This is a genomic window from Floridaenema aerugineum BLCC-F46, assembly GCF_041929345.1.
GTDB lineage: Bacteria > Cyanobacteriota > Cyanobacteriia > Cyanobacteriales > Aerosakkonemataceae > Floridanema > Floridanema aerugineum.
Window position 1 is genome coordinate 1 of sequence record NZ_JBHFNQ010000040.1, and the last position, 57,671, is coordinate 57,671.

The window sequence follows — 57,671 nt, forward strand, 5'->3', positions numbered from 1 at the left end:
GTAAATGTGGGTTCATATTGGATAGGGATTGGAATGCGGCACTGATGATTCTAAAAGCAGCCTTGAGTACGGTAGGGCATACCGGAACTTGGATCAAAGATCCGAACGCTTCAGGAGATTTGGCCTCTACTTTGATTGGAGCAATCCTGTCAGAGCAAGCTGAGTCTATGATTGAAGAATCCTCGTGCCTTTAGGCCCAGGAGTGTCAAGGATTGATAATAAGCTAATAATGAAGCAATCACTGAGGAGAGGATCATGTTTTTGCCCGGATCGGCTGTGCGTGTTAAGAATGTCAATGATACTTATTATGGTTTTCAAGGATTAGTGCAACGAGTTACTGATGGTAAGGCAGCTGTGTTGTTCGAGGGTGGTAATTGGGATAAGTTAATCACTTTCCGCCTTTCAGAATTGGAGTTGGTAGATACAACTGCTGGTAAGAAAAAGGGCAAGTAAGTAATTGGTAGTGGGTAGTGGAATTACTATTATCTACTATCTACTACCGGCCTTAATATTATAAAGAGTAATTTGATTTAATAAATAATGAAATTGCCTATTACTAAGTAGCAATTACCAATTACCAATTAGCTAAAATTATGCGTCTTCCTTTACCACAATTTTCTGGTGGGACTCGCCACCCAAATCATTTTGCTGAGGTGATCGTAACCTCAACTTCGGAGTTTTTGGCTCAATGTTTGGAACCAGAAACTTTGAGTTTTCCGGCAATGCCTCCTTTTGGTAGTTGGGTGCGATCGCTCGATGAAGAATCAGATAATTTGATTTATGCTGTAGTCTACCATGCCACTACTTTACCTATTGATTCTGTACATCGTGCCCGTGCTTTGGGAATGTCTTTGGCGGAGTTACGGGAAGAACAACCGCAAATTTTTGCGATGCTAAAAACTGAGTTTAGCGCCGCTATTGTGGGTTATAAAACTCCGGGAAAACAACAAACTTTTTATCAACATATCCCACCTCGTCCTCCCCAAATTCACCAAGCTGTTTATTTCTGCGAACCTGAAGAAATCATCGTATTTAGTGAAGAGTTAGATTTTTTGCGAATGCTTTTACAAGTGCCACAAGCGCCTGTGGATGCTCTTTGTGCGGCGGCGATTCGACAAATTTATCAGTTAAGAAAGGGCGATCGCACTTGGTTGGTAAAAGCTGGTCGTTATTTAAGTACTTTACTTAGGGATGATTACGATCGCTTAAGAGTTATTTTAAGTCAAATCCATTTGTAGTAAATTATCTGTCTCTGTTTAATTAGGAAAATTGTAACTATAACAACAATTAAAATTGAGATAAAAATCTATTAGTTAAATTTTTTTTACCGGAAAGACGTAAATATTAAATCTATCTGTAGACTAGTAGACTCAGTATTTTTTATCAGGTTAAATTAATCTGGTATAAGTTTTTAACCGTTACCCATAATCCTAAACTCAACAAATCTAAACTAAGAACCAGAGCAATATTAATTTTGTTTATTAGTTGACGCAGCCCCTTTATCTACTCTGCCATATTATGGAATCACTTTTGCACGTAGTTCAGCAGCCAATTGTGCCGTTTGCGATTCTGCTAGCGGTAATTCTCACTGTACCTCCCTTATTTGAAAGATTACGATTGCCGGGATTAGTTGGTTTACTAGCAGCAGGTGTTATCCTTGGCCCAAATGCTTTAAAAATATTGGATACTAAACAACCAACAATGGAATTACTCTCAGACATTGGGTTAGTTTACCTGATGTTTGTTGCGGGTTTAGAAGTTGATATGGAACAGTTTCGCAAAACTAAATATCGTTCCGCAGGTTTTGGCACTTTTACTTTTATTGTGCCGTTAATTTTCGGAACAACTGTGGGGCGGGTTTTTGGTTTTGATTGGAATGCTTCAATTTTAATTGGTTCTTTGTTTGCTTCTCATACACTTTTGGCTTATCCAATTGTGAGTCGTCTTGGGGTAGTGGGAAATGAAGCGGTTACAGTGACAATTGGGGCGACAATTTTTACTGATATTGGTGCTTTGTTAGTATTAGCGGTTTGTATTGCTATTCATAAAGGTGAATTTTCTTTAACTAGTTTATTCACTTTGTTGGGAATGTTAATTGCTTATTCTGCGATCGTCCTATTTGGTTTTGATTGGGCAGGAAGGCAATTTTTCCGGCGTACAGGTGACGATCAAGGAAATCAATTTTTATTTGTGTTGTTAGCAGTTTTTCTTGCTGCTTTGGGGGCAGAATTAATTGGGGTAGAAAAAATTGTTGGGGCTTTTTTGGCAGGTTTGGCGGTGAATGATGCGATCGGAGAAGGCCCTGTCAAAGAAAAGGTAATATTTGTTGGTAGTGTCCTATTTATTCCTGTTTTCTTCGTAGATATGGGATTACTAATTGATATTCCTGGCTTTCTGAAAAGTCTGTCATCAATTTGGTTAACATTAGCAATTGTTTTCGGATTAATTACAAGTAAGTTTTTAGCTGCTTTCTTTGCTTCATTAATCTATCGCTACAACAAGCAAGAAATGTTAACTATGTGGTCGTTATCCATGCCTCAAGTAGCGGCAACTTTAGCAGCCACATTAGTAGGTTATCGAGCCGGAATACTGAGTGAAGGTGTATTGAATAGTGTTTTAGTTTTAATGTTAGTAACCGCTACTTTAGGGCCACTAATTACTAGTAAAGTTGCGACTGGTTTGCGTGTACAAGAGACTCTAGTCGAGCCTGTGAAACCCAAATCAGAAATAGAATCAGAAATAACAATAGATAATAAACTTAGCTCTCGTTTTACTATTGTAGTGCCAGTAAGAAATCCGCAAACGGAAAGGTTTTTGATTGAAATAGCGGCAATCTTGGCAAAGCATGAAGGAGGAAGAATTTTGCCATTAGCTATTCCTCAAGCTCACGCTCAAATGGATGCTTCTGAGTTGGATCAAGCTCTTAAACGTAATCAAATATTACTTAACCGAGCAATGGAAATGAGTCGAGAATTAGGCGTGGAAGCGGAACCAATATTACGAATTGATGATGCTGTTCCTCAAGGAATTAGTCGTGCTAGTCGGGAAAACAATGCTAATTTAATTGTCATGGGTTGGAGTAATCGCGCTAGTTTTCGGGCAAGATTATTTGGTAATGTGATTGATGGGGTTTTGTGGGCATCTCATTGTCCGGTGGCGATTACCCGTTTGCTGGATTCACCTAGTAAGATTGGGCGCATTTTGGTGCCAATGGAAAATTTTACTAATCAAGCTGTTAGGTTGATCAGATTTGCCAAAATTTTAGCTGATGCGAATCAGGCACAGATAACTTTGTTAAATGTTTGCGATCGCCGCACTTCTGATACTAAAATTGCTTGGACAACTTCTCAGATGAATTTGTTAGCTGAAAAATGGATGCCTGACATTAATACTGATATTAAAGTCGTTGCTAATGATGATATAGTGAAAGCAGTACTGATTGCGTCTCAACTTTCGGATTTAGTAGTTTTACGATCGGAACGGCAACGCACTGCTGGAGGATTGGCAATGAGCAATATTACTACCGAAATAGTGCAACAACTTCATTGTTCTTTCGTATTGTTGGGAGAACCACAAAAAAATTATCGAGAAGTTGTTTCTTATTAAAGTTAAATTTTCCTAACCCAACATGGCGGAAATAAGTATCCGGTTAACAAAGGCTCAAAACTCAACTTCTTTACAAGTTTTCCTACCTTCTGCCTTCTAATTTCTGCCTGGGAGCCTTTCCCAGTGAGGAGCAAGTTTAAATGATTAAATTTCGTGGGATTCTTCCATAATTTCAATTATTACCCAACCGATATAAGAGAGGGCCAGTACCAGTACAACGGAAACTAGATAAGTCAGTGCAAATGTTTGCAGTGCGGAAGAGAAGGAAATGTATGGTGCCATAATTGGCCTCCTGAACATTATGCTATTTCTAATATTCCCTCAATTGTGGTCTTTTTATCTACTGATTTATAGTGATTTATACTCTATCTATTGGCTGAGTTTGCTTAGTATTCGTAATAACTCCCATAAGCAAAACAAATTTGGGCCCAAAGTCTGAGTGCGATCGCTAACCGCAATCAGCTAAGATGAATTTAGATCTGCCATATTTATTTGGGCATAATTTGACAAGAGGAGAAAAACACTGTCATGCTCTCCTCTCCTGAGCAAATTAGTAAATTTAGATACTGGACAGCTTAATGAGTACGGCGACAGGGATTTTGTAACAGTTTGCCGTCTCCATCCATACTAAAATCTTGTCCGGGAATTAAACCCTTAGCAATCAACTGTTTATAGTTAGTTACTGCGATTATTCTTTTAATTTCGTTTTTAATCTCCTTTGGAATTAAATTTTCGAGACACCAGAAAAATAAATCTATATCAAACCATAACAAACGTTCCAAACTCACCAACACTATCCCAGCTACCTCTTCTAGACTGAGTTGTGCTTTCAGACTCACTATCAAGTCGGAAATAATCTCTCGATGGCGAGTCATCAACGCCGTAGTCAACTTAGAAATTTCTTCTTCTAACTGTAAATAATTCATGCTGACAACACCTTTTAATTACTAAACGTACAGCTTGTTCGTTAACAATTTACCGTTTTGCTAAGTATACCCAAAGGTGGATCTAAATATATCCGAAGCGAGATGGCAAATTATAAATTTTTCTTCAATTTCCCGACCTCATTGGTTAAATCTTTGTCAAGATGAGATAGTTTGGTTACTCTGTGGGGTACTCTAGAATAAGTTCTGATCTACTAGCTTTACTGGAGATTGCTAGATTTTGTTGGGGGAATACAACATCGCTACAAGCTCTAGGAAGGTTCGATCGTAATAAAATAGACTCAAGACTTTCTCATCTCAATAGTTGAGTGTGGTAGCAATAATGAAAGCTTTATCCTTGCTTGATGAAGTCGTAAAAAATTTAGAAGAACATCAGAGTTCTTTACGTATCAGAAAACTAATTTATGCGATTTGTAAAAATAAGTGGGAAAATGATGCCAATAAGTTAAATAGCATAAAGTTAAAAGAATTAATCCAAGAATTGCAAATAGCAAACCCTACTTTAGATTATTTGAATTTTTCTTTAGATAAAGTTGTCAAAACCTTGAATAAACCAATGGAATATGCTTTAGTAGCTGATGCGATCGCCGAAGAGATGACGAGGCTTTATCCAGATTCAGAGGAAGCGACGCAACAAGTTGTAAAAAGCAATCCGGTGCCACAATCTGTAGAATATAAGCCTAATTTGGGCTGGGATGAACCGCCAATCAGTTATGATCCTTTTGAGTTGCGAGTGGAAATCATGAAATATACTAATCCACTCCGAGCAAAGATTCTGGCGTATTCGATCGTTTATCATATCTTTGACTTTAGTTCCCAAGACTGGTTGAGCTTAAAAAACAAAGAATTAGACCATTTAATGCACAAATTATTTGACAGATGTAAAACTTTAAAAGACTTGGAATATCACCTGCAAACAGTAGGGAAAAATTTAAAACCAACAGATGAATATACACAAGCAGCCGGGGCAGTTTATCAAGCAATGAAACGGTACTATGCTAACCGGGAATCAAATCAATATCAACCAGAGAACTTTGTGATGAATTTTGATGGCGACATTACAGGTGCGAAAGATGAAAAAGATGATGGTGAAGAAACTTGTCAAATTCGCCCATCTTAAAACTTGAGAAAATTTATATTCACGATTACACCAATTATGAACCCTAAAGAACTTTTAAAACGTTATGCCGCAGGTGAAACCAACTTTGTCGGAATTAATTTGCGAGGTGTCAATCTTTTCAATGCAGATTTGATTGGCATAACTCTCACGGGTGCAGATTTAAATGGCGCTAATTTAATTTTTGCTTATTTAAGTCGGGCGCATTTAAGAAAAGCAAATTTGATTCGCGCTAAACTTGATGGAGCGAACTTAAATCAGGCAAATTTAACTGCTGCGAATTTACATAATGCTGATTTACACGGCGCTAGTTTACAAGGTGCTGATTTACGCAGTGCAGATATTACTTTAGCCAATCTTTTAGATGCTAATTTAATGGATGCAGATTTGCGGGGAACTAATTTAAGTGGTGCTAATCTCACAGGTGCTTGCTTGCGAGGGGCAAATTTCCGGGAAGAAAAAAGAATTTATACGGCGAATTTAATCGGCGCAAATTTACACAAAGCTGATTTAAGGGGAGCTAATTTAACGGGCGCAAATTTAGCGAAAGTAGATTTGAGTGGTGCTAATTTAACCGAAGCAACTTTAAGAGAAGCAGATTTAAGTGGTGCTAATTTAGCTGAGGCAAAATTGGGGAATGCTTATCTGAGTGATGCTAATTTGAGTGGGGCTAATTTAGCTGATGCTTATATGCGAAATATGAAATTAGAACGGGCAAATTTAGCTGATGCGGATTTGACAAATGCAGACTTACGCGATTCTTTGTTGACGGATGCCAAGATGAGTAAGGCGAAATTGAGTCGGGCAAATTTGAGTCGTGCGAGATTAATTAAAGTAGATTTAAGTCGGGTAGATTTGCGGGAAGCTAACTTATCTGAAGCTGAATTAATTGATGCTTATTTGGCAAGGGCTGACTTTTATGGTGCGAATTTAAGAAAGGCAAATTTGGCAAGGGCAGAATTGAGTAGTGCTAATTTAATGGGTGTAGAATTGGCAGGTGCTACTATGCCTGATGGTTCAATTCATGATTAGGAGATTTGTCAGTAAATAATTGGTAGCAATTTTTGCGTTGTTTCAGTAATTTCACAGTTCTGAAATGTTCTTCAGGTTAGAGAAAATGTTTATAACCGCTTGGAGAACAGCTAAAATGGTTGGTCAAGATTTAGATTTATCTTCATTAGTTACCAGAATTGAAAAATTAGAAAAACTGTAGAATTCTATGGGATTTCAAGATTTTTATATAGCAAGTATCTTTCCCAGTTCTTCTCGTAAGGATAAATTTTTTTCTTGATTTCCATGCCCAATTTCGCAAGCATGGCTAAGCTGGCAGTGTTTTTCGGTGATACTTTCACAAATAGATGCTTCTTGTTCCTCTGTTTGATGAGATCCAGAGCCTCTATATTTAATCGATGGGCTATTCCCTGTCTTCGGTAGTTTGGGTGAACAACCAGGGCATCAAAATGAGCAACAAGATCTAGCTCACTTTCGACGATATCGATCTCTTTGCCCAAATTCTCCTTCGCATTCAAGCAGAATTTGATTCCCCTGTATCCCACAAGATTGTTGTCATCAAATGCTCCCAAAATAACGCCTTTTGTTACAAGCAAATCTTCTATGTAGTCTGGTGTATCTTGGTAAAATAACTCGGTGTCTACCAAATTAGCAACAACTAGTTGCTGCAATTCCAAAATCTGTTGTAAGTTCTCTTTTCTGAGCGTCTGAATTCTCATTTGACCCTAATTCGATTAATTTCTGCTGTTCCGTAATATCTGCACTAGTTTACCTTATAATGATCCCTATAGTTAGTTTTATCCAGAAAAATGCGGATTTGAGGCTTCAAACGACCAATGACTCTCCTGAGACTGTGGTTAAAAATATTATTTACTTAATAAAACTTAATCATAATTACTTAAAAACATTGATATAGTGCTTTTATAAATATGTTCTATAACTGTTGATTCTGGATCTCCAGTCAAACTATAAAAAAGCATTTTTTTAGGTAAGCAATGATGATTGATAACCTTATCGATCTTGATAAGCAGCAGAAAAAACTCATTCGGCAACAAATGTTTTTGCATTTAGATGGTCTTGGATTAGGAACAACTCTAAGTGCCTTAAATGAACGCAACGTTTTACAAAAATTTCACTTAGGTTCCCCTCTAAGCCTAGAAGAGCTTTCCCAGGAAGTTGATGCTAACCCAGGTTATTTAAACGTTGCATTGCATCTACTTGCCTGTCAGGGCTGGATGATTTGTCAAACTAAAGAGGCACAAGTTACTTATAGCCTTACTGAAGAGGGAAAACTTGCTACCGAGTTAAGTTATATCTATGGTAAACCAATGCGTTGGTTGCAAATGGCAACTGAAATTGAAAGTTGTGTTTTTGGGGAAGCATCTTATAGAGCATCTTTATTAATTAATGAATTTGAAAAGTTAGTTAATGATGCTAGATGCAACTGGGAATTGCCGAATCCAAAAACTATCGGCAGTGAGTCATTATATAGCTTAGTGTTCCACCATCTTAATGGTATGTTAATTGCGCCTTGTATAGTTGCGCTATCGATGGCTGGGGCTTTCGATCAATTTAATCAGTATGATAATCGGGTACATTTAGGAACATTGCCGGGTAATCAACAATGGATTCAATCAGTACTTCAACTACTTGAGATGCAGGAATGGCTACAAAGAAGTAAATGTGAGGAAGTACAATTAACACTCAAAGGAGCTTATGCTGTTTCACGTGCTCATGTTTACGGAGTTGCTGTTTCATATCTACCAACTTTTGTAAGTTTACATAAATTGCTATATGGTGACTGGCACAAGCTGAGGCAAAGAAGCTCTAGTGGGCAGGAAACACATATCAATCGTTATATCAATCTCTGGGGTAGTAGGAAAGCACACCAAACTTACTTCCGTAAACTAAGGGATATCGTAATTGAAATTTTTAATCAGCCAAATCCACCACTTGGTATTGCAGATATGGGATGTGGGGATGGAGCACTAATTGAATACTTATACCAAGCTATTAAAAACTCCACTGAGCGGGGAAAGACCTTAAATGATCAACCATTATGGGTTGTTTGCGCTGACTATAACGAAATAGCACGTCAAGCAGCACACGCCAGGTTAACAGCTGCTGAAATTCCACATATTGTCTTATTTGGTGACATTAACGATCCAGATGGATTTGCCAAAAAGCTTTGGAATGACTGGGGTATTAATCTACTTGATTTGCTTAACGTTCGTTCGTTTATCGATCACAACCGTCCATACATACCACCTAAATGCAAATCTAGCATCAATAAAGTATCAACTACGGGAGCATTTGTTTACGAAGGACAGTTATTAAATGAACAGCAGTTGTATTTCAATCTCAAAGAACATTTCTGTCGTTGGTTTCCTTACATAGGGCATTTTGGGCTTTTAGTTCTAGAATTACATACGCTCAATCCGACAACAGTTTCTTCCAGAATTGGTGATACTTTAGATATATCGACTAGTGCTACTCATGGCTACTCGGATCAGTATCCAATTGAATTAAATAAATTTATATTGGCAGCGGCAGAAGCAGGGCTAAAATCTGATTTGTATTATCAATGTATTTATCCCAGTTCCGAAGTACCCAGTGTCAGTATAAACCTTTTCAAACCTAGTTTATGAAAAAGTGAAAACCAAGGCGGGCTATCCTGCCCCATCCTTTTGGAAGGTGCTACTATGCCTGATGGTTCAATTCATGATTAGGAGATTTGTCAGTAAATAATTGGTAGCAAATTTTTGTTGGTTTCAGTAATTTCACAGTTCTAAATGTTCTTCAGGTCGTCATTTCTAGTTCTCGGTTACAAGCTGTTCTTATTTTACCAGATTACCCTTTTACTTCTTTCATGACTCATTTAGACTGGCTATATATTTATATATAATATTCTAAACTTCTCCTTCTCTTCTCTCTGTGTCCTCTGCGTCTGGAGCGGTTAAAAAAATCCATAGACACACATCAGACTAAGAGAGCGTTACACTAGATGATTGGTAGACAAGCTGGGAATTATGACTATTTTTACATTGCGATCGCTAAAAAAAGACTTCGGCATTAAAGAAATTCTCAAAGATGCCAGTTTTAGTTTAGATGAGGGTGATAAAGTTGGGCTAATTGGCACTAACGGTTCGGGAAAATCCACTTTATTGAAAATGATCGCAGGTTTAGAACCAATTGACGCGGGCGACATTTGGGTTAATTCGGGTTCTAAAATTGTCTACCTACCTCAACAGCCAGATTTAGATGAAAATCACACGGTTTTAGAGCAGGTTTTTGCTGATAGTGGCGAACAAATGGCGTTAGTGCGGGAATATGAAGAAATTTCCGATAAACTAGCTCACGGACAAGGAGATCATGACAAATTAATGTCGCGTTTGTCTAGTGTTTCGCAACGCATGGAAGAGGTGGGTGCGTGGGAATTGGAAACGAATGCGAAAATGATTTTAAGTAAGTTGGGAATTGAAGATTTTGATGCCAAAATTGGCGATTTATCTGGCGGTTATCGGAAAAGAATTGCTTTAGCAACGGCGCTTTTATCGGAACCTGATGTGTTATTAATGGATGAACCGACGAACCATTTAGATGCACTTTCGGTGGAGTGGTTACAGAGTTATTTGAATCGGTTTCGCGGTGCTTTGTTGTTAATTACGCACGATCGCTATTTTTTGGATAAAGTTACTAATCGAATTATTGAGATCGATCGCGCAGACCTTTACACTTATTCTGGTAACTACGCATATTATTTAGAGAAAAAAGCGGAATCTGAAGAATCAGCTATTAGCAGTCAACGCAAACACGCGGGAGTTTTGCGCCGGGAATTAGAATGGCTAAAAAGAGGGCCAAAAGCACGCAGTACTAAACAAAAAGCGCGGATCGATCGCGTTCGAGAAATGCAAGCGCAAGAGTTCAAACAAGCCCAAGGAAAAGTAGAAATTTCCACTGTTGGAAGACGCATTGGCAAGAAAGTAATTGAACTAAAAGAAATTTGCAAAGCTTATGGCGATCGCATTTTAATCAAGGATTTTACCTATAATTTCAATCCCGAAGATCGCATCGGAATTATTGGAAGTAACGGCGCTGGAAAATCCACGTTAATGGATATAATTACCGGAAAAGTGCAACCAGATTCGGGAACTTTAGAAATTGGTTCAACGATTCACATTGGTTATTTCGATCAACACTCAGACGATGTAAACATCAACGAAAATCAACGGGTAATTGATTACTTGAAAAATATAGCCGAACTCGTAGAAACTTCCGACGGAAGCGTAATTACTGCTTCGCAAATGTTGGAAAGGTTTTTGTTTCCACCGAATCAACAATATGCGCCAATTAGTAAACTTTCCGGTGGGGAAAGACGGCGCTTGTTTTTATTAAAAGTGTTGATGAGTGCGCCAAATGTGTTGATTTTAGATGAACCAACAAATGATTTAGATGTGCAAACTTTAGGGGTTTTAGAAGAGTATTTGGAAGATTTTAATGGTTGTGTAATTGTGGTGTCGCACGATCGCTATTTTCTCGATCGCACTGTTGACGTAATTTTTGCCTTTGAAGCTGGAGGAAATTTACGTCAATATCCCGGAAATTATTCGGTTTATTTAGATTATAAAGCCGCCAAAGAAACCGAAGAAAAAGAAACTAAAAAACCTAAAGAAGTTTCCGAATCTAAGAATCAAAAATCCAAAACCGAAAATCCCAAATCGAATCAGCCTCGTAAACTCTCTTTTAACGAAAAGCGGGAATACGAAGAACTAGAAAATAAAATTCCTGAAATGGAAGCCCAAAAAGAAGCAGTTGAGAAAATTCTCTACAATAATCCTCCCAGTGATTTTAATGAATTACAAAAGTTAACTGATAAGTTGGCTCAGTTGACGGAAGCGATCGATTCTGCTACCGAAAGATGGTTAGAATTAGCAGAAAGATTAGGTTAATTGTTTGTTGCAAGGCTTTTTTTTGAACCGCAAAGAACGCAAAGAACGCAAAGAAAGAAGAAGAGAAGGAGAGAGAACTTATTTTATTATTCATTTTCTTCCTATTCTCTTCGCGTTCTTTGCGCTCTTTGCGGTTTAAAAAAGCCTTAACTAACGTTGAACAGAATTTGACCTTTTCAACACAATTTTTTCCCCATAATTCAGCAATCTTTCCAAACTAGCTAAACGATTATTCCAAGTTTGCACCTGATAGTTATTTTTCATCGAATGTAATCGCATCCAACCACTAAATTGAAAGCGAAAAAGTGTTAAAGCTTTCTTCGCCGCATCAAAATTACTCGCATTAGGTTTTTCTGCTAAACGATTGAATACTTTTAAAAGTTCTGCGCTTTGGGTGTTGTATTGTTCCCTTTCAGATTGCGTCATTAATAATTGATTTGAACCTAACAAAAAGTTCCATTCTCGCTGAAGAATAGTTAATCGATTTGCTGCAGCTGCAAAAGGTTGACGCAAAGGAGAAGGTTCTTTATTATCCCGCCTTACTGTTGCTTGCGTGCGGTTAAAAATTCCCTGTAAACTATTACTAAAATGCTCCATTGCAAACAAAGCATAACCGCCATTGGGGGAATCTCTGACAAATTGAATTTGGTCGATCGCACTCAATTCAGGTAAATTTAAAAGTAAAATTCCCGGTAAAACTAAAGTTCCACCCAAGCTATCATTAACTAACCAAGGTTGCGCCAATTCTTGAAAACGATTCGTATCTTGAGCATAAGCCATTGGTAAGATTAAATCAACATCACCTCGCCGCGCCCAAACTTCCCAATGTTGTTGCAACATTTGAATTCTTTGCGCTTCTGGATAACCAAAAACCGCCACCGATAAAATTAAATCAGACCGTTTTTGGCGCAACATTTGGGCAACTTCTGCCACAAAAGAATTAACTTGCTCAGTGCGAAAATCAGTCCATTTTTGCCACAGAGGACTATTAGGAGAAATATTAATTGGATCGACTCCAGTTAATTGTTGAAACTGCTGTCTTGCTGCTCCCCCATAACCATAAACAAAATCCCTTCGCGGATCTTGGAATGGGTAACGAATGTAATCTAATTGCAATCCATCTACTTTGTAACGGCTAACAATTTCCTCAAATAACTTTAGTAAATAACGTCTAGCTTCAGGATTTGCCGGATCTAAAAATGGCTTAGATTGTCCTACCGGAATTATGTTACCTTGGCGATCGTAATTTGCCCAACCTGGATTAGCAGTTAATACCGGGCCAAGATAGTCTTGTGGTTGATTTAAAATGGTATTGTGGCGTTGATTTCCGATCGCAAAAGTCCACACCCAAGCGTGTAATTCCATCCCCCGTTCATGCGCCAATTTTACCGCCGCCGCTAATGGGTCCCAACCTTTAGTTAAAGGGTTTTGTTCCGGTGCAACTTGACTCGGATAAATTGGATAACCAGCATTAACAACTTCAAAGAAAACTGTATTAATTCCGGCTTGTGCTAAACGGTCAAAAACCTTAGCTAAACCCTGTTCCGAACCAGCTTGAATAATAGTACCTCGGTCTAACCAAATTGCCCGAATTTCGGAATTTTCGACTCTGGCATCGAGCGGGTACAAATTCCACAAATTAGCCCTGGTTTTTAACCATTGACTCCGGGCATTAGCGTAGTCTCTATTAGCAATTAATTCCGGCAAAGATTGCAAAATATCTCGCGCTTGTTGCAGCGTATTTGCTGCTGATAATTGATTATTAGTTAAAGTAGTAGCAGCAACCGTCGTTGGAGTATTTCCAACTTTTCCCTCTGCTATTCTTACCGAATTATTAGCAGCATTAGCAGTTAGTAAAGCACTCTCCACCCTACCAATTAAATTCTCTAACTCTTGACGCATGGCGATCGCCTCCGACGGCGAAATCGCCTCCCCTCCAGGCACAACCTGAATCCCCGCAGCTGCCACCCTTTCCGTAGGGTCAGGCATTGGGCGTTGGGGACTGGGGACTGGGGACTGGGGACTGGGAGTGACAGGCAAGATGCCTGTCCTACGGGATTGAGGATTGGGGATTGGGGACTGGGGACTCGGAACAGGCAATGGCACATTGGGAATCTGACGAGTTACCGGAGACGCAACCGACACCTCTCTTCTGCTCCTCTGCACCCCTGCACCCCTGCGCCCCTGCCCCTCTGCACCCCTGTCCCTCTGCACCACAGGCGCGACGGCAACAGGCACAGCGTTAGGGGCAACGCAATTTCCGGTAGTTGGGACAGAGGTACTTGTTGTAGATTTAACTCCGTAGCGACTCAAAGCTGATTTCAGCCAAGCTAAATCCGTTTGGACATTTGCCACCGCATCCACACCCCATCGCCAACCGAAAAAAGTCGTCTGGTTAGTATTTACCACAGCTGGAGGACTATCTTTAACTGACCAAGTAGCAGCAGTTTGACTAGTCAGAGTTGTGGGAATCACTACTCCCCCGTGAACCGTGCCCCGAAGCGAAGATTCCAAATCTTTTTGCTGATTCTCTGTTTTGCTAGGTTTCAGCGTCGAAGGTTCCGAAAGGGAAAAAGCCCAATAAGCGCCCAAAACACCGCGCAACATTTGCCGCACTTCTGGCGCAGAAAGATTACCTGCTGGGCCACTCACAATTAAGCGACCGCCTTTTTTAATCCATTCTGTGAGTGCGATCGCCTGTTGTGGTGTTAAACTTTCCACATTCGGCAAAAATAGCACCTTCGTGCCCGTCAAATCAGTAGCTTGCTGCACACTCTGCAAATCCACCACACAATAAGCTACACCACTCTGATTCAACCGATTAGTAATCCCGATCCATTGCGTAGCATTATCCCCACTCCGCACCACACCCAAAGTCACACCTTCCGCCAAAGCAGCAGAAGGTAGAAAACAGAAGCCGCAAGACAAAAGCCAGAAGGCAACACTTTTCCTCACACTTAACTCCTCACACTAAATCAGAATTTACCACTACTGGGGGAATAGTTGTGCAGCCTTAATTAAGCAAATCTTGATCTGAATCGAGTTGAATTCCCGGTAAGAAATCAGGGTTTTCTATTTGTTCCCAAATATAAGAATTGCTAGATGGAAATGTTTTAAAAGCCATTTCCGTTTCTCTAACAGCTAAAGCTAACCCAGATTGATAAGCTTGTGCGATCGCTTCTGGCAGATAATGTTTTAAACTAGGATTTTCTTCTAGTAATTTGAGAACTCTGTAACGCTGTTCCCGAATTGTCGCCACCCAACTTCTAGACCTTCTATTCGGTTGATATTCCCACTTCAACAAATGTCCCACTATAACTCCCAAACGATTTACTAGTTCTCGCTTTTCCTGCTTCCCCAAAGAATCTATTTCCTCAATCAAATTCTCAATATCAAGATTATTTAGGTCACGCTTACGTAACAACTCTACTTGTCTTTGTGTCCAAGCGTAAAAATCAGTTTCGTATAAGTCAACAAATGAAAGATTCATATCAGACGGCTTTATAACCATTTAAACTTTCCGTAGGGTGCGTTAACGCCAGTGTAACGCACCACCTCTTACCGTAGGGTGCGTTAACGCCAGTGTAACCCACCATCTCTTACCGTAGGGTGCGTTAACGCCAGTGTAACGCACCACCTCACCATATTTAGCACCAAATGCGTAATTCCTAGTAGATTTAGGGCAAACTTCCCCAAAAATTTGAGAGACAACACCACTAACCCACAATTTCATTAACCGGAAACCTATCCATTAATTGCAAAGCCCGACTAGCATTTCGCTTAATAGAATCCGGCAAATTCGGCACATGAGGAATTTGCGAGAGAAAATCAAGAGTTCGGCGTAACATCCGCACCACATCTCCTTCATCCAAAGTAGTATTTTCGCATAGTTGCACCCAATCTATTCCCAAAGCCCACTGTTCCACTAACCCAATTAATTCATCTTCCAACCAAACAGGTAAAGCCACATTATGCCGCCTTTGCACTTGGAAAAGTTGCCTTCTAATTCCCCGTAATTTACTCAAAGCTTCCTGAACTTCCTCAGAAGTAATATATCTACTTTCTGAATCCGGGCGGGGTGTTTCTGTCACCAAAGCCGCTGCTGCTGCTGCTAAATGATGGGGGCCTAAATCATCCAATTCACCTGACATTAAAGCCAATCCCAGCCATAATTCATTATCTCCCCGAATCGCTGCCGCTGCTTGTCCTAACGGAGTAGGAGTTAATTCATCCAAGCAACCAAAGCTTTGTAAAATCAGAATTAATTCTAAAAATTCTTCCCAATGACGTTGCGATTCTTGAGCGAGTTTTTCTTGTAATAAATTAATTTCAGTTTGCAGAGTAATCAACCGTCGATAACGTTTAATTAATGTCCCTGGATTTCCCCATTGGAGAATCGGATGATTTTCTAATTGTGCTTCCACCGCCTTAACTCGTTGATGTTGCGCCGCAACTTCTGGCGCTTCTTCTGGTGGTAGAGATACAGGAATTGAACGGGCAATTGCCTCAGTTTCTTCTGTACCTGTCCGCACGCTACCAAATTTTATCTGCATTTCTGGTGGTAGCCCTGACAAATTATCTACCCTAGATAAGCGGGGTAATTCAGCATGAAAACCGACTACATCATGAACACTTACCACATACCAGCGGTTATCTTTACCCAAACAAATTAAATAAGGAGTTTGTCCCGGGCCTGGTTTTTTATTAACTAAAACTGCCGGGATAGCTGTAGAAACAGGAACGTGCTTACCTTTAAGACTGAGAACAGTTCCGGCAACCGCAAAAGGTAAAGCAGCAGCAATATCACTAGATAAAATATCAACCGATTGTTGTTGTAACGTTTTTAATAATTGCTTTTCTGCCTTCAATCTTTGTTGTAATTTCTCATAGTTAGCAATTAAATCTGGATTTACTTGCTGCATTTGATTTTGCAATTGGTCAACTTCTTTTTGCAACTTTTGCACCACTCTCCGATTCGGTTCTAAGTGCAATGTTGCTAAATACTGTCCAAAGCTGCGTTCTATTAATTCTTTTGCTTCTTCTAAAGTGTGAGTTTGCAGCAAGTTCAAAACCATGCCGTAACTAGGGGTAAATTGACTTACCAAAGGATCAGCTTTTGATGTTGCTAAATAAGCTGCTTCTTTCGCCCCTTCAAATGGTGTTTGTAAGGTGACAACATAGCCTCTTTTATCCATTCCCCGTCTACCTGCCCTACCTGCCATTTGGAGAAATTCGGAAGCAGTAAGTAATCGATGTCCTCTGTCAGTCCGTTTAGAAAGAGTGGAAATAACTGTGGTTCTTGCTGGCATATTTATTCCAGCTGCTAAAGTTTCAGTGGCAAATACCACTTTAATTAAACCTTCTTGAAATAGTTCTTCGACAAATCCTTTCCAAGTTGGTAAAATTCCCGCATGATGAGCAGCAATTCCTCGATACAAAGGTTCAACTTGCCCAACTCTTGCTGCTTCAGGATAACGGGCTAAAAATTCATCAATTCTAGTTTTTAATAGTTCTTGTTCTGTTTCGTTAACTAATGTCAATTCGCCGACTTCTGCTACTGCTTGGTCGCAACCGCGACGACTAAAGATAAAGTAAATTGCAGGTAACATTTCCCGCTGTCGAAGTTGATTCAAAATAAAAGGTAAACTTGGACTTTCGGGACGTTTACCGCTGCTTTGTTGTCCGGGTTTAGGTTTGAGACGGGGGTTTATTTTGTTATTTTCTGTACTGAGTAGGGGAAATACGCCTTTGGGATTGCCAAAGTAAAATTCTAAAGGAATGGGGCGAAAGTCGGAGTAAATTAAGTCTGTAGGCCCATGAACTTCGCTTATCCAATCTGTTAGTTGTTGGGAGTTGGCGACGGTGGCGGAAAGTGCTACTAGTTTAATTTCTTTTGGGCAGTAAATGATCGATTCTTCCCATACTGTACCGCGTTGGCGATCGTTCATGTAATGACATTCATCCAACACTACCGCTTCTACTCCCACTAAAGATGTCCCAACTTCTCCAATGGGAGTTCCGTAAAGCATATTACGGAAAATCTCGGTGGTCATGACTAAAATCGGTGCATCCCGGTTAATTGAGGTGTCACCCGTCAACAAACCGACATTCTGACTACCGAACTGTTGCCCAAAGTCACGCCACTTTTGGTTGGAAAGGGCTTTTAATGGTGTGGTGTAAAATACTCGCCTGTTGGTGTGGAGGGCGCGATAAATGGCATATTCGCCAATTAATGTTTTCCCAGAACCTGTGGGGGCGCAAACGACGACGGAACGACCTGCATTTAAAGATGCGATCGCATCTAACTGGAATTTATCCAGCTGAAATGGGAAAATTTCTTCTAAGTTGAGCGCTGCTGAAGTAGGGGAAGAAGTCACACACTAATATCCAAATTTTATAATGTAGATTAAATTCACTAATCTCCGATTCAATCAAATTTCTCTTTCCGATCGATCCTACCTGATTTTTACGTTAATCTCAAACACTCAAACCAGGTATCTTCGCCATCATCTAAGATACCTGGTTATTCTCATGATTACTTTTAGTAATTAATTTTGCAACTGGAATGTTAGCTTACACTCGAAACCGAGAAGGCAACGAAAATCAAAGCACTTACCAGCACTACCGCTAACGCGCCCATAATAATGTAGTTACGCTGTTCTGCTTTGGTAGGAGGTGTTGCTTGGTAAACTTTGGGTTCAACTGCAAAATTGTTTAAACGTCCGCCTTCTTCGGTTGTGTAGGGCATACAATAATCCTTTATTAAACTTATTATTTATTGTAACAATACTTTGCACATTTTTTTGGCTCGATCGCAGATTTTCTTAAGATTCCCTGTCTGGGGACATAAAGGTACGTAGTTGGGCTTTAGCCCTCTTAATTTACCTGGCTTTATGAGGGCTAAAGCCCAACTACGTACAAAGGATAACTAGCAACTTGGGTTAATAGTACCTGTAACGGGAGAACTGGCGCTGGCATAAGATTTTACCGGGATGCGCCCAGCTAAGTACGCTAGTCTTCCGGCAATAGTTGCTAAACTCATCGCTTTTGCCATTGCTGCGGAATTTTCGGCTTGGGCAATGGCAGTATTAATTAACAAGGCATCTGCGCCCATTTCCATTGCGGAGGCAGCTTCGCTAGGTGTACCAATTCCAGCATCTACAACTACGGGAATTTTGGCATTGTCAATAATTATCTGAATATTAGCGGCATTTTTGATCCCCTGACCGGAACCAATGGGAGAACCCAAAGGCATTACGGTAGCACAACCAGCTTCTTCCAGGTGTTTGGCTAACAATGGGTCAGCATTAATATAAGGTAGAACGGCAAAGCCTTCTTTAACTAACTTTTCTGCTGCTTGCAAAGTGCCAATGGGATCAGGTAAAAGATACTTAGGATCAGGAATAACTTCCAATTTGACAAAGTTATTGTCTTCTTGCCCCAAAAGTTTCGCCATTTCTCGCCCTAACCGCGCTACCCGAATGGCATCTTCAGCGGTTTGACAGCCTGCGGTGTTGGGTAACATCCAAATTTTAGACCAATCCAAGGCTTCTGCTAGTCCTTCATGTCCGGGGGCGTTAGTTTGCACTCGTCTGACGGCGACGGTAACAATTTCGCAACCGCTAGCAATTACGCTTTGCTGCATTTCCGGGATGCTACGATATTTACCTGTTCCGGTCATTAGGCGAGATTTGAAGGTTTTTCCGGCGATGGTGAGGGGTTGATCTGCGATCGTTTCTATGGGAGATTTATCTAAAATTTGCATTGCTAGATACAGAATTACTAAAAATATTGTGCGAAAGAGTTGAACCAACTGTAACTAAATTAGCACCTTAAATAGACATCTCCAAAAACTCTTGTGGGGTAGGCATCCTGCCTGCCGAAAGAGATTCTTTGTTGGAGAACTCTAATGTTAATTTAATTTGTTAGTTACACGGGATTTTTTCCTGAAAATTATTTGAATTTAGTTTACATTTTCCCACCATTCCCTAACTTATGTAAAGTTACTTTTCGCCAAACCTAGTATAGTGAAAATGACTCAAAAGCGAATCAGCATTTTGTTTTTCCAGCAAATCAGCGATTAACAAAGCGGTAATGGGAGCCAAAAGAATGCCATTCCGATAATGCCCCGTTGCCAAGATCAAATTTTCGTAGGCACTAGTTCCCAAAATTGGTAATTCATCAGGCGTTGCTGGACGAAATCCCCACCACAATTCTAAAATCGGCAAGTTTTTTAATGGGGGATAAAGTCGAGTTGCTCCGCTGAGTAATTGTTGAATACCTGCGGCAGTGTTGTCAGGAGTAAATCCCACATTTTCACTAGTAGCACCAATAACTATTCTGCCATCTTTTCGCGGCACAATGTAAGTTTCATCACCGAATAAAACTTGGTTTAATGGTTGAGAGGAAGAAAGAGAGCGCACTGATAACATTTGCCCTTTTTTGGGGTAAACTGCGATCGCGCTAGCGAGTGCGTCAGCACTTATCGGTAACAACTCCTGTGCCCAAGCACCAGTAGCTAAAACATAGCGTTCAGCTTGCCACTCACCTTGAGAAGTTTTCACATATTTAATTCGCTCATTTTCCCGCACAAATTCGGTAACAGCAACTCCTTCCAAAACCTCAATTCCTAACTGTTGCGCCGCCATCCATAAAACATGAGCTAAAGCGCGATTATCCACTTGCCCATCATCAGGATACCACCAACCACCCACAACTTCTGAACTGAGATCAGGTTGAAGTTGCCGAATTTCTGCCTGATTTACCCAAAATGGAGAATTGAGAAATTCCTCCTCAACTTCATAAACAGGAGCCAAAATTCCACAAGACCAATAACCAGTTTCTAAACCTGTAATTTCTTCTAATTTCCGAATCCAATCAGCATAAATTGCCCGACTTTGTAGACACAAATCTAACATGGGACTAGGAGGAATTTTTTCCGCTTGTGGTGCTAACATCCCCGCCGCAGCGTGAGTTGCTGCTGACTGAAAATCCTTAGATAAAACAGTTACTTTGACTTGGCGAAGTTTCAATTCAATGGCTAAAGAAAGACCAATAATTCCACCACCAATAATTAGAACATCACTTACTTTATTCATCTAAAACCTCACGGTAGAACGGAAACCGCTATATTTCAGAGTGTCAAACTCACCGAATTAAATGTAACAATGCAAAGGAGCAGGGGGGCAGGGGGGCAAGGGAGGAGGGGAGCAGAGGAGAAACAATTTTAGATTTTGAATTGCCGATTTTAGATTCAAAGGCAACTTGAAAAATCGAAAATCTAAAATCGAAAATCTAAAATTTCCCAGTCCCCAGTCCCCAGTCCCCAAATTATGCTTGTGGAGTCCAAACAGTTTTATCCGCCTGTCCCCACATACCGTCAAACTTGGTGACTTGGACATCTCCTAAAACTTTAGTTTGACAAGCCAAACGTAAGTTTTTACTGGGAGAATGGGGAGGAAGTCCAAGACGGGTTTTTTCTCGCCAGCTTATTTCCGATACTTCCCCTTCTACCTTAACGGCGCAGGTGCCACAAGTGCCGATACCACGACAGTTGATCATGGCAGCTTGACCATTGTACAGAGGAATGCCATTTTCCAGTAAAACTTTCCGCAAATTTGCGCCAGGAGCGCATTCAAATGTCTTTCCTTGGGCAGTTACTTTTGGCATAGAGATTACCCTGAACACTTTATGAATATTTTTGCACTTCTTTACATGACAGAGCACGATCGAGCTTACCCTTTTCCATAGATACAGATGTAGGCTAATTGTTAGGTAAGAATTTACCCCTGATGGAAACTTGTTGCTCTGATTCTAAGAAAAGGGCAAAGGTGAAGGGGTAAAAGTGCTGGAAATTCTCTTTCCCTTTACCTTTTTCAATTCATAAACCCAATATTTCTCATTTCATTCTTTAATCCATGAGCCCTAATACTTCTAATCAGATTTGGATTTACGATACTACCCTGCGAGATGGCGCTCAACGCGAAGGACTTTGTTTGTCCTTGGAAGATAAATTGCGAATTGCTCGTCAGCTAGATGAGTTGGGAGTTCCGTTTATCGAAGGGGGATGGCCTGGTGCTAATCCGAAGGATGTACAATTTTTCTGGAAGCTTCAGGAACAACCCCTGACAAAAGCAGAAGTGACGGCTTTTTGCTCCACAAGGCGACCGGGAACAACAGCAGCGGAAGATTCGCTGCTACAAGCGATTTTGGCGGCTGGTACTCACTGGGTGACGATTTTCGGTAAATCGTGGGATTTGCACGTTATAGAGAGCCTGAAGACTAGTTTAGAAGAAAATTTGGCGATGATTCGAGATACGATCGAATATCTCCGCAGCCAAGGAAGACGAGTAATCTACGATGCCGAACACTGGTTTGATGGCTATAAGCATAATCCCGAATACGCTTTGCAGACTTTGAAAACGGCTATTGATGCTGGTGCGGAATGGCTGGTTTTCTGTGACACTAATGGCGGGACACTTCCATCTGAAATTAGCACCATTATTGGCGAAGTGGTGGAAGCTTTACCGGAACTTAAAGGCGATTTTCCCCAAATGGGCATTCACACTCACAATGATTCTGATACCGCAGTAGCTAATGCTTTGGCTGCGGTGTTGGCTGGGGTGAAAATGGTACAGGGGACGATGAATGGTTACGGGGAACGTTGTGGCAATGCAAATCTTTGTTCTTTGATCCCCAATTTACAGTTAAAGTTAGGTTTTGATTGCATTCCGGCAGAAAATCTCGGACAACTCACTCAAGTTAGCCGTTTTGTTAGTGAATTGGCGAATTTAGCCCCTGATGAACACGCGCCTTTTGTCGGTTTGTCAGCGTTTGCACACAAAGGCGGGATTCATGTCAGTGCAGTGGAAAAAAATCCTGCTACTTATGAACATATTCAACCTGAAGAGGTGGGAAATCGACGGCGGATTGTGATTTCTGACCAGGCGGGGTTAAGTAATGTGTTGGCTAAAGCCCGGACTTTTGGGATTGAGTTGGATAAGCAAAATCCGGCTTGTCGGCAAATTTTGGAACGCTTGAAGGTTCTGGAAAATCAAGGTTATCAGTTTGAGGCGGCTGAAGCTAGTTTTGAGTTGCTGATGCGGGAGGCTTTGGGACAACGCCAGAAGTTTTACGAACTCAAAGGTTTTCAGGTTCATTGTGATATTGTTCCCTGTGATTCTGATTCGATTTGTGTTCCTTATGCTTTGGCGACTATTAAGGTGTCGGTGAATGGTAAGGATATTTTAGAGGCTGCGGAAGGTAGTGGGCCTGTGGCGGCGCTAGATGCAGCTTTACGGAAAGCTTTAACCAATTTTTATCCGGTAATCGCTGATTTTGAGTTAACTGATTACAAGGTGAGAATTCTGGATGGGAATACGGGAACAGCTGCGAAAACTCGCGTGTTGGTTGAGTCTAGTAATGGTTTGCAACGTTGGACGACAGTGGGAGTTTCGACAAATATTTTGGAGGCTTCCTATCAAGCTGTGGTGGAAGGTTTGGAGTATGGTTTGACGCTGCATTCTTCGGCAAAAGCGGCGTTGAGTTCTTCTTAGTTGAGCTTTTGGGTTGAATGAGATGAATTTTTGGGTTAGCTGAGATAAGAACACTCAAAGGAGGTTCCACCTCCTGTGTCCTCGTTCCCTGGTTCAACAAATGGAACGAAGTATGGAGGCTCTGCCTAGCTGAGTGCAAGATCTCGGTTAAGTTCGATCGTTCAGCCCAGCTTTCATAAGTAGTTCTAATCATTAAAATTTAACACTTATGTGGAAACACTAAATATAGGGGTATAGTCCCGGAGTAATCGGGTAAGGCACTCTACAAATAGAGACTTTGCCTAAGTTCGGAACTTACAGATAAATTTAAGCTAAAATGGACTAGTAGCACTTGACTGTGCTAAGCTAATTTTCTAGAAGATCGCTTCCCGATTGCACAAGAATAAACGCACAGGTACAGCAAGAAAACGGGTAAGCGATTCTTGTTCAGAATCTTTCCTAAAATAAATCAATTTTAATGGAGTGTATGACTCAGCAAGTTATTCACCCAATGGTGAAGTTGCAACGTAAAGTAGGATCTCTCATAGCATCTAACTCGATCAAGCCTACTGATAGTATTTGGAAAATAGCCCTACTTTATGGTGATGAATGGGCTTTTTGGAAAAAAGAGTTGCTGGATTTTGGCTTTACAATGCAAGATCCGGTCAAGGATTTGCTGGAAGTGGAAGCTTGGGACGACGAGTAATATCGTTTCTCTGATTGGCTAGAGATGATTGACGCGGCGATCGATCTCAAGCCAATTTTAGAGCAGTTGATATAAGTAAAAGTTTTGGCAAAAATAAGATTAGTTTTTCACTCGAACAGCCAAAATTTCTTTAGATACAACCGGAAAGGGCGATCGCTAATTCCTGAGCAGTCTGATATCTTTCTCTGAGATGCGGTTGGGTGGCCTTTTCGATCGCCTGCCGCAATCGCGGAGTAATCGTCGGCACATTTTCCAAGGAAAAATAGTAAATTCGCCCCTGCTGTTGATAATACTTGCGGGGACTTTCCCCAGTCAGCAAAAAAATTAAAGTAGCACCGACAGCGTAAATGTCAGATTGAGTGACGGGTTGACCTCGGTCTTGTTCCGGGGCACTGAAACCTTCTGCACCGATGCGCGTCCCCAAAGGCGTGCCAATTTCTTTGACTGCGCCGAAGTCGAGGACTACGATTTGATTGTCTCGCGAACGCACCATCAAATTCGCTGGTTTAATGTCACGATGAATCAGTGGTGGGTCTTGTTCGTGGATGTAATCCAACACTTTACAGGTTTGAATCATCCAGTCGATCGCTTGACTCGGTAAAACAGGCCCAGTATTGTAAACTCGTTTCTCCAAATCTTGACCATGAATTAATTCCATTGCCAAATACTTTTTCCCCGCTTCCACAAAAAACTCATAAAATTGGGGAATTCCGGGATGATTCAAATTTTTCAGAGTCCTGGCTTCCCTTTCAAACAATTCTTGGGCCTTGGCGATTTCTGCCATATCCGCATTCATTTCTTTAAGCACCAACAACCCACCACCCGCCGCCTTTTTTCCAGGGATTTGGGGTACCCAAGCTAAATAAGTAGTGCCCATTCCCCCCTGTCCCAAAATCTGTAACACCTGATATTGGCGGATCTTACGTTCAACACGCAATGGTTGACCGCAGTGAATACAAAATATGTTGTTTGGGGAATTTCCCGCATGAGTGCAACTGTTTGTTGGGAGTGTAACTACCTTTGGGGGTGTAACAATCAAAGGTTGGGCCGTAGTCGTTTGAATCGTGAATTTGAGTTTTGGCCCTCCTTGAGCTAACTGAATTAATGAACCATTTCTCAGCCAAGCTTGAGAGACTAAAATGCCATCTAAAAAAGTGCCGTTGGTACCCAAGTTAATCAACCGCCAAGCGGTAGAGATTAAACTGTTGCCAATTTTGGATGCAGAAATTTCCACCATTCGCAATTCTAGATGGTGACGGGAAACCCGGCTATCACTCAACACGATATTGTTTTCTGGAGAGCGACCGATGCGAATAATGAATTCTTTTTCAAATCGCCAGTTTTCCAGAGGAGCCGAATTTTTTGGATGTAAGAGGGTCAGTGTTACCACACCAGGAGATATCATTACTCATTTAAAGCTCGGTAATTAAGTAAAAAGTTAAAACTTAAAAGGCAAAAGAAGGAAGTATTCGCTTTTTACTAAGTTAAAAATTAAAAGTTAAAAAGCAAGGGAGGAAAATTCACCTTTTACTTTTTACCTTTTACCTTTTACTTTTTATGGCGATTAATTATTGCTTACTCTAGCTTGATCTAAATCCGGTCGGACTTTCGCCCGAATCAAGATCGCTGTAATGTTGTCATGCCCATTGTACTGGTTAGCCAGTTCAATTAAATCATTGACGCTTTGTTCTAAATTGCTCCGCGAACTCAAGTATGGTTGGAGGTGTGTTTGCCAATGGCTTTCGATCAAATCGTTATCGGAAAGACCATCGGAGCATAACAATATCAGGGTATCTTCATTTAATTCAAAGAAATCGATATCGGGATCAACAAAATGTTCATTGCGTGGCCCTAACGCTTGGGTAAGTTGGTAAGCATCGGGACGAGAATAGGCAAACTCTCGTTCTACTCCCCGTTTAATCTCCCGTTGTCCGACCTCGTGATCGATCGTAACCTGTTCAATGCCTTGTCGGCGGCTGAGGCGGTATAAGCGGGAGTCTCCCACATGGGCGACGGCGACTTGAGTTTCTTGAATTAAAACCATAACTAAAGTGGTACCCATGCGTCCGCTACCGGAACGAGCATCTTGTTGATTAATATCGTAGATGACTTGATTGGCTTTCAGGACTCCTTGACGAATGCAGTCCTCCTCCGGTAGTTCTTCGTTCCAGTGTTCTTGAAAGTATTCAAAGAGGGTTTTCACCGCCAAAGCGCTAGCAACTTCGCCTCCCGCGTGTCCGCCCATGCCATCGCAGAGGATGTACAAGCCCCGGGCTTCCATATTGCGCCCCATCGGATTTTCAATTTTGGTAAGTTTGGTTTGGACTCCGAAGTAGTCTTCGTTATGCCGTCTTTGACGACCTACGTCGGTACGACCTGCGTCTTCTAAACTTAGCAGCTGCATGGGTAAAACTACTGTGGGCATATCATCGTTACTCTCATGGTGTGGGGAGTAAGGATTGATTTGTTCTTTATATAAGGTGGCTACTGAGGGTGGGGAAATGGTTTGATTGTTTTTAAATGGGATCGGTTCTGGTGGTGTTGGGATAGATGGAACTGATAGGTTTTGCAGTTCATCGGCGATTTCTTGCAGACGCGATCGCAATTCTTCAATTGTCGAAATAGTTTCTAGCTTCAGGTCATTAATTAATACACCGATCGGACCTAACATTGTGCGACCAGCCTGACAATATAAATTTTCCCAAACCCGGCCTAAACTTGACAATTTCAGATTAATCTCTGGTGACTCCTTGTATAAGCGCAGAACTCCTAAAGATTGGTCTTCATCTACTCGTAAATTGCTTAATTCTAATAAACTTTGCCGACAATGGAATTTTTCGGTAGCTATCCACAGGGATGACATTTCGTGCAATATTTGTAAGGAATGAATGTCGGGAATTTGATTATCTTTCCACAGTTCTACTAAAGTCGGCCAATCCGATCGATCTTCCATTAGGAGGATGTAGCGATCGTCCTCTAGCCAAGCATCGTGGAGCGTGGGTACTACAGGATCAAATTCTTCTTTCAGTTCCAGATAAGCTTGAGCAATTTCCGGCACTGTTTCCCAAAAGTTGATGATCCTCTTACTGTCGGGTTCTTTGCCTATTTCTAGTTCCTGACTTTCAGTGCGTATGAAAACTTCTATAGGTGAAGCTTGCAAAGGTTGACAATCTAACACTCGCACTTTAACTTCTTCACTCGTTTCTGACGGTAGTGCTTCTAAGAGTAGGTAGCGCTGCTGCTCGTCTAAATATACCTTTGGAGAGAGTTCAGATATTGATTTTGGCTTTGTGTTCTCTGGTGAATGGTCTGCCAGTTCTTCTTCCCAGCTAACTTGAATTTCAGTTTTAACTGGTTCAGTTGAGGTAGGTATATTAAGCTGTTCTAAGTCAAGTTTCTCAGATGAAGCAGCTGCTATCAATTCAGGATTGGCTGTTTTGCCTTGTTCCTGAATCTGTCTCACACTGCGAGGTGAAATGATTGCTTGCCAAACTGTTCCGGTAAATGCGCCACATTTTGGGCATTCTTGAGCGCTGTAACTAACTTGTGCGCCACATTCGGGACAAGCTTTGTGAGTAAGGGAAGTCCCACATTGCTGGCAAAATTTATTGGTGATTGGGTTTTCAAATTGACATTGTGGACAGTAAAGCATTTGAGGATTTCCTCAATTTCGAGGATGGATAGAAAAAGATCTCAGGGTTAGTGGGGCTAAAGTTGGCTCCGATCGCGCTTTGCAAGAAGGCTCCAAGGCTTTAAGGCAAGAAAGCTTGACGTATTGGCTTAATCACTTATTGTTAACTGTTTGACGTACTCTCCTGATTAAAAATCGAGGGGATTCTTAAAGGATGTTCCGATTTCGGTATGAGCCGTCGCTCTCCAACCTTCTTCCTGCTTCTTTGACTCTTAACTAGACTGTCACCAGTCCCCGCCAGACCGTCTCCACAGGCAATTTGTTCTACGCTGCGTCCCAGCGCATCGACCCCTCTGTTGCGGATCACTTGTGCGGCTGCCACATCTCTATGCGTTGTGTAGCCGCATTCAGGACAAGAATGTTTCCTGTCCCCTAATTCTTTCTTCCCAGTGTGGGCATCACATTGCGGGCAAACCTGCGATGTGTAGTCTTTATTCACCTTGGTGAAGTATACCCCGCGCTTCCAACACACCCATTGCAAGATGGAAACAAACTGCCCAAATCCAGCATCAAGAGTATGTTTACAAAACATTCCTCTAGCCCACACACGTCCATCAATATCCTCAACAAAAATCATTCCGGCATCGTCGCAAAGTTTATGAGCTAATTTAAAATGCCAATATGAGCGAGTGTCAGAAATACGTTGGTGTAATCTGGCAATCTTCCGATTTAGTTTGTGACGATTATTAGAGCCTTTCTGCTTCTTCTTCAATCTACGTTGCAGCAATTTCAGCTTCCTGTGTAGTGTTTGAAGAAATCTAGGACGTTCAATCAATTCACCATCAGAAGTAGCAGCAAACTTGTCTAACCCTAAATCAATACCCCTGGGATTACCAGAAGGAATAGGATCGGGTACATTGACATCACACTCCAAAGTCATCATTAGGAAATACCCTGATGCCTTGCGAACCACCCTAACTTGCTTTACTTTGAATCCATTAGGAATGTCACGAGACTTGATATACTCTACCCAACCCAGTTGAGGTAACTTAATCTGATTACCCCTAAACACCTCACTTTTGCCAAGCTGCGGATAAACATAAGACCTCATTCTGTATCGATTTTTGAAACGCGGAAAACCCATTCCTTTGCGTCTCATGTCCACAAATGCGGTTTCTAGTTTTCGCAATACTTGTTGCAGGACTTGAGCATTGACAGTTTTTAGTTCTAGATATTGCTCTTTAGCTTCTGTTAGGGACTTGGCTTGGGTGTAGTAATTAGGGTAGGGCGCATCTGCTGGAATGATGTACTCAGAGACTATTGAACAAGCGTTAATCGGTGACTTGCGAGAATTAAGCCAATCTTTGCGTTCACGTAAAGCAAAATTCCACACTTGGCGACAAACATCAAGGGTATGTTCGATTAACGCAATTTGCTCACCAGTAGGTTTGGCTTTGTATTCGTAGGTCAAAGTTAACACTGTTCTTCACCTCCTACAAAATGATATCAGATTTTGTAAAAAAGATGGCGCTCAAGAGAAACACGGGGATTTATCCCCCGATCATCGCGTTTCATACCCTGGATAAATCTCAGGGGTTCTCACGCTCCCACTATTTTCCTGTTGACCAAAATAATGGGATACAAGCCCCGCCCTTGCAGGGCGGCTTTTGATTACTCTGTCCCAATTTCATGTTATTATAGCAATTGATATGTAATACCTCAGTATCAATCGTGTTTGTCTACGAGTTTAAAGTCAATCCAAAACCACAACAAATATCTGCCATTAACTCAGCAATCAAGACATCTCAATTCGTCCGCAATAAAGTGCTTCGTTATTGGATGGACAATCGTGGAATTGGTCAGCCTGAGATGTTTAGATACAACACTTTACTGAGGAAAGAGTTTAAGTTTGTAGAAGAGTTAAACTCTCATGCTTGCCAATGCGCTTTACCGCCTACATAATTATACCAGAAACAGGGGGATAAATCCCCTTGTGTCGCTATCAAACCCCTGCTTAAAAGTCAGGGGTTCTCACGCTCCCATATTTTTTTGATAGCTCCCAAGTCAAGGCTAACTGATAAACAATTCCAAATTCTCTTTTCCTATTGTTGCATTTTGAATTGCGATCGATGGGGATTGCTGCAAAAACTTCTCACTTAATTTAAACAAAAAATTTAGATTTGCGCGATCGTTAATTTACTTTGTTCAGATGCAATAATGGTTTTAGTTCTTCTGGAGTTAACTCTCGCCACTCTCCTGGTGCTAAACCTTCCCAACCCAGATGAGCAATTGCTACTCTGACTAATCTTAAGGTAGGATAACCGACTGCTGCTGTCATTCTTCGGACTTGTCGATTTCTACCTTCTGTGAGTGTCATCTCTAACCAAGCTGTGGGTACGTTTTTGCGAAACCGAATTGGCGGCTCCCGGGGTGGTAACATGGGTTCGGTGGGCAAAAGTTCTACATACGCTGGTCTTGTTTGGTAGTCTTGGATTTTTACTCCTTGGCGAAGTTGGTTGAGGACGGTTGGTGAGGGAATTCTTTCTACTTGTACCCAGTATGTGCGTGGGTGTTTGTAGCGGCGATCGCTCAAAAAATGTTGTAATTTCCCATCATTTGTCAGTAATAGTAGTCCTTCGCTGTCTTGGTCTAAACGTCCTACTGGATAGATTTCGGGAATGGAAATATAGTCTTTCAGGGTTTGTCTAGTTTTATCAGCACTTTGGTTTTCGTCTGTAAACTGGCACAAGACGTTGTATGGTTTGTAAAAAAGTATATATTTGTGTCGCACGTTCTCCTAGATATCAAAACGTTAATATAATCCACAAATTTTATCACTTTCCCGTAAGAAGAATCCCGTCGCAGCGTAGGGGTAATTCATGAATTACCCCTACGACTGATAGAGTGTCAATGTGAATTATTATCAATTTTAAAAGCAAATCTCCGATTAAAAATGCTATTTAACGGGCTTTTTCCAATTGGGCGAATATGGTTTTTTCCAAGGGACAAACACAAGCATCTTCTTTTAACCAGTGTTGTCCTACACGATATAAGGCACTCATCACTGGTTGAATTTCTCTGCCTTTTTCTGTCAGGGAGTATTCTACGCGAGGCGGAATTTCTGGATAGACTTGGCGTTGCACTAAACCGTATGCTTCTAATTCGCGCAGTCGAATGGTTAATGTTTTACTGCTAATTCCTGGTAAGGCATCTAAAAACTGGTGGGTGCGGCGATCGCCTATAAAAAGTTCTCGCAGAATTAAGATAGACCACTTATTGCCAATCAAGTCCAGGGTAAACTGAATCGGGCATTTGTTTTCCAAGCAATCTTTAGTATCTAACATGATCTGCCTGTAAATCTCTGTATCGGTATTTTGTTACTCGGTTCTATTTTAAAAAATTTTGTAGTTTTACTTTCCTTTTTTTTGCAAAACTTTACTATTTAACTGTTTATTTCACGACTTAATCTCCCCTCCAAGAAACCTTTATTTATCGGACAATTCCTCTTATTCACAGTGACAAGTAGGATTATAGGATACGACTGACAGAGAGCTTAATTCTTTATAAAATACTCTAGGATCGCACCAAATGGGTATAAAATCAAAGCATTTGCCATTTTTTATCTAGTTACAATTCCTAACTTGTCCAGAGAAACTTAGCAATTTGTCAAAATATTTTTTTAACTAAGTGATATATTTTGGGTGGTTTTATCTCTAAAAAGACCACTGAAAATAACTAAATTCTCATTCTATTTCTGTTGCTAACCATTGCCATTCAATAACTATAGAATTCGGGATTTTTAAAGTGATATTTTTGTTTTGTGTTAGGGGTATAGTAAGTTTTAAAAAGCTATTTGGCGGTAGTTGAGCAATTAAATTCGTAACGTTATACTGACCAACGTTAGGGGCAGGAGATTCTGTTGCAAACAAATCTGTTGCTGTGAGTAATTTACTGCTGTTAGTGGTAATTTCTAATGGTTGGGGATGGGCAATCTCCACGACACCGGGAAATCCGACTAACCGGAGAATAAATTGCGGAGATCGATCGGGTGGAAACTGTTTAAAAAGTACGACTTGCCAAGAGTAACCTGTAGCATCTCGGAGTGAATGTTGGGATTGATATCGCATTACTCCGGGTGCGTCTTGGTATTCGCGGAGAACTGCGATCGCCGGAGGACAAATTAAGTTAACTGGAATACAGAAAAACAGCAATACCAACCCACATAATAATATGAATCGAGAAACTAACTTTTCCATAATTAAGTATGAGAATTAAGCGATCGCCCCTTTTAGACTCTGACAAAATTCGCCAATAGCTGTTAATCCTGTTTCTGGTGTACCATCTGCCAAACGCTTGACAAAAGCGCTTCCCACAATAGCCGCATCTGCACCCCAATCTTTAACTTGTTTGGCCTGTTCCGGTGCAGAAATCCCAAAACCGATACCTATAGGTTTATCAGTAACATGGCGCATTTGTTGGAGTAAATCTGCAACTCGTGATTCTAATCCCGATCGCATTCCGGTAACACCTGTTACACTCACCAAGTAAATAAAACCTTGGGACTTTTGGGCGATCGCTTTTATCCTTTCGGGAGAACTAGTCGGTGCTACTAATAAAATTACCTCAATGCCCAATTCACTAGCAGGTTTAAGTAAACTTTCGGCTTCTTCCAAAGGTAAATCAGGAACAACTAAACCTTTGACTCCCACTTGGGAAAGTTGCTGTAAAAAGTTTTCGATTCCCCGATGAATAATCGGATTGTAATAGGTAAATAATACTATTGGCGCTGTTAATTCTGGGATGACATTGCCTAACATTTTGAGTACATCATCCAATTTTGTACCATTTTGTAAGGCTCTAGTTGCTGCGGCTTGAATTACAGGCCCATCGGCTAAAGGGTCGGAATAAGGTACACCCAATTCAATAATATCAGCACCATTGCGATCGAGAACCTTTAATGCAAGAGCCGTTGTTTGCAAATCTGGATCGCCAGCGGTAATAAAAGGAATTAAAGCGCATTGGGATTGAGAGCGTAAAGACTCAAAGCGATCGGAAATAGAAGTCATTTTGTCAAAAGTAATAAATCAAAAACTCAATTAATAGCGGTTAGTTGCTGGATGTCAATCTTAGCATTCTGCCAACACCCAGCAAAAAACCACTAACCAAACTATTTTTTTTCTTGTTCAATTTCTGCCTGAAGCTTCTCTAGTTCTTCAGGAGTCATTTCTTCGAGGCGCTTTTGCAAAACCGCCTCCTGATAATCCTTCAATTGCTGATTGTAAGTCATTTGTTTGGTGCTGGCCCGAAACAAATAAGTCAGCAACCAACCAATTAACCCAAAAATCAGCAAAGCCTGACTCCAAATCCCCGCTTGCTGACTATCTAAGCCTACCAGTTGTAGCACTAGGAAAGCTAATCCACCAGCCAGGAAAATTCCCAAGCCTATATAAATAATGTCAATCCGACGCATTTAGGGTTGACCAATAGTAAATTTTATGCTTCAACTTGTCGCCGCTTAGGTCGGTAGTTGAAAAACGGCGCGAGTACCAACAATCCGGGAAAAAAGAAAAACACCAGAAAGTACATAAAACCGCGCTCAAAAGAGGTACAAGTATACCAGCGTTTTTGCATATAGAAAAACACCAGCAAAGGAACTACCACCAAATAAGCTCCACCCAAGATTAAATACAAAAGTGCAATCAGCATAGTCTTTCTTGTCTACAGCAACAACACTAAGCGCGGTAGGGAAGGGTACTCGATCATTTTACAGGTTATTGGTCTAAAGAGGGAACGGGGACTCTTGAGGGGCCCTGAATTTTCACCTTCTGCCGTCGTTTCCCAAAAATTTTTTCTAAACAATTGTGCAAATTCAGATTTTTGGGGTAAGATGAATATCCAACCGAAAAAGGCTGGAATTTCAAGCAGAGTTCGGGGGTGTGGCGGAATGGTAGACGCTACGGACTTAGAAAACTGAGCCTTGGAGGAGAAATCCTGCAAGTGACGGCTCTCAAATTCAGGGAAACCTAAATCTGGTGACAGATATGGCAATCCTGAGCCAAGCCAAAAGGGTAAAGAGTAGTAACTCAGAACTTTTTGGAAGGTGCAGAGACTCGACGGGAGCTACCCTAACGTAAAGCCGAGGGTAAAGGGAGAGTCCAATTCTCAAAGCCTGAGTTATAGTTTCAGGCAGTAGCGAAAGCTGCGAGAGAATGAAAATCCGTTGACCGTAAAAGGTCGTGAGGGTTCAAGTCCCTCTGCCCCCATAATCCTATAACCTTTAATAGATAAGCAGTTACCGGAATTAGCCTGGTAACTGCTTTGTGATTTTTAAGCAGGACGATCGCAATAATGACCTGAATAGCAATTAATTAGAAAAAAATTATTAAAAAATATTAAGATAGAAAAAAATAGCAAGTAAATATTAGAACATAGACAGAAAATATATAGGCTATTGTGACCCTAGAAATTTTCGATTGAAGAATTGCCGATTTTAGATTTTGAATTTTGTCTAGTTCAAGCCGCAATAATTAATAGCCGACCTCACAAATCGATCGATGCCTGCGATCGCAAACTGTTGTCGTCGGCTGCGTGAGTTATTTGTCTATCAAACCTACAACTATAAGTGAAGCTCGGATATAGAATCAAAACTGTTCAGCACAGATCTTGTACAATTGAGGTACTCTAAGTTAGACTGCAACAAAATGAAATCAGGGTGCCCTCGGCGTTATTCGACACAATCTAATTATTAGGAAGCACTACCACTTCAGGCAGATTAAACATGAATCATCAACCTTCGGTGCATAAGCAGGATAATTCAATCCAGCTAAACAGTCAAGGTTCACGTCTACAAAGGTCACAGAATATTATTTATAGGTTTCTGCTTAACATTGTTAGGCAGTGGCCTCCTGAAATCGTATTACAAGAATTTAAAAACCTGTTTATCTATCAAACAGAAGTAGCTAAGCAGGAAGTTATTCAAGCTTTCTACAAAATTGTTTTTGAGAATGACGAAACAGAGTTTAGAAATACACTCAAACGTTCTTGCTATATTTTAATTAACAATTGGGATGCCACTAGAAGGCGGAAATCGATTCAAGAGTTAATTGCAGCTTTTAATGAGCCGAAAATTTATGAAGAAACTATTTCCCAAAATTTGAATCGGATTCGGTATTGGCTGAGTAATTTTATTAACAGTAAGGATTATCAAGAACTGAAGTTATTTGCTTCGCGTTTTGATAGGGAAGGGCATTGGGCGCATCGTTATGCTTGTTATCTTTTAGTGCCACAATATATGGATTTGAGGAATCCAGAAGAACAGAGAGCAGCTGCTAAGGCGCTTTCTAAAGAATTAAAAGATAAGTTTAAATTTGATTTGGCTATGTATACTGCTTATACACAGTCTGCTAGCAGCAATCACAGGAATTTAGTAAATCCTACAGGTTTGGGTGATGATGTTTTACGTCTGATTAAGAGAATTTTAGTCAAGCGTGGCCCTTTTAGCTACACCAATTTGGCGAATATTTTTCTGAAACAGACGCAGAACATGAACTATAAATTTTATAAGAAAAGTTTGAGCAATTATTTACTTTTTTCCGTTAAAAACCCAAGAGTTGTTAATCTCTTCAATCAAAATTTGTCAGCTAAGTTAGAGTCAATGTATGACCAACATGATGAAGACTTATTAAATCAGGCATTGATTTTAAGAAGTTGCAATCGTGTGATTGATTTTTTGACGATTGAAAACAGACAAGACCCAGCAGAATTATTTGTTTTACTGCTGTCCCAAGGAAATCCGTTAACTTTGGTAGTAGTGTTATTAAAAATTATTTTAATATCTCCGAATTCGCGATCGCACTTAGAAACTTGTGTTGCCACGTTAATTGAGTACTATCAGAAATATCCCGAAGCTGAATGCCAGTGGATTATTTACTTTTTGGAGTTATTTAATATTACCTTTGCCATTTATGCGGAAAATGTGGAATACAATTTAGTGAATATGCAGGATGACAATGGTAATGGTTCTAGTAGCGATCGCAAGTGGAATTGGAATACTTGGAGAATTTTTTCTCAACTTAAGCAAGATAATAACATCCCCAGCTATCTTGTTGATGAAAAACAATTAGAGGAAGAAGTGAACAAAGAAGGATTACCTACCGAAGGGTGATTACACAGTAGCTTGTATTATGCTGAAAGTTTTTGGATTATTTATCCCCAGAATATCCTAAAAATTTTGCCTATGTCTCAAGGATGAGTTCTTGGGTAAAAGATTCTCTAGCTGAAGATTGATGATGGTACAGATTTAATTTTGCACCATCATAGTAAAGCTATGCAGTTAGCTTGCACAAAACAAATCAGATATCTCAATAGTTTTGGATGCTGTTGAAAATCGGAAAAGACTTAATAAAAGGGAGAGAAATTTAACATGAAAACTAACAAACTGTCCAAGTTTATCGGCGCTAGCTTAGTAACTTTAAGTTTAGCTTCTTTACCTCTGGCATTACCTGCTTCCGCTCAAACTGGTACAACTACTGATACAACTACTGGTGGTACTAATACCACTACTGGGACTGCTGATTACAACAGAGACAACAGAGACGGTTTTGATTGGGGTTGGTTGGGTTTATTAGGTTTAATCGGTTTAGCTGGTTTAGCTGGTCGCAACAAACATGAAGAACCTGTACGTTACCGTGAACCTGATGAAGCTTCTCGTCCAGGAACCAGATATTAATGTAAAGTCATAAGCAAAAATATCTGTATGAAAGGGCTTTAGGAAATTGTCCTAAAGCTCTTAGTTGTTATGACTCTCTCTCTAGTTAGAGAAATGTTTACTGAAAGTTTCAAAAAGAATGTAACCTCAGTTAGATGGAGAATTTACTAATTAATTTCTATGTTAATAAGCGTTGGTAAAAAATAATGAGGGGGGATTAGTGAGAAGTTTAACTAATTTCTTTAAAAAGCTACGATTGGGCAGATTATTGACGGTTTTCTTAGCAGGAATAGCGCTATTTTTTATGACTGCTTGTAATAGTGGTGATATGACAGGCGCACGTCCAAATAATCCTCCCGTACAAGCTGGAGGCGCAAATAATCCTTACAAAAATGGTGGGGATGGTTACACGAATTTCAACGCATCTAGCGATCCAAGGGTGAACAGCGAAACTGTCAATAAAGAGCGTAACAATAGAGCAGATCTTCAGCTAATTTCTCATCAGTTAATTGCTGCGAATATTGAGAGCGATGCTTCTGATTTACTCTACCCAGGCTCTGATGCTACTAGCTCTAGAAATCCAGATATTGGCCCTAGAGGAGAAAAGGAATTAGAGAAATCTGTTACTCAAATTCCTGCACCTCGTCAAGGGGTGATTAATCGCAACGATCCCGATGCAAAGATTCTAGAAAGAGTTGGGGAAACATTCAAAGACGCTTCAGCTTTCATCAAAGATAAGTTAGGACAACCTACAGAACCAGAGTTGCAAGTTAACCCTGCTAAAGAAAGATAATTTCTTCGCTAACTAAACATCAAACAATCAACAAGGAGTAAAATATGAAACAAATAATTTCTTTTCTCAATCCTACTCGTTTGTTCCGAGTTTTAACTGTGTTTCTGGCTGGAGTTTTAGTAATAGTTACCACTGCTTGTAGCGATGGCCCAGCAAACGCGCTAGACAAAAATGGCAGACCTGAAGTTCCGTCAAATGCTGTTTCTTCGCCTTACAGAGGTGGGATGAACGGTTATAGTGATGTCGATCCAAGAGCGAATACTTCTGGCCTAAATAGTAAGGCTAATGACATTGTAAATAAGGCAGAAAGAAACATCCAAAAGGGTGCTGACAGCTTTGAAAAATATGCCGACAACTATACCAGTGGTACACCGTTAGACGAAAGAGTTGAAAACCTGACAAAAGATATTGGTGAATCAACTAAAAACACGGCTAAAGATGTAACTAAGGGTACTCAACGTGGCGTAGAAAATGTGAAAGAAAATACCCAAAACGCTGCCAAATCTGTACCTAATGTAGTGGAAGAAGCCACACAAAATGCCAAAAATACTGCTCGTGATGCAGCTAAAGCAAGTGACAAAATCTCAAATTCTTTGAAATCTCAGGCAGACAGAGCTTTAGATAATAGTCAGCGAGCTTTTAGTAACCACTCTGTAGATGTGGACTAATTAGCGATCGCTCACTTACCACCAACAAAAATAACGAATCAGGTAAGTTTCTGGGTAATTGATGTAAACTTACCTGATTTTTGTTTAGCTTATTAGAGGCTGGCTTGAACGTCAAAGCCAAGTATACGCCTTACAGGATCTTCTGGGTTTGGTTCTGGGAAAGTGTTATCTCTGTAAGCGTTAATTCCGTAAGTATTTACTGAGAGTTTGTTGCCGTCGCCACTAATATCAAGAGTCACGTAATTAAAGGTATCTGGTGAATAAAAATCCACTGGTTGACGTAGAGTATTGGCGTTAGGATCGCCTTCGCGAAAGACGTTTTCTAAGCCTGGGAAGTTGGGATTTAATCCTAGTGGATCGGCCCCTCTTGCTTGCTGTTGAGCAACTATTCCATCGGCTAAAGATTTAATATTTTCAAAGCTGCGATCGCTAATTAAACCTGGGCCAAAAGCGGCTAAGGGGCCACCAACTACTGTGAAACTGTGAGGAACTTGAACGCGAGCACCTGTTACTGGATCGAAATAAGTTAGTTCGTTAACGCGGAATTCGTGATCGTCGGCGCTAAGAAATACGACGTTTTTAATTTGGTTATCGGCAATAAATTTGAGTATTTCGTTGCGTTCGGCACGATATCCACCAATCCAAGTTTTTCCGGTGTCTAAGGGGATGATTTTGTTGCCGCTGGTGCTGGCATTTTCATCTATTGGTGTGGAAATGGCGATAATTTTCCAGGTGGTATTGTCATTTTTGGCTTGTAAAAGTGTTTGTTTAAGCCACTCTAATTGGGTGTCGCCTAACATGGTTCGATCGGGATTGTTGGCGCGATCGCCTGTGTCATCTACAGTTCTTCCTTGATCGTTAATTCTCCTCATGCGAATGTCACGATAAGAGCGATCGTCTACATTAATAAAAACAGCATTTGCTCCCCATTTTTGGGCAAAATATAATTTGTCAGTTCCATTAGTATTCGGATCGTTAGGTGTAGAAGCTTTCACTTCTCTGATTGGTTGATAATCTTTATAAGCTTGCAACACCACATTTTGAAATCCGGGAGTTTTATTAATAAAACTCCCGGTATTATTAACATCAAAAATCGGATTTGTCGCATCTACACCTGCACCCGCAGGAACACCAGCAGGCGCACCTCCATTAGCAAATTGTCGATCGCCAAGTTCGTGATTATCTAACAGTGTGTAGTTAGCTTGGGAAGCATAAAGTGTTTGTAAACCTGGGAATCCACCGGGATTTACAGGTAACAAATTTTCTAAATATTTACGACGATAATCAGCTAAACTTTGAGCTTGATCTGTAAAGGGATCTGCTGTGGCTGGAGAGTTACCTAACCCAGTATTAGGATTACCACTTCTGGTTTCATAAATGACATCGCCTAAGTAAACAAAGAAGTCTAAATTTAATTTAGGAAATTCTTTGCTTAAATTATAAGGTCGCCATTCACCTGCTGTATCAGCACTAAAAGCCATGCGAACAGGTACTTTATCTGTGGGGTTGGGTGCGGTTTTAAACGTTCCTGTTTGGCTGATTTGTCCTCCGGGTGCTAGGAAGCGATAATAATAGCGAGTGTTGCTTTGTAAGAAGGTGTTGTCGATTTTTATGGTGTAGTCGCGATCGGGTTTTGTTTGAGTAACAAAGGTATTTTTAATGTTAGTAAATTGGGGATCTGTGGCAACTTGTACTACTAAATCGCTGACTTTACCTTGTTGAGTGGAAGCATCGGCAGTTCTTGTCCAGAGAATAGCACTATTTTCTGTGGCATCTCCAGATGCTACGGCGTTGAAAAGGACATTATTGCTAAAGTTAGCGTTTCGTGCTTCTCTTAATCCATTGGTGACAAAATGTTGGTATGCTTGCAGAGAATTGAAACCTGCATTTCTTAAGTCTTGATTATTAGCTAAGTAATAACCAACATTAAAAAATTGCGAGGAAATGCGTCTTTCGTTTACTCCGAATATTTGGAAATGTTCAAATAATTGGCGATCGCTTAAATTAGCTGCTACTAAATCCGGGTATAATTGGCGGTAGTAACTCAAATCCAAAGGCACAGAAAAATCTCTACCTTCATTTAATCCAAGAGTTACAAAATGTTGTAATGCTTGATAGCGATCGCCTGCAAATGCCGCATTAACATCAGAGTTATTTTGTAAATAAAAACTTGGCTCGAAAAATTCACTAAATAATCTGCCTTCTCGGATGCCATTAAGTACTAAATGTCTTAAGGCTTGCGATCGATTCCCCTGAAACGCAGTATTAACATCGGCATTAGTTGCTAAGTAAAAATCTAAGTTAGCCACCGGGGAAAATTTACGTCTTTCATTGACTCCTAAACTTTGCAAATGAGTCAGTGCTTGTTCCCGATTTCCACCAAAAGCCTGCTTTAAATCGGCATTACTATTAAGATAGAAATCTACATCTACCAACGGTGAAAATAATCTCCCCTCTTGCACGCCAAAATTTTCTAAATGTTGCAAAAGTTGTCGATTATCTAAACCAGCTAAATCCCGATTATTAGCTTGATAAAATTTTAAATCTACCAAGGGAGAAAAGGCTCTACCTTCGGTTAATCCCGAAGTAATAAAATGAGCATAAGCTTGTCTGTCAGTTAATACTGCCAAGTCAGAATTAGCAGCGCGGTAAAAGTTTACATCAAATAGGTTCACGCTCATACATACCTTGACTTTTTTTTACAATTTGTTTGATTTCAGGAATAGCCATTTAATAGGTATATTTCTGAAAAGTCTTATACTTAGTATTTAGCTTTTTGCGCTCGGCAAACATAAATAATTTATAAATCTTTTATCAAAGAGGTATTAGAGATTCTCTGAATGTAATTTTTAATAATTGAAAAGTAGTTAGTTGTTTTTATTTCAATTTTTCTGAACAACTAACCCCTAGCTATTTTTAATAGTAAGTTAACAAAAAAAATAATAAAAATCTTTATTTTTTAATAAATACAAATATTTATACATATAATCTGCAAGTATTATGAAGAACACTTGAATAGGTGTTAAAAACCGATATACTCAGTCATATTTCATCTATGAGTAGATAGATTTAAAACTGCTCAGATAGATAAGGTCGTTGTTCATTGTTTTTTAGGAATGGTTTATGCTAGATATTAATTCGCTGTTTGATGAAAGCTATTATATAGCGAGCAATGCGGATGTCAGACAAGCTGTAAGTGCTGGTATTTTTGCTAACGGATTAGCGCATTTCAATCTATTTGGAAAATTTGAAAATCGGAATCCTAGTGCTTTTTTTGATAGTGCATTTTATTTAGAACAGAACCCAGATGTAAGTGCCGCAGTTCAACAAAAAATCATCACGCCTACAGATCACTTCCTTGGTTTTGGACAAAAGGAAAAACGCGATCCGATCGCAGAATTCTACACAAATACTTATCTGCAAAAAAACCCAGATGTAAAAGCAGCAGTCGATCGCGATATCCTTACCACCTACGAACACTTTATCAAATCCGGGCAATTGGAAAGAAGAGACCCTGGAGGAGACTTTGTTACCAACTTTTATTTACAACAAAACTCCGATGTAGCAAATGCAGTCAACATTGGAACAACAACCGCAATTAAACATTACCTGCAATTCGGTCAAAAAGAAGGAAGAATTAGCAGTAATATTTTACCAGGAGATACCTTAGAGCAAGCCAAACAAATTCGCTCTTTAACGAGTAACAAACTTTTACTTGGTAGTGTCACTGATAATAATCCCACTGCTATTTATAGCTTCACTCTCAGTCAAACTTCTCTTGTTAATCTGAAATTAGATGGACTTTCTGCGGATGCAGATATAGAGATAGCAAAAGACTTTAATCGGGACGGATTAATTGATTTTTCTGAGGAGTTAGACTTTTCCGAGGAAGAAGGAACAACACCAGAAAATTTATCCCTTAACTTAACTCCGGGAACTTATTTTGTGCAGGTGTACCAGTATGAAGAAGGACAAAATACACCTTATCGCCTCAACCTACAAGCAACGCCATTTGTCACCCCAGCAACCATCTTGAATCAATCCCTAAAAGGTGCAGTTTCCTTGGGAAGTATTGGCGGAGTTGATACATACCAAGGCACGCTAAATAAAGCTACACCTGTGCATATTTATAGTTTCTCACTAGATGAAAATCGCGATTTTTCCTTGTCATTAAAAGATGTTAGCGCCAATGCTAGCATCCAACTAATTCGAGACTTCAACAACAATCAAATTATCGATCCAAATGAAGTAATCGATGCCAAAACTGCTACTAGCTCTAGCCCAGGAATAATAAGCTTTAATCGCCAAGAAGCAGGTGATTATTTTATTTTGTTGCAGTCTCAAGGAAGCGATACCAATTACCAATTGACATTGGAAGCACCTGGTAGCGGAAGCACAGGTACAGAAGATATACAAGCGATTGCCAGCAATGAAACAGTACAAGGTAATTTGTCTTTGGGAGACACGCCGAATTCCTTGCGTCCTAGCAGTCCATCGATTGATTACTTGCTAACTGATGTCGTGGCAAATCAGCAAGTCAGTATTAATTTGACTTCTTCCCAATTTGACACAGCATTACAAGTAGTGAAAGTCGGTACCGATGAACTAGTTGCCGAAAATGACAACCTCTCACCTGGGAATACTAATTCTGCCCTTTCTTTCACTCCAGAACCAGGTGAAGATTACATAATTCGGGTGACTAGTTTTGCCGATCCAGAATTCAGCACAGGAGACTTTACCTTAACTACCAATGCTGCTTCGCCAATTGTCGGGAATTTAGCTTTAGGACAAACTATTAACGATAATTTGGGTGGTACAGATTTAGTTCGTTCTAGCCCAGATGGAGAATCACAACAGTTCAGTAACGATTATTTATTGACTGGTATTACTCCCGGACAACAAGTACAAATTAATCTCAGTTCTACACAGTTCGATACCTATCTGGAATTGATCGATCGAGCAACGGCAGAAGTAATTGCGGAAAATGATGATATTAGCAATCCCACTAACCGCAATTCCCAGCTTAACTTTACCGCACAGCCAGGAATAGAATATGTGGTGCGAGTTACAAGTTTTGCAGATCAAGCTACTGGAAATTATACCCTCAGTGCAGGTCAATCAAGTGGAGCATCTGTAGCATCTCTAGCGCTTAGTTCTGCTAGTTCTCAGGATTTAGTAAAAATTCAGGATGCTGGTACTTCTGCTGCTTCAGATGACTTCCTCAATAACTTGGAAGATCAGCAGATAAAAGAAATTTTTGAGCGTCGGATAACCAATGGTGAACTAAACCGCAATGGAATGCTAGAAATCTACAAACAAGTGGGAACTGATGGCAAAATTAGCGAAGCAGAATTCGCGGATTTGACCACTTTGGCAAAAGAAAAGACTGCCTTCACAATGCCAGACTCAATCCGGTATTTGGCTACCAATGTTGTTCAAGGTATGAAGGCTGACAAAAGTGCTACTAATTTTGAAAATCAAGTGGCTAAATGGTTTAAGGGAACAGTGCGTCCTGAGCCAAAATTCACAGATGAAGACAAGCCTACAAAAACAAATTTCTACGAGTATCAAGCAGTCCAAGGTAATTTGTTTGGCTCTAATGGCCCAACGCTGGGTGACATTGCCCAAAACCCATTTAGTGACTGTTATTACTTGGCCGGATTGGGAGCATTATTTGGTTCGCAACGTCCTCCTGAAGGTACTACCGATAAAGATCCTTTCCGAGGCAATACAACATCGCAAGTAATAAAAAACGCAATTTTTGCTAATACGAACGATCAAGGGAATTTCGATGGCACTTACACTATTCGCTTCTTCAACAAAGATACAGGCAAAGCAGAATACGTAGTTATTGATAACCAATTAATTACGAAAAATGGAGAAATCGCTGGTTCTGCTAGAGATACCGCAATAGATAATGCTGAAAATGTGCTTTGGGTTCCACTTATGGAACGCGCTTATGCACAGTGGTTGGGTAGCTACGATAAAATGGGGAATGGTGGGATTCACGAATATGTTTTACAACAGATGAAAAAGGGTGAACCTACCGAATATGATGAGCCAACAAAAGTTGACTTCCAAGTGTTGGTTGATGCTTTCAAAAACGGCAAGAGTGTAACGGTATCTGGGCCTAAAGATAAGAATGGTTTAATTTTCTCTGGTCATGCTTATGCAATGACTGATGCTTATGTTGATCCTGAGACTGAAGAACAGCGAGTTGTGCTTTATAATCCTCACGGTCAAGATGCTGGTGCTACTGCTGGTGTCAGTGGTGATGAAAAAGATGTTAGGGTAACTCTTCCCAGATCGGATGGGTTTGTCACTCTAACCTTTGATGAATTCAAGAAAACAGCAACGCGGTTTGCTGTCCTTTAGCCAAAATGTCGGACGGAATTCTCTATCCGCTTAGTAGTGTGAAACCGGGTTTTTAAACCAACGTTAATGGTAAAAAAACCCGGTTTCTGCCCTTGGTGTTACTTGATTTTTACTTACCTGAAATTATGAATTTGAGTACCTGAATCAACTATTGGCATCCAGGTACTATTTTCATAATCATTCAATCCGTAGGCGATCGCTAAATTTCTATTTCTCAGAAAATCGTCATTGACAATTAAAAGCTGTTCATTGCTGAAATCCCCTGACTCAGTAGAATTGTGAATAGCGATGTATGGCTGAATCAAACTACTAGTAATATAGCCTAAATTGAATCCATCACTCTCATCAATATTATGGTTAATAATTCCATCTGTCACCACAAAATCACCCAATTCTCTATCGATCGAATTTCCTGTCAAAGTATCAACAGAAGAATTTTGAGTTGCTGTAACATTTGCTGACTGAACAACTGTGGAATTGGCAGTTTTAGTTAAGATCCTTTCCACTTGTACAGGTGTGAGATTGGGATTAGCACTTAAAACTAATGCTGCTACTCCCGCAATATGAGGCGATGCCATTGATGTACCACTCATATTTCTGTAGCTATTACCCAGAAAAGTAGAGTAAATACCCACCCCCGGAGCATCCACATAATCTAAAGGTAACTTCCCTGATAAATCAGAAAAACTTGCCATTTGATTATTTTTATTTACTGCACCTACAGCAATACCAAAATGTGAAGCATATCTGGCTGGAAAGCCTGGTTGAGATTGGCCTTCATTTCCTGCCGCAGAAACTACAACTACCCCTTTGTCTGCCGCATATTTAATAGCTGAAGCTTGTGCTGGAGTACTAATATCTGTACCTAAACTAAGATTAATTACTTTCGCTCCATTATCGGCAGCATAGCGAATTCCCGCAGCTACATCAAGTACGGAACCATTGCCAGAAGCATCCAGCACTCTGAGAGGCATAATTTTGGCATTGGGTGCTACTCCAGTTGCACCAAAACCATTATTTTCGGCAGCAATTGTACCTGCAACGTGAGTACCATGTCCTTGTAAATCCATTGGATCGTTATCATTATTAACGAAATCCCAACCACGAACATCATCTATATAACCGTTGCCATCATCATCTTTTCCGTTCCCGGAGATTTCTTTGGTATTAACCCAAATATTCCCATCTAAATCACTGTGTTTATAATCAACTCCACTATCTACAACAGCGACAACAATTCCTTGACCTGTGTAGCCTTTACTCCAGGTTTCTGGCGCTTTAATTGCATCCAAGTTCCAACTATTTCCACCTAAATTGGCAACTTCTGCAAAGGGAGTTTTTCCGGTAGCAGACGCAACAGCAGCGGCAGAATTTACTAAACCAAAACCGGAAATACTATTGTAAGGTATTGGTGAAGATGCTCGTCCTTGTGCAAAACCAATTTTATTGAAATGATCCCAAAGTTGTTTGTTAGACAACCCAGCCAAATCTGCATTTTTTTGGCGGTAATAATTAAGGTCTAGATAAGGAGAAAAAATTCGACCTTCATTGATACCATTATTTACTAAATGTGACAACAATTGACGATTGCTGAAACCAGCCAATCCAGAGTTGTTTTGCTGATAAAATTTTAGGTCTATAAAAGGTGAAAAAACTCTCCCTCGATCGATTCCCTCTGTATTGAAGTGGCTTAATAGTTGAGCATCACTCAAATTAGCCAAATCAGGATTGCTTTGGCGGTAAAATTTGACATCAATAAAATCTGAAAAGTTTCCGGTAGCCATATTGTCAATAATTCACTTTATGCTGCACGCATAAAGACATTTCTTTTTGGTTGAAATAGGAGGAAATCCTCACACCAAAATATTTCTCGATCGCAGTTCTCTGGTTGAAAGAAACAGCTATGTTTGGCTGATTCTAACAGATCAATAAGCCCAGAAAACCTAGCTTATATTACCCAAACTTCTAACCGGAACTAACATAATTTACTGAAAAAAATGAGGTTAATTAATGTATTGGTTATATTTGGCGATCGCTTTCTCAGTGAAAATATTTACTGATTGATTAACTTGAGAATTAGTTAGGTTTTTTAGTAATAAATAATCTCTAATTTAGTCAACAAAAACTTGATTAATCGGGCAATCTGAATCATTTTTAACCGGACTAACTTGAGAATATTTCGGCTAAATAAGATTTGTCAAAGAATTAATCAATGTAGTTTTAGTTACCAGCTAATTTTCTGAATTCTGTAATGGGAATGATGAAAAATCTTAATAATTATGTTATGTTTAACAAACTCTACAATAAAGTTACAAATACTGAGATAAGAACATCAAGAGGCAGAGCCTCTGTTTTTCGTTCCCAGGTTGAACCTGGGAACGAGATCGCGAGATCGCGAGATTTCAGAGGTTCCAATACTGCTCGGTTAAGGGTAGGGGCGAAGCATTCGGACAGAAAATCTTGGGTTTGAGAATAAATTGTCGCCCGAATGCTTCGCCCCTACAAAGGCAAAAAATGCTTAACCGAGCAGTATTGTCAGAGGTTCTACCTCCCCTGGTGCAAGATATGAAAGAAACCCGGTTTCTTGAAGAAACCGGGTTTCTTTGTACCTCAGTTACCTGAAAAGTGCTGTATGAAAATATAGAGACGTTTTATGCAACGTCTCTACAGTAAAGTAATTTGATTTTTGGCAAGAGTAAATCCGAAAGATATTACCCTTTTTCGCTGATTTTTTGGATCAAAAGGGGGTCAAGCTTTGTCATACCATGTCCCGTCTACCCACCTGTAGAGACGTTATATATAACGTCTCTACAGGCTCGTGGAAAAAAGATATTATGGCTGATCAACCGGACATGATATCATACCAACTTTGCAAGGCTAAACGATGTACTTCTCGCCAACTCACGTTGTTTTCCTTGGCTAATTGGGCGCAATCTTCGTATTCTGGTTGAACATTAGTAATATTGCCATTTGTGCCAGCGATTTTTACTCTGACTTCGCCATAAGGGGTTGAGACTTTTTGAATTTCCCGTTGGAGAATTGACCTTTGTTGGAGGTAATGGCGAATTCCTAGAGTTGTGGTTTCTCGGAATAGAATTGTTTGGCAAATTGATTGTTTTTCGGGATGACAGATGACGGTTAATAATACGCCTTGGCGGGATTTTTTCATGATTATTGGTTGGGTGAAAACGTCTAAAGCGCCAGCTGTTAATAGAGTGTCAAATGTGTAGGCGATCGCCTGTGGACTCAAATCATCAATTTGGGTTTCCAAAACCGCAATTGTTTCTAATTCAGCACTGGTTGTGGTAGAATTATTAATAGTATCTGAAGTTGTTTCTTCACCAATCCATAATCTGAGAATGTTGGGAATAGGTAATTGGCGAGAACCTGCACCTAATCCTATTTTTTGAATTGTCATTGGTGGGGGGGAACCAAAATTAGAGGCGAGAGTAACTGCGATCGCAGCACCAGTTGGCGTAACTAATTCCTTCTCAATTCCGTTACTATAAACTGGAACTTGGCGATATGACCACAACTTTAACACTGCCGGAGTTGGGACTGGCATTTGACCGTGAGCCGCTTTAATTGTACCTCCACCTGTGGGCAAAGGCGAACAATAAAATTGCTCAAATCCTAACCAATCTAAACCCAAACAAGTACCAACAATATCGACGATCGCATCAGTCGCCCCCACCTCATGAAAATGCACTTTTTCCGGCGCGACACCATGAACCGCACCTTCTGCTTCTGCCAATTTGCGAAACACAGCTAAACTCATCTTTTCTGCCTGACTTGGCAATCTGGCTGCTAAAATCATCCTTTCTATTTCTGGCAAATGGCGGGCATGAATATGATGATCTTCATGGTGATGATGATCAGCGCGATCGTCAGTTAAATCTACATGAACTTTTGTGGCTTCCTGACCATTGCGATGCACCAACTCTGCCCGTAATTGGTATTCATCAGAAATTCCCAAAAGACTAAGCTTTTCTATTAAGTAATCCAAAGGAACACCAGCATGAACTAGTGCGCCTAAACACATATCACCAGCAATTCCAGTCGGGCATTCCAGGTAAGCTACTTTTTTCATTTGCCTTTGTCAATACTCATTGGTCATTAGTCATTAGTTATTGGTCATAATTATATTTGTATATCCTTGTCCCGGAGGGTGATAGGTTAATTATTTCTAATTAAGGACAAATGGACAAATTGAATAAGAGTACCCAAGATGGTACTTTCAAAGCTTGAGAACATAATTGATAATGTAAAAGATTGTAGACGATTACCTGTTAACAGGCAGCGGTGTGGTGTACTCAGATGTCATAGTCATGGATAATTTTTCAAGAGGAATATTTACTAGCAAATTTTTATGGCTACAGTTTACCAAATTCACCCAGAGACACCCCAAACTCGGATTGTAGAGCAGATCAAGGAAGACCTCAAAGGTGGGGCGGTAATGTTATACCCGACGGATACAGTTTATGCGATCGGGTGCGACATATCTTCTAAATCAGCAATTCAAAGAGTCAGGCGCATCAAACAAATGTCAAATGATAAGCCACTCACTTTCCTCTGTCCTTCTTTATCTGATGTAGCTACCTACGCTTTTGTGACAGATACAGCTTACCGGATTATGAAACGCCTGATTCCAGGGCCTTACACCTTCATCTTACCGACAACCAAGCTAGTACCCCAAATCGTCATGAATCCAAAGCGTAAAACTACCGGAATTCGAGTTCCAGATCATCCGGTGTCTCTAGCTTTGCTGAATGCTCTGGGTAATCCGATTATTTCCACTTCCGCCCATGTGTTAGATCAAGATGAGTCTGCGCCAATTTCTGTGGAAAAAAATGGTCACTTCTCCCAGGCGGAACTGTTCGACCACCTAGAAAAATTAGTCGATATCATTGTCGATAATGGCGAGGAACCACGTTATGTAGGTTCAACGATTCTAGACCTCACTAGGGAAACACCCGAAATCGCACGCCAAGGAATAGGATGGGAAACAGCTGCTGCTTGGCTTGGGTAGTGGGTTGACATACTCCGCTTGTTGAAACGAAGGGGATTCAAAAATGTTGTTCCGTAGCAGAGTGAACTCATGCTACAACACATTTTCTTCCTGTCTCTTTGACTCTTAACTAGACTGTTACCAGTCCCCGCCAGACCGTCTCCACAGGCATTTTGTTTAACGTTCAGGAAGTGCCCCTCCCCAAACGGATCTAAATTCAATTTGTCACAATTTCTCTACCTGATTAGGCTCCCAGAGTGCAGATCGCGTCACCTTTACTAATTTCTTGGGTAATATTTGTCTCGACGATCCATGATGGGGCTTTGTTGCCCGGTAATAATAATTGCGCTTTACCGCTAACATAATTATACCAGAAACAACAGGATAAATCCTATTGAGTCACGTTTCATACCCTGGATAAATCTCAGGGGTTCTTACGCTCCCACTATTTTTCTGATAGGGGCTCTTTTGGGTTCCAGGGGCTTTTTCAAGCAAAAAAACTTCTTAACTCAAAATTTAAAAAACGAAGCTAAGAACTCAAATATCTACCAGTTGGGAAATTGTCCACTCTGTACGAGTAAATTTGAGGAGTGGAACCGGGGGAATAACCATGAGTTAAAATGCTTAAGATTCCCTCTATGTAAGTAATCTAGCGATTTCTTCTATTGGGGCAAGCACCTACTTTGGATGTCCAGTTTAACCCAGGAAATAAAAAGCTTGTGACAGTGACACATCACTTGCACATTAATAAACCGTATTTGTCTAAATTTTAAGTGTAGACACTTAAAAGAACAAATTTTTTGTAGTCAAGTAATCCATCTGTCAGGTCAATTATGAGAGTAGAATATATGAATTTACCAAGCTGCACAAGTTTAATAAACTCTGAAAATATAGATGTTGATTTCTCTGCTAATGAGTCAGCTTTAGATATTGAGGTTCTGACTTACCGGGCTTGGAATGAACTACGATCGCAAATTAAAGCTGGTAGTTCGGGAAAAGTTTCTCCGGCTTCTATGCAGGGGGTGGCGAGTCGAATTGCCAAAGAGGTAGACAGAATTTGTCAGCAAAGTTCCCGAATTCAAAATTCAGGAGAGGTTCGTTCTTGGCAAATATCTTTAGTTAAACATCGGGTACAAAAATGTTTGTCTTATTATCATCTTGGTTCTCAACAAAGTCGGGTTGAGTTACACAGTACTTTGGGTGCTATTGTGTATCGTTATATTGCTCCGATGCGATCGCAATTTGGCTTTCAAACTCGTTACAACATGATCGAAGATTTCCTGCAAAACTTTTATATGGAGTCGCTGAAAGTCTTTCGTAAAGAAGCTGAACTACCGGAAAATTACACGCCGCGCCATTCCCTAGAAATTGCTGAGTATTTAGCATTTACCGAACAATATGCTAGACGCAAAATTTATGTCAAACCAGGTCTTTCTCAGCAATTAATTGTGTTACGCGCCCAAACTTTTTCCCGTCGTCAACCAGCGGAAACATCAATAGATATTGAATTAGCTGCTGAGTCAACTAAGGGTGACGATGCTGGCGCATCTATGCAAGAATCCGCATTACAACAAGTGCGGGCTTCTATGGTATCGGAAAGTAGCGATCGTTCAGAAGCGTTGTTGCGGGAAAATTTAATTACTGAGTTGATTCAATATTTGGAAGCGCAAGAACAGCCAGAATGCGTGAAATATCTGATTTTAAAATTGCAAGATTTGTCAGCGCCAGAAATTGACGAAATTCTCGGTTTGACTCCTCGGCAACGAGATTATTTACAACAACGCTTTAAGTATTATGTAGAAAAGTTTGCCAGGTCCGATCGCTGGCAGTTAGTCCATCAATGGTTAGGTGCAGATCTCGATCAAAAGCTGGGTATGTCTTCTGTGCAATGGGAACTGTTCTGGCAGAAACTCTCACCCCAACAGCAACAACTTCTGCAATTAAAGCGTAACCAAGTTAATGACCAAGCGATCGCCACCGCCCTAAAATGCTCCCAAAAACAAGTCCAAAAACGCTGGGCAGAACTGTTAGAACTCGCTTGGCAAAATCGAAACAGTAGGGATTGGTGACTGGGTACTGGGGACTGGGGATTGGGAGACAAGGGGACTCTTGGGACAAGGAGACAAGGAGACTCTTGGGACAAGGGGACTCTTTAACTCAAAACTCAAAACTCAAAACTCAAAACTGCCCCCCTGCCCCCCTGCCCCCCTGCCTTCTGCGGGTAAATTTGCTAACTTAGTCTTAACAGTTAGTTACTTTTTTTAGCACTCAGCTTAGCGCTAACTGCCCTAGTTCTATGACAGCAATTTGCAACCCTCTGGGAAACCAGTTTTTAGATTCAGCCCAACTACTAGCGGCGCAAGATGTGGTAGCACTCAAAGAGGTGTTCCAAAGTATCAATGCCGAGAGTTGTCCGCTGCAATTTAACTTTCATCTCCACACTAAATATTCTGATGGTAAGTTAGAACCACAGCATTTGGTGGAACAAGCGATCGCTATTGGTTTGAAAGGATTTGCTATCACAGATCATCACAGCGTTAACGGTTTCTATCAAGCTATCAATTGGCTAGAACAATGGAAGCATTCTTACCCGGAAACGTTAGTGCCTCGTCTGTGGACTGGAATAGAGATTACGGCAAATCTTCTGGGAACTGAAGTTCATATTTTGGGTTATGCGTTTAACCCGCAACATCCGTCAATGTTGACTTATTTGCTAGGCGTGAGCCCTATGGATGAAGAAGCTCAAGCAGCTAATGCGATCGCAGCTATTCATCAGGCTGGTGGTTTGGCAGTACTGGCACACCCGGCGCGATATCGTCTGGCTGCAACTACTTTAATTCCCGAAGCTAGCCGTCTGGGTATTGATGGAGTAGAGACTTACTATGCTTACAACAATCCTCATCCTTGGCGTACCAGTCCCGAACAAACTAAACAGGTACAACAGTTAAGCGCCACATACAATTTGTTAAATACCTGTGGCACTGATACTCATGGGCTTAATTTACTTTTGCGGCTTTAAAGGGGATGGGGGGATGGGGGGATGGGGGGATGGGGGGATGGGGGGATGGGGGGATGGGGAAGTTTATTAACTCAAAACTCAAAAAACGAAGCTAAGAACTCTCCCTACCTCCCCACCTCCCCACCTCCTAGTGCCCAGTCCCAAAAGCGAAAACTCACTTTATTTAGTTAAACCATGTTCTAAGGCATAGCGGACTAGTTCGGTGCGGCTGTTGGTACCCGTTTTACTAAATAAGCGGCTAACATATTTTTCGACGTTGCGAACGCTGGTTTCTAAACGACGGGCAATCTCTTTATTCATCAGCCCTTGTGCTACTAAGTCTAGGACACTTTGTTCTCTGGGGGTCAAATCAATTTTAATGTGGGTGTCGGATTGCGCGATCGCAGGTCTTTGCTTCAATATCTGCTGAATTTCTGCCAATTGTCGGGCGATAATTTCAATATCTGTACCTTCTGCGCCTTTTTCCGAAGATGCTCGACGTTCCAACAAATTTTCGACAATTGCTACTAATTCATCAGGGTCAAAGGGTTTAGAAAGATAAGCATCACAACCTGCTTGATATCCTTGAATGCGGTCTTTCGTCATTCCTCTAGCAGTGAGAAATACCACTGGTAATGATTTGAAACGTGGATCTTCCCGCATTTGTTTGAGAAATTGATACCCGTCTACTTGAGGCATCATAATGTCTGTAATCACCAAGTCAGGAGGATTACTTTGCAACTTTTCCCAACCTTCGGTAGCGTTACTAGCAACATTAACGTTGAACTCACTGTCTTCTAGATAAGCTTGGACGGCTTCGCGCAATCCTGGTTCATCATCGACAAGTAACAGTTGACCTGGCATCTGTACCACCTTATCACCTTGAGAATCTACTATATTTAATGTAGCGAAATTAGACAAAGCAATTCAAAAAGTATTCAAGTTTTCTCCTTTCCCCGAATAAGACGAAGGAGTTTATTCTAGTCGTTCAATTATTTTTGCTGTTTCAGGAAGTTGTGCTGACTGTTGTCCTGAAAATCGCGAGCTTTTAATTAGTAAACCCAAAGGAGTATTTAGTAAGTCTATAAATTTAGCTTGGCCGAGAATTACTTTGATACTGGTAATTGGTACTTCTTTGACTATCCATCTACTCAAAGTATAGATATATTCTTTTCTGGAGATATTGGGCATTAAATTAATGCCATAAAGTTCATGTAAATAGCGATTTGATTTTCCGTATCTACGCCATTGGCTTTGAAATTCTGTTAATGTAGACCGATGACGATGTTGGACGATCGCATGAGGCGCAAAATGAATTTTCCACTCGGTTTCTCGTTGAATTCGCCAACAAATATCGGCATCTCCGCCAGTAGTTAAGTAGGGACGAAATAACCCAATTTGAGCCAAAATTTCTTTTCTAATTGCTAAGTTAGCTGTTTGACCGTAAGGGCAAAATGGATGTTGTAAGGTATATTTTTGCGATAATACATTTTGCTTTTCGGCATATTTTTCTAAGATGGTTTTACCAGATAATCCGATGATTTCCCCGGCAACAATGCCAATATTTGGCTCTTGAAATGGTAGAATTAATTGAGTTAACCATTGGGGTTGAGGACGACAGTCAGCGTCGGTAAAAGCGATAATTTCACTTGTGGCGGCGCGAATACCTGCGTTGCGTGCGGCGTAGGAACTTTGAATTTTGGTTTCGGCTAAATAGTGAATTTTGGGGAAGTTTTGGGCAGCGTTTTGGATGATGGTGGAAGTGCGATCGCTACTAGCATTATCGACTAAAAAATACTCTACTTGCTCAATAGGATAAGTTTGTGATTTTAAGCAATTAATTAAATCCGGTAAATCGTTTTCCCCGTTATAAATTGGGACAACTACCGAAACTTTTGGTAATATAGCTTTCTCTTGGTCACTCATTTTTAGTTTTGGGGACTGGGGATTGGGGACTGGGGTAGGGGCAATTCATGAATTGCCCCTACGACTGGGGACTGGGAAATGGGTATATGAGGAGATCGGGAAAAAACTCAAAACTCAAAACTCTGTAAGGGCGGGTTTTGTTGTTAATTCTTCTGTTGGGACTACAGACTTATCTGCTAAACCCGCCCCTACAAAATTAACACTCAAAACTTTCTTCCCAGTCCCCAGTTCCCAGTCCCCAATCACATATTAACGAATCAACAAACACACAAGATATAAAACTGCATTGATCATGTAAAACGTTGCCACGACTTGCAGTTCTGACCAACCAGAAAGTTCTAAATGGTGATGTAATGGTGCCATTTTGAACAGTCGTTTTCCTACTCCATTTGGCCCTTTTGTTGCTTTGTAATAACTAACTTGCGCCATTACAGAAAGGGTTTCGATAAAGAAAATCCCACTGAGGATAAATAAACTCCAAAGTGTGTTAGTTAATAGGGCTACGGATGCTAAAGCGCCGCCTAATGCCAAAGAACCAGTATCGCCCATAAATACTTTAGCTGGGTTACGATTATGGGCTAAAAATCCTAAGCAGCTGCCACTTAAACAGGCGCAAAATATCATTAATCCAGGATGAGTTGGGGCGACTAAGGTTGCTAATCCTAAAAATGCGATCGCGCAAAGTCCACCAGCTAATCCATCTACGCCATCAGTTAAATTTGTCGCGTTACTTTCTGCTACCAACACGAAAACTGCCAAAGGCCAAAACAATAAACCCAAAGGTAATGCTAAACCAAAGGGTAAATTGATAGTGGTAATATTTGCTGGTTGCTGCCAAACTAACCAGAGACAAAACAACGCAGCAAAACCAACTTGCAAAGCTAATTTCATTTTTGGTGAAATGCCTTTGTTTGATTTGCGGCGTAAAATTTGCCAATCATCTAACCAACCAATAAAACCATAACCAAGAGTTAATCCCGCAACCGCTGCTACTGTTGAGAAATCTTTTATTCCTAAACTCAAAGCTGACCAAACTAGGGAAATAATCACACCTACAGGGATAAAAAATATTCCTCCCATTGTGGGAGTGCCACCTTTTTTTAAGTGACTTTGCGGCCCATCTTCCCGAATTACTTGTCCAGCTTTTAGCGAAGTCAAAAGTGGTACTACCCAGTAGCCTAACCCAGCTGTTGCTATGGCGCAAACCCAAAACGGCAGTGTCAAGGTAACTCCGGGGTTGAAAAATCTACCTGTTTTCCCATCCAGAAAAATTGCAATTGCACTGAGCAAAACTGCTAGTATTACAGACAGATTCAACCCTGATAACTTGAGTGACCTGCTATCTAGTGATTTAGCATCCACGAAAATACTTCACTCCACACTAATAAATTGATTTTGGTCATTGGAAAGACTGAGGAGATGGGGAGATGGGGGGATGGGGAGATGGGGAAATGTGGTGAAAACAATTTAATTGCCTCTTTATTCTCCCTACCTCCCCATCTCCCCATCTCCCCACTTCTTCTTCCCTTCTGCCTTTAAAGATTAAATCTCTTCGTCCAAGTCTCCGATGTCATCATCATCGAAGTCGTCGTCGTATCCTACCTCATCAACAGCTATCAGACCATCGATGTCTTCGCCTTCTTCGGAATAGTCTTGGGCGGCAACTTCATCTCTTGCTAAGAGACGACCTGTAGATTCTAACCAATCAAGAATCGAAGTTTCATGTTTGGTTGGGATTACAGCTGCGGGTTGATCTATTGGATCTTCACGCAAGGAAGGATTATATACCATAATGAGCGTTAAGGGTTGCTTTGTTTCAATATTCAGACAATAAGAGTTTAGCAATTATTGGCCTATTCGACTCTAGTTTTAGATCGGACTATGCTTAGAGGTAAGGAGATCACCAGAGGTGTATAAACATGATTGGCAAGATGGAACTGCTAGAAGCGATCGCCGGGAAAAATCGTGGTTTACTAGCCAAGGAAAATGATAAGCTGGCAATCATGGCTTTAGTTGCACAATTGGAAGACCGCAACCCCACTCCCAGACCAACGGAAGCTACAGATTTACTCGAAGGAAATTGGCGATTACTTTATACTACCAGCCGCGAACTTTTAGGTATTGATAATCTACCGTTGTTTAATCTTGGGCAAATTTACCAATGTGTTCGCACTAAAGATACTAAAATCTACAACATTGCTGAAGTTTCTGGGTTGCCGTTTTTGGAAAGTATTATCAGCGTGACTGCTACTTTTATTCCGGTTTCCGAGCGTCGAGTAAATGTGAGATTCGCTCGGGCGATTAGCGGTTTACAACGACTGTTTGATTATCGCAATCCCGATAATTTTATTCAACAAATCGAATCGGGTAAAAAATTTTTAGGAATCGATTTTGCTATTACTAATCGCGAACAAAAAGGTTGGCTAGACATTACTTACTTAGATGATGATATGCGAATTGGTAGAGGTAATGAGGGCAGCGTGTTTGTATTAAGTAAATCCTGAACCATCGAAAACTTGTAATTGATTATGCGCTTATCCCAAAGACATTTAAACATCCTTTCAAGTTGTCCAAGAAAGTTTCAACATACTTATTTGGATCAGTTTGGTTCTGTGACTACTCCCGAACAGCAAGAAAAGCTGAGTTGGGGTAGTCATTTTCACTTGTTGATGCAACAGCGGGAATTAGGTTTGCCGATCGAATCTCTCTTGCAAGAAGATACTAAAATGCAGCATTCTGTAGTTGCTTTAGTTAGTGCTGCGCCGGAAATTTTAACTCCTAATCCCAACAGCAACAATTTCCGCGACAGCGAACATTTTCGCAGTTTCAATTTTCAAGGTTGCTTGCTGACGGTAGCTTATGATTTATTAATTGCTTCTGAGAAAAAGGCTCAAATTTTAGATTGGAAAACTTATCCAGAACCGAAAAAACGACAAGTTTTAGAAAAAGATTGGCAAACTCGTTTATATTTGTTTGTTTTAGCCCAAACGAGTGATTATAAACCAGAAGAAATCTCAATGACCTATTGGTTTGTCCAATCTAAACCCGAACCAAAAAGTTTAAAGTTTGCTTACAATACAGAGAAACATGAACAAACCAAACAGGATTTAATTCGGTTGTTAAATCAACTCAATTATTGGTTAGAACGGTATAAAATGGGAGAGGAGTTTCCCCAAATTGCGGAAAGTTCTAGGGATTGTAACTTTTGTCAGTTTGGGGTGAGATGTGAAAGGAGTTTAGAAACTCAAGAAGCGGTAATAAATCAAGAAAAAATACTCGCTTTGGCTAATATAGAAGAGGTTCCGCTAGATTTTGGTTAGTAGTAACAGTATGTAGTTGCGCTTTAGCGCTCTTAGAAGAGCGGTAATAAGAGCGCTAAAGCGCAACAGTATGTAGTTGCGCTTTAGCGCTCTTAGAAGAGCGGTAATAAGAGCGCTAAAGCGCAACTACGTACCTGTAATAAGAGCGCTGAAGCGCAACTACGTACCTGTAATAAGAGCGCTGAAGCGCAACAACGTACTTAATTTTAATCTCAATTATCAGAACTAGCAACTTGAGTTAAAATAAATGATTATGTCAAAATCTAACGCTACTGAACCGGAAAATTTGCCCTTGATCGTCCTAGTAGATGGTCACTCTTTAGCCTTTCGTTCTTTTTATGCTTTTGGTAAAGGAAGAGATGGCGGATTAAAAACTAA

Annotated in this window: 45 protein-coding genes and 3 pseudogenes (1 of these 48 running past the window's edge); 22 read left to right on the plus strand and 26 right to left on the minus strand. The window is 40.5% G+C overall.

The features are described from left to right. From ACE1CC_RS04330 to ACE1CC_RS04345, 4 genes and pseudogenes are all read left to right on the plus strand, one after another. Positions 1–194: pseudogene (locus ACE1CC_RS04330) on the plus strand (RNA-guided endonuclease TnpB family protein); the annotation flags it as partial. A 61-nt stretch (positions 195–255) separates the two neighbouring features. Beyond that, positions 256–453 carry an NAD(P)H dehydrogenase subunit NdhS gene (locus tag ACE1CC_RS04335; protein ID WP_413269242.1) on the plus strand — a complete coding sequence of 66 codons (198 nt, stop codon included), beginning with the start codon at positions 256–258 and terminating at the stop codon, positions 451–453. Positions 454–593: 140 nt separating this feature from the next. Continuing rightward, positions 594–1,238, plus strand: coding sequence for a hypothetical protein (locus ACE1CC_RS04340; RefSeq protein WP_413269243.1), 645 nt, complete (start codon positions 594–596; stop codon positions 1,236–1,238). Positions 1,239–1,518: 280 nt separating this feature from the next. Then, entirely contained in the window at positions 1,519–3,606 is a 2,088-nt protein-coding gene (locus ACE1CC_RS04345; protein WP_413269244.1) for a cation:proton antiporter domain-containing protein, read from the plus strand. 575 nt (positions 3,607–4,181) lie between these two features. On the opposite strand, the gene ACE1CC_RS04350 is transcribed toward ACE1CC_RS04345, so the two are convergent. Then, complete coding sequence (locus ACE1CC_RS04350) at positions 4,182–4,532, minus strand: hypothetical protein (protein WP_413269245.1); 351 nt, start codon at positions 4,530–4,532, stop codon at positions 4,182–4,184. A 340-nt stretch (positions 4,533–4,872) separates the two neighbouring features. On the opposite strand from ACE1CC_RS04350, the gene ACE1CC_RS04355 reads away from it, so the two are divergent. Further along, complete coding sequence (locus ACE1CC_RS04355; RefSeq protein WP_413269246.1) at positions 4,873–5,670, plus strand: hypothetical protein; 798 nt, start codon at positions 4,873–4,875, stop codon at positions 5,668–5,670. Between the two features lie 36 nt (positions 5,671–5,706). Next, a complete protein-coding gene (locus ACE1CC_RS04360; protein ID WP_413269247.1) occupies positions 5,707–6,699 on the plus strand; it encodes a pentapeptide repeat-containing protein in 993 nt (330 codons plus the stop codon). Between the two features lie 185 nt (positions 6,700–6,884). Here the strand turns inward: ACE1CC_RS04360 and ACE1CC_RS04365 are convergent, their stop codons facing one another. Further along, positions 6,885–7,397: a GNAT family N-acetyltransferase gene (locus ACE1CC_RS04365; RefSeq protein ID WP_413269248.1), complete on the minus strand. Its 513-nt coding sequence runs from the start codon at positions 7,395–7,397 to the stop codon at positions 6,885–6,887. A gap of 276 nt (positions 7,398–7,673) precedes the next feature. On the opposite strand from ACE1CC_RS04365, the gene ACE1CC_RS04370 reads away from it, so the two are divergent. Beyond that, the gene (locus ACE1CC_RS04370) at positions 7,674–9,326 is read left to right on the plus strand and encodes an AprA-related methyltransferase (protein WP_413269249.1); all 1,653 of its coding nucleotides are present in this window, start codon (positions 7,674–7,676) and stop codon (positions 9,324–9,326) included. 381 nt (positions 9,327–9,707) lie between these two features. Next, positions 9,708–11,627 carry an ABC-F family ATP-binding cassette domain-containing protein gene (locus ACE1CC_RS04375; RefSeq protein ID WP_413269250.1) on the plus strand — a complete coding sequence of 640 codons (1,920 nt, stop codon included), beginning with the start codon at positions 9,708–9,710 and terminating at the stop codon, positions 11,625–11,627. A 150-nt stretch (positions 11,628–11,777) separates the two neighbouring features. Here the strand turns inward: ACE1CC_RS04375 and ACE1CC_RS04380 are convergent, their stop codons facing one another. The 8 genes and pseudogenes from ACE1CC_RS04380 to ACE1CC_RS04415 form a co-directional block, all read right to left on the minus strand. Continuing rightward, entirely contained in the window at positions 11,778–14,582 is a 2,805-nt protein-coding gene (locus tag ACE1CC_RS04380) for a glycoside hydrolase family 10 protein (RefSeq protein ID WP_413269251.1), read from the minus strand. Between the two features lie 58 nt (positions 14,583–14,640). Beyond that, positions 14,641–15,138: a DUF29 domain-containing protein gene (locus ACE1CC_RS04385; RefSeq protein WP_413269252.1), complete on the minus strand. Its 498-nt coding sequence runs from the start codon at positions 15,136–15,138 to the stop codon at positions 14,641–14,643. A 21-nt stretch (positions 15,139–15,159) separates the two neighbouring features. Further along, positions 15,160–15,360, minus strand: a complete 201-nt coding sequence (locus tag ACE1CC_RS04390) for a hypothetical protein (RefSeq protein WP_413269253.1) — start codon at positions 15,358–15,360, stop codon at positions 15,160–15,162. Then, a complete protein-coding gene (locus ACE1CC_RS04395) occupies positions 15,344–18,004 on the minus strand; it encodes a DEAD/DEAH box helicase (RefSeq protein ID WP_413269254.1) in 2,661 nt (886 codons plus the stop codon). Before ACE1CC_RS04395 ends, ACE1CC_RS04390 begins: the two co-directional genes overlap by 17 nt. Positions 18,005–18,195: 191 nt before the next feature. Further along, positions 18,196–18,375 (minus strand): photosystem II assembly protein Psb34, encoded by a 180-nt coding sequence (gene psb34, locus ACE1CC_RS04400; protein WP_413269255.1) that lies wholly within the window; start codon positions 18,373–18,375, stop codon positions 18,196–18,198. Positions 18,376–18,555: 180 nt separating this feature from the next. Further along, positions 18,556–19,392, minus strand: a complete 837-nt coding sequence (locus ACE1CC_RS04405; RefSeq protein ID WP_413269256.1) for a thiazole synthase — start codon at positions 19,390–19,392, stop codon at positions 18,556–18,558. A 253-nt stretch (positions 19,393–19,645) separates the two neighbouring features. Continuing rightward, a pseudogene (thiO, locus tag ACE1CC_RS04410) lies at positions 19,646–20,725 on the minus strand (glycine oxidase ThiO); the annotation flags it as partial. A gap of 232 nt (positions 20,726–20,957) precedes the next feature. Continuing rightward, positions 20,958–21,296 (minus strand): 2Fe-2S iron-sulfur cluster-binding protein, encoded by a 339-nt coding sequence (locus tag ACE1CC_RS04415; protein WP_413269258.1) that lies wholly within the window; start codon positions 21,294–21,296, stop codon positions 20,958–20,960. A 248-nt stretch (positions 21,297–21,544) separates the two neighbouring features. Between ACE1CC_RS04415 and cimA the strand changes: the two genes are divergently transcribed. Then, positions 21,545–23,182, plus strand: a complete 1,638-nt coding sequence (cimA, locus tag ACE1CC_RS04420; RefSeq protein ID WP_413269259.1) for a citramalate synthase — start codon at positions 21,545–21,547, stop codon at positions 23,180–23,182. A 466-nt stretch (positions 23,183–23,648) separates the two neighbouring features. After that, a complete protein-coding gene (locus tag ACE1CC_RS04425) occupies positions 23,649–23,867 on the plus strand; it encodes a DUF4327 family protein (RefSeq protein WP_413269260.1) in 219 nt (72 codons plus the stop codon). 130 nt (positions 23,868–23,997) lie between these two features. Here ACE1CC_RS04425 and ACE1CC_RS04430 read toward each other — a convergent pair whose 3' ends face one another. The 3 genes from ACE1CC_RS04430 to ACE1CC_RS04440 form a co-directional block, all read right to left on the minus strand. Then, entirely contained in the window at positions 23,998–25,257 is a 1,260-nt protein-coding gene (locus ACE1CC_RS04430) for a protein kinase domain-containing protein (RefSeq protein ID WP_459563798.1), read from the minus strand. A gap of 174 nt (positions 25,258–25,431) precedes the next feature. Continuing rightward, the gene (locus ACE1CC_RS04435; RefSeq protein ID WP_413269262.1) at positions 25,432–27,519 is read right to left on the minus strand and encodes a serine/threonine phosphatase; all 2,088 of its coding nucleotides are present in this window, start codon (positions 27,517–27,519) and stop codon (positions 25,432–25,434) included. Positions 27,520–27,661: 142 nt separating this feature from the next. Further along, entirely contained in the window at positions 27,662–28,978 is a 1,317-nt protein-coding gene (locus ACE1CC_RS04440) for an RNA-guided endonuclease InsQ/TnpB family protein (protein WP_413269263.1), read from the minus strand. A gap of 251 nt (positions 28,979–29,229) precedes the next feature. On the opposite strand from ACE1CC_RS04440, the pseudogene ACE1CC_RS04445 reads away from it, so the two are divergent. Beyond that, positions 29,230–29,457: pseudogene (locus ACE1CC_RS04445) on the plus strand (transposase); the annotation flags it as partial. A 232-nt stretch (positions 29,458–29,689) separates the two neighbouring features. Here the strand turns inward: ACE1CC_RS04445 and ACE1CC_RS04450 are convergent. From ACE1CC_RS04450 to ndhL, 6 genes are all read right to left on the minus strand, one after another. Then, positions 29,690–30,289 carry a pseudouridine synthase gene (locus tag ACE1CC_RS04450; protein WP_413269264.1) on the minus strand — a complete coding sequence of 200 codons (600 nt, stop codon included), beginning with the start codon at positions 30,287–30,289 and terminating at the stop codon, positions 29,690–29,692. Between the two features lie 169 nt (positions 30,290–30,458). Continuing rightward, positions 30,459–30,842, minus strand: coding sequence for a winged helix-turn-helix transcriptional regulator (locus ACE1CC_RS04455; RefSeq protein ID WP_413269265.1), 384 nt, complete (start codon positions 30,840–30,842; stop codon positions 30,459–30,461). A gap of 399 nt (positions 30,843–31,241) precedes the next feature. Beyond that, on the minus strand, positions 31,242–31,754 hold the full coding sequence (locus ACE1CC_RS04460) for a DUF3122 domain-containing protein (RefSeq protein ID WP_413269266.1): 513 nt from the start codon (positions 31,752–31,754) through the stop codon (positions 31,242–31,244). Positions 31,755–31,769: 15 nt separating this feature from the next. Next, positions 31,770–32,564, minus strand: coding sequence for a tryptophan synthase subunit alpha (gene trpA, locus ACE1CC_RS04465; RefSeq protein ID WP_413269267.1), 795 nt, complete (start codon positions 32,562–32,564; stop codon positions 31,770–31,772). Positions 32,565–32,665: 101 nt separating this feature from the next. Then, positions 32,666–32,968: a DUF3007 family protein gene (locus tag ACE1CC_RS04470; protein WP_413269268.1), complete on the minus strand. Its 303-nt coding sequence runs from the start codon at positions 32,966–32,968 to the stop codon at positions 32,666–32,668. Between the two features lie 23 nt (positions 32,969–32,991). Next, positions 32,992–33,204, minus strand: coding sequence for an NAD(P)H-quinone oxidoreductase subunit L (ndhL, locus tag ACE1CC_RS04475; RefSeq protein ID WP_413269269.1), 213 nt, complete (start codon positions 33,202–33,204; stop codon positions 32,992–32,994). Between the two features lie 1,072 nt (positions 33,205–34,276). Here ndhL and ACE1CC_RS04480 point away from each other — a divergent pair. From ACE1CC_RS04480 to ACE1CC_RS04495, 4 genes are all read left to right on the plus strand, one after another. Then, positions 34,277–35,662, plus strand: a complete 1,386-nt coding sequence (locus tag ACE1CC_RS04480) for a hypothetical protein (RefSeq protein ID WP_413269270.1) — start codon at positions 34,277–34,279, stop codon at positions 35,660–35,662. Positions 35,663–35,920: 258 nt separating this feature from the next. After that, positions 35,921–36,226 (plus strand): WGxxGxxG family protein, encoded by a 306-nt coding sequence (locus tag ACE1CC_RS04485; protein ID WP_413269271.1) that lies wholly within the window; start codon positions 35,921–35,923, stop codon positions 36,224–36,226. A gap of 199 nt (positions 36,227–36,425) precedes the next feature. Further along, positions 36,426–36,998, plus strand: a complete 573-nt coding sequence (locus ACE1CC_RS04490) for a DUF6658 family protein (RefSeq protein WP_413269272.1) — start codon at positions 36,426–36,428, stop codon at positions 36,996–36,998. 44 nt (positions 36,999–37,042) lie between these two features. After that, positions 37,043–37,666: a DUF6658 family protein gene (locus ACE1CC_RS04495; protein WP_413269273.1), complete on the plus strand. Its 624-nt coding sequence runs from the start codon at positions 37,043–37,045 to the stop codon at positions 37,664–37,666. Positions 37,667–37,758: 92 nt separating this feature from the next. Here the strand turns inward: ACE1CC_RS04495 and ACE1CC_RS04500 are convergent, their stop codons facing one another. Continuing rightward, positions 37,759–40,347 (minus strand): alkaline phosphatase D family protein, encoded by a 2,589-nt coding sequence (locus ACE1CC_RS04500; protein WP_413269274.1) that lies wholly within the window; start codon positions 40,345–40,347, stop codon positions 37,759–37,761. Between the two features lie 442 nt (positions 40,348–40,789). On the opposite strand from ACE1CC_RS04500, the gene ACE1CC_RS04505 reads away from it, so the two are divergent. Beyond that, entirely contained in the window at positions 40,790–44,041 is a 3,252-nt protein-coding gene (locus tag ACE1CC_RS04505; RefSeq protein WP_413269275.1) for a pre-peptidase C-terminal domain-containing protein, read from the plus strand. Positions 44,042–44,154: 113 nt separating this feature from the next. Here ACE1CC_RS04505 and ACE1CC_RS04510 read toward each other — a convergent pair whose 3' ends face one another. Together ACE1CC_RS04510 and larC are read right to left on the minus strand one after the other, a co-directional pair. Next, complete coding sequence (locus ACE1CC_RS04510; protein WP_413269276.1) at positions 44,155–45,825, minus strand: S8 family peptidase; 1,671 nt, start codon at positions 45,823–45,825, stop codon at positions 44,155–44,157. A 1,058-nt stretch (positions 45,826–46,883) separates the two neighbouring features. After that, the gene (gene larC, locus ACE1CC_RS04515; RefSeq protein ID WP_413269277.1) at positions 46,884–48,131 is read right to left on the minus strand and encodes a nickel pincer cofactor biosynthesis protein LarC; all 1,248 of its coding nucleotides are present in this window, start codon (positions 48,129–48,131) and stop codon (positions 46,884–46,886) included. Between the two features lie 279 nt (positions 48,132–48,410). Between larC and ACE1CC_RS04520 the strand changes: the two genes are divergently transcribed. The 3 genes from ACE1CC_RS04520 to ACE1CC_RS04530 all read left to right on the plus strand — a co-directional run bounded on the left by ACE1CC_RS04520 (position 48,411) and on the right by ACE1CC_RS04530 (position 52,068). Further along, on the plus strand, positions 48,411–49,070 hold the full coding sequence (locus ACE1CC_RS04520) for an L-threonylcarbamoyladenylate synthase (protein ID WP_413269278.1): 660 nt from the start codon (positions 48,411–48,413) through the stop codon (positions 49,068–49,070). A gap of 812 nt (positions 49,071–49,882) precedes the next feature. Further along, positions 49,883–51,118, plus strand: a complete 1,236-nt coding sequence (locus tag ACE1CC_RS04525; RefSeq protein WP_413269279.1) for a hypothetical protein — start codon at positions 49,883–49,885, stop codon at positions 51,116–51,118. Between the two features lie 227 nt (positions 51,119–51,345). Then, positions 51,346–52,068, plus strand: a complete 723-nt coding sequence (locus tag ACE1CC_RS04530; protein WP_413269280.1) for a PHP domain-containing protein — start codon at positions 51,346–51,348, stop codon at positions 52,066–52,068. Positions 52,069–52,227: 159 nt separating this feature from the next. On the opposite strand, the gene ACE1CC_RS04535 is transcribed toward ACE1CC_RS04530, so the two are convergent. From ACE1CC_RS04535 to ACE1CC_RS04550, 4 genes are all read right to left on the minus strand, one after another. After that, positions 52,228–52,911 carry a response regulator gene (locus tag ACE1CC_RS04535; RefSeq protein ID WP_413269281.1) on the minus strand — a complete coding sequence of 228 codons (684 nt, stop codon included), beginning with the start codon at positions 52,909–52,911 and terminating at the stop codon, positions 52,228–52,230. A gap of 111 nt (positions 52,912–53,022) precedes the next feature. Next, complete coding sequence (locus tag ACE1CC_RS04540; protein WP_413269282.1) at positions 53,023–53,973, minus strand: glycosyltransferase family 2 protein; 951 nt, start codon at positions 53,971–53,973, stop codon at positions 53,023–53,025. A 249-nt stretch (positions 53,974–54,222) separates the two neighbouring features. Next, positions 54,223–55,335 carry a phospho-N-acetylmuramoyl-pentapeptide-transferase gene (gene mraY, locus ACE1CC_RS04545; RefSeq protein ID WP_413269283.1) on the minus strand — a complete coding sequence of 371 codons (1,113 nt, stop codon included), beginning with the start codon at positions 55,333–55,335 and terminating at the stop codon, positions 54,223–54,225. A 180-nt stretch (positions 55,336–55,515) separates the two neighbouring features. Continuing rightward, positions 55,516–55,764, minus strand: a complete 249-nt coding sequence (locus ACE1CC_RS04550; RefSeq protein WP_413269284.1) for a DUF3134 domain-containing protein — start codon at positions 55,762–55,764, stop codon at positions 55,516–55,518. 128 nt (positions 55,765–55,892) lie between these two features. On the opposite strand from ACE1CC_RS04550, the gene ACE1CC_RS04555 reads away from it, so the two are divergent. From ACE1CC_RS04555 to polA, 3 genes are all read left to right on the plus strand, one after another. Then, positions 55,893–56,477, plus strand: a complete 585-nt coding sequence (locus ACE1CC_RS04555) for a PAP/fibrillin family protein (RefSeq protein WP_413269285.1) — start codon at positions 55,893–55,895, stop codon at positions 56,475–56,477. Between the two features lie 24 nt (positions 56,478–56,501). Continuing rightward, positions 56,502–57,293, plus strand: a complete 792-nt coding sequence (locus ACE1CC_RS04560) for a PD-(D/E)XK nuclease family protein (RefSeq protein WP_413269286.1) — start codon at positions 56,502–56,504, stop codon at positions 57,291–57,293. A 253-nt stretch (positions 57,294–57,546) separates the two neighbouring features. Then, positions 57,547–57,671 carry the beginning of a DNA polymerase I gene (gene polA / locus ACE1CC_RS04565; RefSeq protein ID WP_413269287.1) on the plus strand. The gene runs 2,815 nt beyond the window's last position, so only the first 125 of its 2,940 coding nucleotides appear in the window; the start codon lies at positions 57,547–57,549; its stop codon lies beyond the right edge, outside the window.

Bases quoted from the DNA above. Each gene is read 5' to 3' on its own strand.
- ACE1CC_RS04335 (WP_413269242.1), top strand. From the start codon at position 256: ATGTTTTTGCCCGGATCGGCTGTGCGTGTTAAGAATGTCAATGATACT.
- ACE1CC_RS04340 (WP_413269243.1), top strand. From the start codon at position 594: ATGCGTCTTCCTTTACCACAATTTTCTGGTGGGACTCGCCACCCAAAT.
- ACE1CC_RS04345 (WP_413269244.1), top strand. From the start codon at position 1,519: ATGGAATCACTTTTGCACGTAGTTCAGCAGCCAATTGTGCCGTTTGCG.
- ACE1CC_RS04350 (WP_413269245.1), bottom strand. From the start codon at position 4,532: ATGAATTATTTACAGTTAGAAGAAGAAATTTCTAAGTTGACTACGGCG.
- ACE1CC_RS04355 (WP_413269246.1), top strand. From the start codon at position 4,873: ATGAAAGCTTTATCCTTGCTTGATGAAGTCGTAAAAAATTTAGAAGAA.
- ACE1CC_RS04360 (WP_413269247.1), top strand. From the start codon at position 5,707: ATGAACCCTAAAGAACTTTTAAAACGTTATGCCGCAGGTGAAACCAAC.
- ACE1CC_RS04365 (WP_413269248.1), bottom strand. From the start codon at position 7,397: ATGAGAATTCAGACGCTCAGAAAAGAGAACTTACAACAGATTTTGGAA.
- ACE1CC_RS04370 (WP_413269249.1), top strand. From the start codon at position 7,674: ATGATGATTGATAACCTTATCGATCTTGATAAGCAGCAGAAAAAACTC.
- ACE1CC_RS04375 (WP_413269250.1), top strand. From the start codon at position 9,708: ATGACTATTTTTACATTGCGATCGCTAAAAAAAGACTTCGGCATTAAA.
- ACE1CC_RS04385 (WP_413269252.1), bottom strand. From the start codon at position 15,138: ATGGTTATAAAGCCGTCTGATATGAATCTTTCATTTGTTGACTTATAC.
- ACE1CC_RS04390 (WP_413269253.1), bottom strand. From the start codon at position 15,360: ATGAAATTGTGGGTTAGTGGTGTTGTCTCTCAAATTTTTGGGGAAGTT.
- psb34 (WP_413269255.1), bottom strand. From the start codon at position 18,375: ATGCCCTACACAACCGAAGAAGGCGGACGTTTAAACAATTTTGCAGTT.
- ACE1CC_RS04405 (WP_413269256.1), bottom strand. From the start codon at position 19,392: ATGCAAATTTTAGATAAATCTCCCATAGAAACGATCGCAGATCAACCC.
- ACE1CC_RS04415 (WP_413269258.1), bottom strand. From the start codon at position 21,296: ATGCCAAAAGTAACTGCCCAAGGAAAGACATTTGAATGCGCTCCTGGC.
- cimA (WP_413269259.1), top strand. From the start codon at position 21,545: ATGAGCCCTAATACTTCTAATCAGATTTGGATTTACGATACTACCCTG.
- ACE1CC_RS04425 (WP_413269260.1), top strand. From the start codon at position 23,649: ATGACTCAGCAAGTTATTCACCCAATGGTGAAGTTGCAACGTAAAGTA.
- ACE1CC_RS04435 (WP_413269262.1), bottom strand. From the start codon at position 27,519: ATGCTTTACTGTCCACAATGTCAATTTGAAAACCCAATCACCAATAAA.
- ACE1CC_RS04455 (WP_413269265.1), bottom strand. From the start codon at position 30,842: ATGTTAGATACTAAAGATTGCTTGGAAAACAAATGCCCGATTCAGTTT.
- ACE1CC_RS04460 (WP_413269266.1), bottom strand. From the start codon at position 31,754: ATGGAAAAGTTAGTTTCTCGATTCATATTATTATGTGGGTTGGTATTG.
- trpA (WP_413269267.1), bottom strand. From the start codon at position 32,564: ATGACTTCTATTTCCGATCGCTTTGAGTCTTTACGCTCTCAATCCCAA.
- ACE1CC_RS04470 (WP_413269268.1), bottom strand. From the start codon at position 32,968: ATGCGTCGGATTGACATTATTTATATAGGCTTGGGAATTTTCCTGGCT.
- ndhL (WP_413269269.1), bottom strand. From the start codon at position 33,204: ATGCTGATTGCACTTTTGTATTTAATCTTGGGTGGAGCTTATTTGGTG.
- ACE1CC_RS04480 (WP_413269270.1), top strand. From the start codon at position 34,277: ATGAATCATCAACCTTCGGTGCATAAGCAGGATAATTCAATCCAGCTA.
- ACE1CC_RS04485 (WP_413269271.1), top strand. From the start codon at position 35,921: ATGAAAACTAACAAACTGTCCAAGTTTATCGGCGCTAGCTTAGTAACT.
- ACE1CC_RS04495 (WP_413269273.1), top strand. From the start codon at position 37,043: ATGAAACAAATAATTTCTTTTCTCAATCCTACTCGTTTGTTCCGAGTT.
- ACE1CC_RS04500 (WP_413269274.1), bottom strand. From the start codon at position 40,347: ATGAGCGTGAACCTATTTGATGTAAACTTTTACCGCGCTGCTAATTCT.
- ACE1CC_RS04505 (WP_413269275.1), top strand. From the start codon at position 40,790: ATGCTAGATATTAATTCGCTGTTTGATGAAAGCTATTATATAGCGAGC.
- ACE1CC_RS04510 (WP_413269276.1), bottom strand. From the start codon at position 45,825: ATGGCTACCGGAAACTTTTCAGATTTTATTGATGTCAAATTTTACCGC.
- larC (WP_413269277.1), bottom strand. From the start codon at position 48,131: ATGAAAAAAGTAGCTTACCTGGAATGCCCGACTGGAATTGCTGGTGAT.
- ACE1CC_RS04520 (WP_413269278.1), top strand. From the start codon at position 48,411: ATGGCTACAGTTTACCAAATTCACCCAGAGACACCCCAAACTCGGATT.
- ACE1CC_RS04525 (WP_413269279.1), top strand. From the start codon at position 49,883: ATGAGAGTAGAATATATGAATTTACCAAGCTGCACAAGTTTAATAAAC.
- ACE1CC_RS04530 (WP_413269280.1), top strand. From the start codon at position 51,346: ATGACAGCAATTTGCAACCCTCTGGGAAACCAGTTTTTAGATTCAGCC.
- ACE1CC_RS04535 (WP_413269281.1), bottom strand. From the start codon at position 52,911: ATGCCAGGTCAACTGTTACTTGTCGATGATGAACCAGGATTGCGCGAA.
- ACE1CC_RS04540 (WP_413269282.1), bottom strand. From the start codon at position 53,973: ATGAGTGACCAAGAGAAAGCTATATTACCAAAAGTTTCGGTAGTTGTC.
- ACE1CC_RS04550 (WP_413269284.1), bottom strand. From the start codon at position 55,764: ATGGTATATAATCCTTCCTTGCGTGAAGATCCAATAGATCAACCCGCA.
- ACE1CC_RS04555 (WP_413269285.1), top strand. From the start codon at position 55,893: ATGATTGGCAAGATGGAACTGCTAGAAGCGATCGCCGGGAAAAATCGT.
- ACE1CC_RS04560 (WP_413269286.1), top strand. From the start codon at position 56,502: ATGCGCTTATCCCAAAGACATTTAAACATCCTTTCAAGTTGTCCAAGA.